Source organism: Sphaerospermopsis kisseleviana CS-549 (genome assembly GCF_028329225.1).
GTDB classification, from domain to species: domain Bacteria; phylum Cyanobacteriota; class Cyanobacteriia; order Cyanobacteriales; family Nostocaceae; genus Sphaerospermopsis; species Sphaerospermopsis kisseleviana.
Map to the genome: position 1 here is coordinate 1 of NZ_JAQMTI010000146.1, position 57,671 is coordinate 57,671.

The following is a 57,671-nucleotide window of genomic DNA, read 5'->3' on the forward strand; positions in this document are numbered from 1 at the left end:
TATCAAATTAAGCATAATTTGCTTTCTAATTATTTAATAGGACAACTAAAACGTCCAGATATTGCTATGTCAATGGTTTAGTCTTTAGGCGCTCGGTGCAGCGTAGCCGCACCATCGCTTGTGCCAGTTGCGTAAGTCCTAGTGAAGATTAAGGAGTTCAAGGATATCAAGGAGTTTTTTGTATTTGGCAACGAGGTAAAAACCAACAAAGTGCAAGGTTTTCCTCCTCAGATTTTCAAAAAACTTGCACTTCTTTGACTTTAAAAAGCCTCAATCCATTTATTTGTGTATTTTTGCAGTTTATTCAGCAAGCCATAATTAATTTCTCCCTGCGAGTCATGAAAACTCGGAAATGCTGATTTGCATTATCTCACCCTAGAAAATTTTTAAAACTAAAATTATTTACATAATAATTGAATTATAGCAAATATCTATTTATAATTCCCAAATCTTTATGACTATCATTAAAACACCACAAAAACACTATCCCAAGCCAGAAATTATCCGCCGGGGGATGGCATTAGGAATAGATTTTACAGGAGCATGGTTAGTTAGTTCTCTTTTAGGAACAAATAATCTAGGTATTCAATTTATCCAAATTTTCGTTTTTATCCTTGCTTGGTTAATTCTACGGGTCATCATAGTTTACAACAATCAGGGGCAAAGTTTAGGACGATGGGCAGTAAATTTAAAAGTGTTAGAAATAGAAAACGGACAACCCGTAAGCAGAATACCCGAATTACAAGCATTATTACAGCGTGAAGCGATTATTGGCGGTAGCTGTTTATTGGTTTCCATTTGCTTAACGAATATAATAGCTAATCCCACTGCTATACTGCTAATACTTCCCCTAGTCATTGACTGTGGTGCAGCCTTGTCAGATCCTCAGATGCAACAGGCTTTCCATGACCGCTATGCTAGAACTATAATTGTTTCCTCACGGCGTGGCTATTCGCTGGATTTAAAAATTAAGCTAAAAATTAAGCGATTAGTTGAAAAAGTGCAGCGAAATGTGAGAAGATAGTCATTTGTGTTAAATCTCTCCCGGCTTTACTGTTTGTAAAATTATGGCTAAGAGTAAAGGTGCCCGCATAATAGTGACACTAGAATGCACCGAGTGTCGAACCAACCCAGACAAGCGTTCTCCAGGCGTTTCTCGCTATACCAGCACCAAAAACCGCCGGAACACCACCAACCGTTTAGAACTGAAAAAGTTCTGCCCCCACTGTAACAAACACACTGTTCACAAGGAAATTAAGTAAGAGATGAGCTATTATCGTCGTCGCCTGTCGCCAATTAAGCCAGGAGAACCAATTGATTATAAAGATGTTGATTTACTACGTAAATTTATTACTGAACGTGGTAAAATTCTACCCAGACGCATTACTGGGTTAACATCACAACAACAACGGCAATTAACATTAGCGATTAAACGCGCTCGAATTGTGGCTTTATTGCCATTTATCAACGCCGAAGGCTAAAAAAATTTTGGATTTTGGATGAAAGGATTTTAGAGCAGAAGTCAGGAGTCGTAAGGGCGCAGCATTCGGAAAAGAAACGGTGAAATTGATGATTGTTCGCCCAAATGCTTCGCCCTTACTTTGGACAAAAATTGATAACTGGTCGTCCGAATGCTTCGCCATTACAAGAGTCAGAAATCAGAAGTAAAACTCTCTTTCTGTCTAGGTTTCAAGTGAGACTGTGTACCAGATTTATCTGTAATCTGCTGTAAAAATCCAACAAAAGTAACGTTGGTAATAACAATGAAACGTTTACTTTCAGTCCAAAATCTAAAATTTCGCTTCCAGCCAAAGGAGTGTATAATATGCTTCGAGATTTCCAATCCTGGGATTTGGGTGATAGGAAATAGGGAACAGGGAACAGGGAACAGGGAACAGGTGACAGCAAAGAGTGTTTACCAATTACCCATTACCAATTACCCATTAACAACCTAAAACAAATCCAAAATCTAAAATCTAAAATCTAAAATTAGTAAAAGAGTGCGAGAGTTGTGGAGAAGGGGACGCTAGTTGAATTTAGGGTTCAAGGCGATCGCCGTCTGGGAGTGGTAGATCGTCCAGACGGAAAGACCCGTTGGTTTGTGGTAGATGAACGAGGTCAATCCCACAGCCTCGCGCCGCGACAACTAACCTATACAGTTAATGGACAAACTTATAAACCTGCTGATATTCCCAGCTTTTTAAGTCAAGTTCAAACCTATCTAGATCCATCTAGTTTAGAAATAGCTTGGGAAATATTGGTGGAAGACGGGGAAACAGTCACTCCCAGTCAAATGGCAAATTTGCTGTTTTCAGAATCAGAACCACAGCACTGTTACGCCGCCCATTTCTTGTTATCCGATGATAAAATGTATTTCAAGCAAAAAGGCGATGTTTACGAACCACGTAGCGCCGCACAAGTAGCAGAACGGAAACACCAAATAGAAGTAGAAGCGCAAAAAGCCAAGGGACAGCAGGAATTTCTAGCGCGTGTAGAACAGGCACTCCAAGGCGAAAGCGTAGAATGGCAAAAACCAGACCGCCAGCGTTTGGAAGCATTAGAAAAATATGCGACTTTCGTGGCGGATATTGTGCGAATGGGGATAAATGCGGAGTCCTTGGTACGGAATTATCCACCCCCAGCCCCAGTATTAGAAACCATGAATATGCTGGGACGTTCTGCAACTCCCCAAGCAGCCCTGCAACTATTGATCGACTTGGGTTGGTGGAGTCCCCATGAAAACCTGTTCCTGCGTCGTTCTTCAATTCCCGTTCAGTTCCCTAGTAAGGTATTAGAAGTGGCGCAACAACATTTGGATTTTCCACCAGCAGACTTAGACACCAATCGTCTGGATTTAACACATCTCAAGGTATACACTATTGATGATGAAAGTACCACAGAAATAGACGACGGTTTAAGTTGTGAAAATCTCGCCGATGGACGACAACGGCTTTGGGTGCATATTGCTGATCCTACTCGCTGGTTAATGCCAGAAGATGAATTAGATTTAGAAGCGAGAAAACGGGGTAGTACAGTTTACTTACCTACGGGAATGATACCTATGTTCCCCGAAGTCTTAGCTACAGGTCCAATGAGTTTGGTACAGGGGAAAATTTGTTGCGCTCTCAGCTTTGGTGTAGTTTTAGATGAAAGCGGCGCAGTTGAAGACTATACTATCCATCCCACTTTAATCAAACCTACCTATCGCCTCACCTACGAAGATGTAGATGAAATGCTGGAGTTGGGAGTACAAGCAGAACCAGAAATAGAGGCGATCGCCAATTTGGCACAAAAGCGGAAAACCTGGCGATATAACCAAGGCGCGATCAGCATCAATATGCCCGAAGCAATGATCAAAGTCAAAGACGATGATATCAGCATTGATATATTAGATGATTCTCCATCTCGGCAGTTAGTAGCAGAAATGATGATCCTTGCTGGGGAAGTAGCAGCACGTTATGGTCAAACCCATAACATCCCCCTACCATTTCGCGGACAACCCCAACCAGAACTCCCCCCAGAAGAAGAACTCTTACAGCTTCCCGCCGGTTTCGTTCGTTTTTGCGCCCTGCGTCGCTGTATGCCTAAAAGTGAAATGAGTATTACCCCAGTACGTCATGCCGGTTTAGGCTTAGATACTTACACTCAAGCAACTTCCCCCATCCGTCGTTACAGCGACTTACTTACCCACTTTCAACTGAAAGCACATTTACGGGGTGAAGATTTGCCATTTTCTGCTGAACAACTCAAAGAAGTGATGATGACAGTCAGCACTACCACCCAAGAACTAACAATGGTAGAACGGCAAACCAACAGGTATTATGCTTTAGAATATTTACGTCGTAATCCTGAAGAAATATGGCAAGTCACAATTTTGATGTGGTTACGGGAAGATAGCAACTTAGCATTAATTCTCTTAGAAGACTTGGGTTTACAGTTACCAATGGTTTTTAGGCGTTCTGTAAGTTTAGGTGAACAAGTATTAGTAAAAGTCAGCATTGCTGATCCTCAAAAAGACATCATTCAGTTTCAAGAGATAATTTATCAAGAAGCTGTTAGTGGGTAGGTGACTGGTGACTGGTGACTGGTGACTGGTGACTGGTGACTGGTGACTGGTGACTGGTGACTGGTGACTGGGAAAAATCTTTTTCTCCCCACATCCCCATCTCCTGAACTCCCCATCTCCTGAACTCCTGACTCCTTAACAAATATTTTCCCCCCCAGATATAATTTTGAGCTTGAAAAAGGGATAAATAAAATATAGTTCCATCTTGGTGCATAATCCCTTGGTTTGTATATGACATACTGCCTCAGAATTGCCGACCTACCTGAAAATGAGCGTCCCCGTGAAAGATTGATGACTCATGGAGCGAAAATATTAGCCACTGCGGAATTAATTGCTATTCTGCTAGGAACTGGACAAGGACCGGGTAAACTGTCTGCTGTCGGTTTAGGGCAACTTATGTTACAAGAGTTAGGAAAAGATCAAAGAGATCCTTTAGCTGCTTTACGGGATGTTACCCCCGCAGAGTTAATGGAAATTCATGGTGTGGGTTCTGCAAAAGCTACATCAATTCTGGCAGCGATAGAATTAGGTAAACGGGTTTTTTTATCCCGTCCTGCGGAGGGTGCAGTTATTGATAGTCCTTTAGCAGCAGCAGCTACCCTGAGTCAAGACTTAATGTGGCAAAGTCAAGAACGGTTTGCAGTCTTATTGTTAGATGTGAAAAACCGGTTTTTGGGGACAAAAATAATTACTATTGGTACTGCAACCGAAACTTTAGCTTCTCCCCGTGATATTTTTCGGGAAGTTATTCGACATGGTGCTACACGGATGATAGTGGCCCATAATCATCCTTCTGGTAATCTAGAACCTAGTGAAGCAGATATAGAATTAACTCGGCAATTATTATCAGGGGCGCAACTTTTAAATATTCCTCTATTGGATCATTTGATTTTGGGTAATGGTACTCATCAGAGTTTGCGAGAAATTACTACTTTGTGGGATGATTGCCCACAAGAGGATTGATACAGCAGTTTCCTGAGTTATGCGGTACAGGATTAACAGGCAGGATGCCTGTTACACAAGGGTTTTATGGTTTCAGTTTGTACCTCATTGACATGAAATATACTGTAAAAAGGAAAAGTCCCATGACTTATGTACCATCAAAACTTCTTACCTTTGAGGATTTTCTGGACAAATATAGCGATAATCCGCGCTATGAGTTGGCTGACGGAGAACTAATTGATATGGAACCTACTGGACTTCATGAAACCGTCAGTGGCAAACTAGCGACTAAAATCGGTATTGCTATTACTAATGCCCAACTACCTTGGTTTATTCCCCGCACTTGCCTAATTCGCCCCTTTGCTGACGCTATTACTGCCCGTAGACCTGATATTGTTGTTTTGGATGAAACCGTACTCTTTAATGAACCAGTTATACTAGGAATGGTGGCCTATTAAAATTACACCCATGACTGAACAACCCAACCCAGACTCATCCAACACACCAACGGATGCACCAAAACCCAAGTCAGAAAATGATTCTTGGCAAAATCGCATTGTTGGTGTTGTCAGTAAAACTACTGCTAAATTAACCCAACTCCTACCAGTAGACCAAGTAAAACAACAAGTAAAACAAAATATAGGACAATGGTTTAGTGTCAATGATGCCCAAGTTGCAGAAATTTTAGCAACTATCCGCACTCAACTACCGACTACAGAAGCTTTATTAATAGGAAAACCCCAAACTGGTAAAAGTTCTATTGTTCGCGGTTTAACCGGGGTTTCTGCGGAAATTATTGGCCAGGGTTTTCGTCCCCATACTCAAAATACCCAACGTTATGCTTATCCTGCTGATGATTTACCTTTAATTGTATTTACTGATACGGTGGGTTTGGGTGATGTTAATAAAGATACGGAAACTATTATTCAAGAGTTAATCACTGATTTAAAAACCGAAATTAATGGTGCTAGGGTTTTCCTTTTGACTGTGAAAATTAATGATTTTGCTACGGATACTCTGCGAAATATTGCCCAAAAATTACGCCAACAATATCCCAATATTCCCTGTTTGTTAGCGGTAACTTGTTTGCATGAAATTTATCCCAACGAAATAGAAAATCATCCCCATTATCCCCCAGAATTTGAGGAATTAAACCGGGCTTTTACAGAAATTAAAAATAATTTTACTGGTTTATATGATCGGGCAGTTTTGATTGATTTTACTTTAGAAGCAGATGGTTATACTCCAGTATTTTATGGTTTAGAAGCACTGCGAGATAATTTAGCTGAACTTTTACCGGAAGCTGAATCAAAAGCTATTTATCAATTGTTAGATAAACAAGCAGGTAAGGAATTAAGTAATATTTATCGTGATGCTGCTAGAAGATATATTTTACCTTTTTCCATTATGGCAGGTACTTTAGCTGCTGTACCTTTACCTTTTGCAACTATGCCAGTTTTAACAGCTTTACAAGTTTCAATGGTGGGATTATTGGGTAAATTATATGGTCAGACATTGACACCATCTCAAGCTGGGGGTATTGTAAGTACCATTGCTGGTGGTTTTTTAGCTCAAGCAGTGGCACGGGAATTAATTAAATTTGTCCCTGGTTTGGGTACTGTTATTGCGGCATCTTGGGCGGGTGCTTATACATGGTCTTTAGGTGAAGCTGCTTGTGTGTATTTTGGGGATTTAATGGGTGGAAAAAAGCCAGATCCTCAAAAAATTCAAAATGTCATGCAAGAGGCTTTTGAAGGGGCAAAAGAACGGTTTAAGAGCATGAAAAGTTAGGAATTAGAAAATTCAAGAGACCAGAGTACAGGAAAAAAATGCCAGTATAATGCTAGTATTTTGGTATGGCAGTTATAATCCACATTCCGCACCCTCAACTGTCATAGAGAGAAAACACGGGGAAAAAGAATATAAGTAAGCATAAAAATAAACATAGAGATTGAAAAAAGGCATTTGAGAAATAGTAAATCACCAAAAACGTCATTAAACCCCATTCTCAATAAGGAGCAATAAGAATGAACACCACCCAGAGGAGTCAACAGATAACTAAAAAAAGATACTCAAGACAAAAATTATAACCTAGACTAATAAATAGAAGTAAAAAATTTGAATAATTTTACTACTACTGATGAAGATATATCCAAGAAAGAAGCAGATAAACAATTAACAGAAATTGGTAATCAATAGACCTCTCCAAAATAGAATGTATTAATTTGTCATAAGTTGTAGGGGCGAAGCTTATGGGCGATAATTTGACGGAAAAATCAGACATCTAGATATCCCATAAGCTTCGACCTGCCCGCATAAATAAGTTCCATAATTTCTTTTCTGGACAAGTCTAATGGTTAGAATTAGTCAGGAAAATTATCAATTGACATCTGGTGAAATGAATTTAGGGACAATTCATGAATTGTCCCCAACAGTTTTAGGCTACGCTTATGGAGATGCTAATGAGTAAATTTAACCCAATGGTCATAAAGGAGCGCAGATTTTTGATTCAACGAGTCCACTTAGACTAGATCCCGGTAAAAATATTTGATACCCCATGAGAGACTTTTCAAACAACCTCTAAGCTTCTTTCCAACAACGATTTAACAGCACCCCAGACGCTAATACTTTCAAAACTTCCAGCATAAAGTAACTACCATGCAGTAAATTCATACTGTAGGGAACACCACCTGCACTAGCAAATAGACTTAAATCACTACCCAAAGCGCACATTTGCGGAGTTAGAAAATAGGTATCCAGCAAAGCTATTGTTAACAGCAAGCAAGATAAAAATATACTTCCCAAACACCAATTAGATTTAGTCTTGCAAATAACCAGCACAGATGTCAAGACAACAGCAGCAGCTAGTAATTCTAAGCGGTTAAAATTCCAAAAAATTGCATATCCAGCAGTGGTAAAATTCGCTTCCTTCATCATGCCAGTAATGTAAAGACTAGGCATAATTACCCAATCTAATACTAGACTAGAACTGAGCCAAAAGCCCAAGGTCAACAGAGTGGCGGTTTGCCAAGTTGAGCGTTTTAATTGCAGGTTAGAAATAGTGTTCATAACAATAATTGCTTGGTTAAATCTATTTCTAGTTTCTAACTAAGAAAACCACTTTGACAACAAATATAAATTAACTGTTACAAACAAGACTATATGCAACATTTTTATAATGTTTTTTGAATTAATTTTTGTTGTTTTTTTAAGTTTTATTACCAAATAATAAGAAGAATTAAAAAACAAAAACTTGTGCTAAATCTGGTGAAGATAAATCGTAAGTATTCAGCTATCAGCTATCAGCTTTAAGATAGTAGACAATATTATTTCCTTCTCATGACTGGGAACTGGGGACTGGGGAGATAGGGAGAAAAACTAATTCTTTCTCCTGAATAGCTGATGGCTGACTTTTATTTTTCATGAAAAGTCCAAACACCAGCATCCCAAGTTGTATCTGTGGGAGGTGTTTGTAGCCAATGTTGACAACGACTCAGATATAACATTGAAGCTTTATCATTATTATCAGCAGTTAAAGCTTTCACAAATTCCATTTGAGCCAGTGAAAACTGACGTTGCAGATAATACTCTCTTCCTTTCTGATAATGTTCAATTAGTTCTTGTTTGGCACTGTTAATAGAATCAGAACGCATTCCGATCAACTCATAGATAGATACAGGCTCATTTCTGCCTTTAACACGAATTAAATCTAGTTCCCTTGCCCAAATATCATCATGACAGAAGTTAAAGGTATTGTCGCTGATGATAATATCGCAACCATATTGTTTGCTAATACTTTCTAATCGAGAACCAAGATTGACACCATCACCAATAGCGGTAAATTCCATCCGCTTACTAGAACCGATATTACCACTAATTACAGTATCAGAATTAATGCCGATGCCGATTTTGATTTTTGATTGATTTAAGGCTTCTCGACGTTGATTTAATTCCTGCAAACGATAGCGCATTTCTAGAGAAGTTTCGACTGCCATACGGGCGTGTTTTTCTAAAGGTAAGGGAGAACCAAATACAGCCATAATGGCATCACCGATATATTTATCGAGAGTGCCTTTATGTCTAAATACAGCTTCTACCATTGATTCAAAATATTCATTAAGCATACTTACCACTTCCTCAGCTTGCATATTTTCTGTGAGGGTGGTATAGCCACGAATATCCGAGAATAAGATAGTAACTTCTTTGCGATCGCCTCCTAATTTAGCATCATCTAATTTGAGTAATTCTTCTGCCAACTCCTGAGTCATGTAACGGTACATGGTGCTTTTCAGACGCTTTTCATCGCTGATATCATCCATTACCACCAGTGCGCCACACACTTTATTTTCGTCATTCGCATCAGCAATAGTGTTGAGTGATAAATTAATGCTGTGCTGTTCTTGGGTAGTAGTTAGAAGTGTACGATCTGGATAATACTGCTGGGTATCTTTGACATCATTTGCAGCTAAAGCATCTGCAAACCATTGGCTAAAATCTCCGTCTTTAATATTGATAACATCACTAACTAATTTCCCCTCTAAACGCGCCTCTGTAGAATAACCTAGTAAACGTTTAGCACTTTCATTAGCAGTGATAATATATCCAGACTTATCCGAGGAAATTACACCATTAGAAAGACTCCGCAAAATATCCCGCTGCATTTTTTCTTGCTGTTTGACTTTGGCAAACAATTGGGCATTTTGCAATGCTACACCTGCTTGAATATTAAAAGCTTCCATGAATACTTCATCATTGCCGTCAAAACTAGCTTGGAAGCATTCAGGAGGTTGAGGCCAAAGGGAGGGATTATAAGGTGCAAAATCTCCTCCTTTCTTTTTATTTACTAATTGAGTAACACCAATTAATTTTTGATCACTGTTAAATACTGGCATACACAACAGACTACAAGTGCGATAGCCATTTTCTTGATCTATTTTTTGGGCAGTTTGTGAATCTGGATGTTTATATAAATCAAAGGGAATATTTAAGGTTTTTCCAGATGCAGCAACGATCCCAGCAAAGCCTTTACCTATGGGTACTCGTAATTCTTTAGTTGTACCGTTATCTTGAGTAATTGTTGTCCATAATTCCTGGCGATCGCCATCTATCAACCACAGGGTACTGCGATCAGCATTCATCAATTCTTTAGCTTCATCCATTACCCGTTTTAGGGTATCTTTTAAATCTAAACTACTGTGACTTAAAGACTTAATCGCTTTCATCAAAGCTGCTGCGGCTCTTTGTTTTTGAGTAGCAATATAAAAAGAGCGAGACGACTCTAAAATCAGGCGAATTGACGGCGCAAAATCTTGAAATAATTTTTCATCTGCACTGGTAAACCCCTTTTTATCAATGCGTTCTTTCAGAGGATCATCGGGATTGTGTAGGTATTTTAATTTATTTAATAACTGCACTACCGCTACTAATTCTGCATTTTCATTTAATAGCGGTAAAGCTAACATTGTGTAAGTGCGGTAGCCATTTCTCTTGTCTTGTTCTTGAGCAAATTTTGACCGCACATCGTTATAAAAATCATAGGGAATATTGATGACTCGCTTAAAAGTTGCCACTTCCCCGGCAATACCTTTATCCGCTGGAATTCTAATTTCTAATGGTCGCTTTCCTTCCCCTTCTGCTAAAATAGACCAGAGTTGTTGTTTTTCTTCATCTAATAAAAATATCGTTGTCCGATCTGCTCCTAGTAATTCCCCTGTTTTCAAGGTAATTGAATGCAGCATTTCTGGAAGAATTGTTTCAAAACCTTTATAATCCAACATGGATAAGGTTTCGTTAACAATTTTCAATTTATGCTCAACTTCCTGAACTACTTGTTTAAAAGTATCCTGGGTTAAGGGAGCAAGAAACTGGGAAATCGTTCCTTTTCTGGTAGCCAGACTAACTACAGGTGAAGAGTGTGTTTGTACCTGATATGTTCCTTGGTGGTTAACACCAAAATTCAAATCCATTGTCTCTTCAGCATTGGGGTTTTGCGCTGACATAACTTTATTTGATATACTATGATTTAGTGTTGACGAAGGTTGAATTGGTCTAGAAAATTTATTATGTTAAGTTTCCGTTATAACTATCATTCCTTGACAGTATACCCTGTTCGTTAATCAATTGTTTAGCCCCATTGATCCTGTTGAGGATAGAGGCTGAAAATTTGATAATTCAAATTAGAGTTAAAAACTACTTGCATGGTGAAACAATCCTAGACGTGAAAGCAGAAAGGTTTACCAGTCATTATATAGGAATCTTAAGCAGCTTTTAAACCTCTTCATTTGTTCTTTTGATTCGACGTTTTAACCCACGTATCAATTCTCGCAACACATCTAGGGAAATTATTTGAGTAAATTATCGGCATAAATGTGTAAAATACAACTATATGGTTCGACTTAGATTAAATGGTTTCAGTAAAAATTCGTATAATCCAATTTCAATTTTCAGCTTTTATCTAGTAGATATACCAAGAAGATAAAAAACTTTGTTTTTAGAACAAATTTGAAAATAATCATTTTGCTCAATTCAAAGTGGAATTGAAATTTGTCAGAAAATCGTAAATTTTCGGTTTTATTTAAGTAAGTCGGCATGAAAAAAACAAGTTATGTAACAAAATGTAAAATGCCTAAAAACCTCATCCCTCCTGCCTTCTGCCTCCTGCCTTGCCACAACGATAAATTTCAACGCCTACCTACTTATACATAAATCTTTAGTTAAAAAAAATAAACACCGTTGGTTATTTCGTAAAAAATAATTATAAAATCTGACCTAGTATTACTTTCCAACAGCAATAAACACTACTAGGTTATTTACCATGAAGAATTGGCAACAACGATTTTTGCTAGGCTTATTATGTTGTGTTTTCTTATTATTCGGATGGTCACAGCGGGCTTTAGCTGCAAATAATAGTACACAAATACTAAATGTACAATTAGCCCAAGCAGAATTACCTGTCAATGCTTATGAGTATCTATTGCAATATCAACCAGAAACTTATAATGTTTTGAGCAAGACATTAGCAGATGCTGTTGAAGATGCAAAACAGCCGTTAGCAGATGAAGTAGTGAGTGATCTGTGGGCATTATCTCCCAGTAACCCTAGAATTAAATGGAGAGAAAATAATGGCAAAATTGAATATTTAATGTCAACTTGGAGATATGTGAGTAACCCCAGTGTAGATTGGCCAATAGGTGCAAAAAAACAACTGGCTTATCAAACATGGTTTACAGCAGTACCACAAGTTAAAGAATTTTGCCAGCAATATCAAGCCATAGATGCCAATATTCCTGATAAAATTGAACTTTCACTAAGGTTACAGCAATATTTGGGATTGATTTTAAACAAATATTCTAGCAAAACCCATTTTGTGGAAATGTGGGTAAAAGCAGAAGATTTAATCAGACCATGTATTGATCCAGAAATTGACGATGCTAGTTGTAATGTTTTACCTTTACCAGTACCAGATAGCAGTCCTGTAATTAAGACAATATACACCAATTCTTTCAGCAATGCGAAAAAAGAATATTATCCTTGGTCTGGTTTAGGTTATACCTATGATTGGGGAAATCCACAAAAACCCCATGTAGGTCCTAGTGAATTTATTATTAACCCCACACCAGAAAAACCTGTTGAGGTGGAAGTGGTTTCTGTAACCCCAACTCAGGAATATTGTCAACAGGATTATATTTCATCTAATCAGTCTTTGAATTAGTTGAATTAAATTTAACCTCAAACTTTTGGGTAACAAATAAGGGTGAAAGGGTAAGGAGTAATAACACCTTTACTCTTTACCCTTTCTGAGATGAGGTCAACATTCCTTATTAAGGGGGGAGATCAATAAAGGTCTCCCTTTCAAACCTGGTAATTTATGAGGTATGGGTCATTAAATCTACATGGTAAAATTCGATATATAAAACTTGAAATGTGACTACAAATGTTGGCATTTGTATGAAAAAATAATCACTGACTGCAAACACTATAAAAAGGCAGAATCTTAATCAAAAAACCCTAAATTTAAACCAGTCTCAGGACAGATGAGGACTAATTGAAATCGCTTTAAATTAGCAGACAAGAAGCAAAGGGCGTGACGATGGGTGCAGCTGCCCCAATCACCAAAATAAAAAACACAGAGTAACAAGCATAGTGTTTACTCTGTGTTTATCTGTTTATCAGTTGAAAATTGACAATTGATAATTTTTTATTAAAGGTTTAAAACCTTACCTTTCCAGGGGAAAAAGCCAAAAATTCCGTTTTTTCAATTCTCCTCTGACTCCTAAATGATTATGAGTTATTTTCATCTCGTCGTTGTTCATAATCTTCAGAAGATTTCGGATCTAGTTCCCAACGTGCATCATCACGATGTTCTAAAATATCGTTGGTGCGAAGAAAAGCATAATCATTCATTTCTAAACCTACTGCTGTTTCTAATTCCTCCGTTAAATTTTTCTCAGGAGTAGCAACAGTACCACCCACAGCTTCATCTCCTACCGTATCTTGCCAATAACTATCAATTTCATCACCCGCAATAGGGTATTCAGCAGGAAATTCAGGACTGTTTTCTGTATACTCTTGTCTATTTTCCCACAGCGATCGCTCACCAATATTATATCCTGGTAAGTTTTTTACGCCTGTACCATAGGATTCAGTAATTCCCTGTGGCAAATCATCAGTTTTATTTTCCTGTTTTTTTCTTTTTTTTGTCATGATAATAGCTACTTGCTGCAATAACAAAGATTTAGAAATTGTAATTTCATGAACCTTATCTGCATCTGTTTATTTTCACTCTTTGTATTTCAATATTTTAGCTACATGGCTGATGGCTGAATGCTTAACGTTTTTATTATAACTTTTTTATTATAACTTTTCACCAAATATATTTATCTAACTAAAGATTTATAACTTTAGTTATAAAAAATATATCCCTTGAGAACGAAGTGAAGCAATCTATGAAGTATTAATCTAGTAGGTGGTAAATCATTAGCAATTATAACTAGCAATTAGTTTAGTAAGGTAATTGGTAAGAAATTATTTTCAGATTTTCAGATTTAATAAATAGAGGAGATTAAAAAATGGAATATACAGAGTTTATTACCCATGTACAAAGTCTAGCTCAATCAAATTCCCGTGAAGAAGCAGAAGTTGCTACTCGTGCGACATTAGAAACAGTGAGAGAACTGATTCCTAAAGATGAAGCACAAGAATTAGCTGCACAAATACCACCAGAATTAGGTAAATATTTACGTGGCAGAGAAACAGAAGCTAGTCAATCTTTTCATCTGCAAGAGTTTATTGAGCGTGCTAGTCAGAAAGAAAATATAGAACCAACTACAGCAGCAATGCACGTGCGGGCAGTTTTTGCGGTTTTACAAAATGCGGTAACTCCAGAGAAATTCAAGAAATTTCATGCTTATTTTACCCATGATTATGAGGAATTATTTGCCACTTCATCAACAAGTGAAATGCCAGCATAACGAAGGCAGGAGGTCTATTTTACAGGGATTTAGACACTGCTCCAAAAACTTTGAACGAAGCCCGGTTTTAGACCAGATTGTTGCTATAACAATCAATTACAGTTCGAGATGGCTGGCTCAAATCACTGAAACTGAATAAGTGTAAAAAATCAATTTATTTGATAATTAGCCAGGGGAAGAAAACCAATGATCAACAATAATCATCATTCTAGTCAGAAAAAAGTTGCTATTCTCGTTGAACAAGAAGTAGAAGATTTAGAATTTATAATTCCTTGTCACGCACTCAAACAAGCGGGAATGGATGTAGTAGTTTTGGGTTCAAGGATGAATGAAAAATATAAGGGTAAAAGGGGAAAACTGAGCGTACAAGCTGATGGAACAACAACAGAAGCTATAGTTGATGAATTTGCAGCAGTGGTTATTCCTGGGGGTATGGCTCCTGATAAAATGCGGCGTAATTGTCACACAGTTTGCTTTGTGCGGGAAGCCATGAAGCAAGGTAAATTAATAGCCGCAATATGTCATGGACCACAGGTTTTAATTGAAGGTGATTTACTCAAAGGTAAACAAGTAACTGGGTTTACTGCTATTCGTAAAGATATCAGTAATGCAGGAGCAAATTATATAGATGAGCCTGTAGTTGTGGATGGTAATTTGATTACATCTCGTGAACCTGGAGACTTGGCAATTTTTACAACGGCACTTTTAAAACGTTTAGGTTATGGTGGTAAAGATGCTAATTTGCCTGATGAAAAAGACACAAGTGCAGAATGGTGGAAGTTAGCTGATGCTTGGGGTGGTTCAACCAAGAATGAAATTGTTAAAGGTTTAAATATTGCTTTAGGTGGAGAACGTTATTCTTTAGAAGCTCTAGAAAAGTATCTAGAAAAAGAATCTGAACAGGAGGTAAAAAACCTGTTTCAAGAAATGATAATTAATAAGCAACGTCACATTCAAAAACTGGAAACTTATCTGCATAGATTACATGAAAAACCATCTTTTGGCGCTAATGTTGCTAATCAATATGCTAAGGTAAAATCTGCATTGACTGGTAGTGATGATATCTATCAAATTCGTTGTGCATTGGGTGATGTACAAACAGGTATTGGTGATGTTAGCCATTTGTCGGCAATGTATACTGACCCAGTAGCAACGGCAATTTTTAAAGAAATTCACAATGATTTAGGTAAATATGAACAGCGATTAGTTGAACTATATCGTTCACGAATTGCTGCTGGTATTAAGCCTCCTAAACCTACTTCTAGTGCTGCTGTGGTGTAAGCATTTATTATTCAGGAAAACCCTATGAGCAAGGATAATTATGAATCGTCTTTTTAAGAGTTTTCAACGTCTAATTTTACGTCTGCTAGTAATTTCTTTTGTAGTATTTGCCTTTTTTGGCTTCCAAGCTTTTAGCTCTAGTAATGCTATGCTATTAGCACAAGCTGATACCGTGACAACTCCAGAAGGTACTTATTATAAAGGTACTCCTGATCAAGAAGCAATCAGAAATGAGCAGCCGCTAGAAAATACTCAAAGACAACTTCAAGAAACTGCTGATAATATTAGAGAAAAACTCAATCTTGATGAACCTATTCCTGAATCTACCAGACAGTTTTTAGAAGATGTACGCACAAATATTGACAAAAGTTTAGAGCCAATTACTGGTGATAAACCAGGTTATTATCAAGAGAATATACCACCAGAAAGAATGTTGAGAGACAAGAGATAAAGCAAGATGTGATGAGTTAGGAGTCCTCACTCCTGTCTTCATTAAAGTTCAAAATACTTCAAATTTCATGCTGTTTGCGGTCTAAAATATTATGAGTGACACAAGTGTTAAAAAAGTAGATTCTGCCTATTCTCCCACAGGTAAACTTGGTCAAAAGTATCTGGTATCGGGAAAAACTGTTTCGATGCGACTATGGGAAAATGAAGAACCAGGTGAGGAAAAAGTACCAACTCAACGGGAATATGAAACTGTTGGTTATGTAATTGATGGACAAGCAGAATTAGATATTTTTGGTCAGACAATTTTACTAGAAAAAGGTAGTTCTTGGGTTGTACCAAAAGGTGCAATTCATTCTTATAGAATTCTGCAACCATTTACAGCAGTTGAAGCGACGAGTCCCCCGGCTCAAATTCATGCTAGGGATGAAAATTAAATATAAAAGATAAAAATATCAAAGGTGTAGGATGTAGATCCCCGACTTCTGTAAAAGGTTGGGGATTTATTTTTGCAGATTATTGATATTTTTGTTGTTTTGTTGTAATATCATTTCTGAAAATTTACCAAGATATCTATAATTTATTGTTTTCATCATGTTGAATTTAACTAAAGTTAAACCTCCTGATATTAATGCTATCGTTAATTTTACTCTTCCACTTACCGCTGAAGAACGCACCCGTAGCCGTCACAAATTTACATTAACAGATGGAAAGGAGGTTTTTCTGCGTTTACCGAGAGGTACAGTTTTACATAATGATGATCTTCTCACTGATGAAAATCAAAACAATTTCATCAGAATTATTGCTAAACCTGAACCTGTTTTGACTGTGGTTGCACACACACCTTTACTCTTATTAAGAGCAGCTTATCATTTGGGTAATCGTCATGTACCTGTGGAAATTACTCCTAATTATTTACGCTTATCTCCCGATTCAGTTTTACGCACGATGTTAGAAAAGTTAGGGTTAGAAATTAAGGAAGAAGTTGTACCTTTTCAACCAGAATTAGGCGCTTATGGAGGAGCTTATGGACACCATCACTCTAACTCATAGTCATTTTTTATCTATTTTACAGTTAGCTAGTCCGGCTTTACCTGTGGGAGCTTATAGCTATTCTGAAGGTTTGGAAATGTTGGTAGAAAATGGTACTATTAATAGCAGTAATAGCTTAAAAAATTGGTTAGAAGCTGAGTTGAATTATGGGTCAATTCGCATAGATGGCGCTGTGATGATTAGAGGTTTAGAAGCTGCAAAAATGGGAAATTTAGCAGATTTAAAACGATGGAATTTGTGGTTATCTGCGGTGAGAGATACAGAAGAATTACGCGCTAGTAGTTGGCAAATGGGGCGATCGCTCATCCAATTATTAAGTAAACTTGCACCAGAAACTTTACCATTAGCTACCGCAGTGGGTTATCCTTGCAATTATGCGATCGCCTTTGGTATTGCTTGCGCTCATTGGCAAATTAACACTGATGCGGCATTATTAGCATATCTGCATAGTTGGGCAAATAATTTAATTACTGCTGGAGTCAAACTCATTCCCCTTGGTCAAACTGCTGGACAAGAATTATTATTAGAGTTGCAAACATTATTAAATATTACAATGTCAGAAATTCTCACCTTAGAAGATGATAATCTAGTTTGTTGTAGTTGGGGTTTATCCCTAGCTAGTATGCAGCATGAAACCCAATATACTAGATTATTTAGAAGCTAGGGAACAGGGAACAGGGAACAGGGAACAGGGAACAGTAAGAGAAGATAGGTAATAATTTTACTAATTACCAATTACCAATTACCAATCACCAATCACCAATTACTTATGAATGCTTTTCGAGTAGGAGTAGCAGGACCCGTAGGTTCTGGAAAAACAGCTTTAGTAGATGCTTTGTGTAAAGCACTGCGAGAAAAATATAAATTAGCGGTTGTTACCAATGATATTTATACTCAAGAAGATGCACAATTTTTAGTACGTTCTCAAGCATTGGAGAGCGATCGCATTTTAGGAGTAGAAACAGGAGGTTGTCCCCATACTGCTATCCGTGAAGATGCTTCCATGAATTTAGCTGCAATTGAACAACTAGAAGAAAAATTTATAGATTTAGATTTAGTTTTTTTAGAAAGTGGTGGTGATAATTTAGCCGCTACCTTTAGTCCCGAATTAGTTGATTTAACAATATATGTCATAGACGTTGCTGCTGGGGATAAAATTCCCCGCAAAGGTGGTCCAGGTATCACTAAATCAGATTTATTAGTCATTAATAAAATTGATCTTGCACCATTCGTTGGAGCAGATTTAAACGTCATGGAAAGAGATGCAAAAAAAATGCGTGGAGATAAACCCTTTATTTTCACTAACTTAAAAACCAAAATCGGTTTAGCGGATGTGATTCAATTCATTACCACACAAATCTGCTAAATTTGGAAATTTTATATTTTTTTTACTTTTAGATCCCCAACTTCTTAAAAAAGTCGGGGATCTGAGTATGATAGGTATTTTTGTAATATAAATTTATATTTTTTTATATTTTGCTGCACTCTAGTCGTTTGTAAATAAACAATGCTATGATATCCGTCAAATCACCAATAATACATAGATGTTTCCTAGAACGTCGATTCAGTAATGCTAGGTAATCTGTTTTTACCTTGTAGGGGCGAAGCATTCGGGTGATAACCTATCGCTGAAACCAGTTCATATTCTGTCCGAATGCTATGCCTCCGGCACGCTACGCGAACGCCCTTACGATTAATGAATTGGTGTTCTAGAACATCTGAATATTGGTCAACATATTGCTCAAAATTGTGGATGAGGACTTAGTGATGACAGTGAATTATTCCAAAGCAGTGAAAATGGCAGTGTGCTGTCAAGAAATTTATCAAGACTTCTCTAAAATAGCCTTTAGCGGCTGGACTGAAAAACCAATTCTGATTAGCGACAAAACCACTGATACTCAATTGGCAATTTTAGCAGATTCCTCAGCAGTAACTATAGTTTTTCGTGGTACTGAATCAAGAATGGACTGGCGATATAACTTCGATACTGGCAAGATAGGTATTGATGAAGAAAAGGAAAATAGAGAATTTGATGAGAAAATAATTCAACAACAAATTGTTGCTAAAACCGAGCAAACTTACCCATATAAAAAAGGTAAGAACTCTGGATCACTCATGCATTCTGGTTTTAGCAATGCTTACCTTTCCGTTAGAGATCACATTCATCAATATATCAAAGATAATCAGACTGCTAATATCATTGTCACAGGCCATAGTTTAGGAGGAGCATTAGCAACCTTATGTGGTGTAGATATTGAATATAATTTTCACCCTCAATTATCTTCCTTAGAAGTCTATACATTTGGCTCGCCCAAAGTAGGCAATAAGGAATTTTCTCAATCTTATAATCAGAGAGTTCCTAACACTTATCGCTTTATTTATGGCATGGATATAGTACCAGCATTACCCAGGTGGTGGCAAGGAAGATATAGTCATGTAGGTCAACAATTACGACTAGGACCTTGGTTTAGTTTCAACTTCATTTCTGCACGAGTGAAAGATCATGATATCCGCAATTATATTAGGTTGCTGGAAAAAACACTCTGAAAACTCAAAATAACCTGTTATCAATTGACAATTGACAATTGACAATTGACAATTGATAATTGTTTATTCAGCCATCAGCATCTGCAAAAATGACTCACCACATTTTAAAAGCTACGAAAGAAACTGTACATTTAGGTGGCTTTTCTCACCTCTTAAAACCAGCATTATTTGTTGATTCCCATGACACAATAGACATAGAAACATATACAGGTTATTACGTTTACGACAAAGCTCCTTCAGAATTTCTTACACCAGAATTTATTGATATCTGTGAAAATTTACCACCAGAACAAAAAATAGCACTAGGACCCCATTTACTCACCGGACCAATTTACATCAATAATGCACAACCAGGGGATATTTTAGAAGTACAATTAAAGTCAATTTCACCGCGTTTACCTGTTGGTTTTAACGCTATTCGTGCAGGTTGGGGAGCATTACCACAGCAGTTTACAGAAGCTGCATTAAGATTTATTCCCCTCGATTTAAAAAATAATTTTGCCGAATTTCCACCCGGTTCAAATATTAAAATTCCTCTCACACCTTTTTTTGGCATTTTAGGAGTTGCTACCCCAGAAAATAACCGTAATTCTATACCTCCAGGTGCTTATGGAGGAAATATTGATAACCGTCAATTACAAGCAGGTGCAAAATTATTTTTACCTATATATGTTCCTGGTGCATTATTTTCCATTGGTGATGGACATTCTGCACAAGGAGATGGTGAGGTAAATGTAACTGCTATTGAAACATCTATGAATGGCAGAATTAAACTCATATTACGTAAAGATTTACAACTGACAACACCCATAGCAGAAACTCCTACAGATTTCATCACAATGGGTTTTGCAGAAACATTAGATGATGCTTTGGAATTGGCGTTAAAAAATATGATTGATTTTCTAGAACGTTTTGCCAATTTATCACCAGAAGATGCTTATGTTTTATGCAGTTTAGCAGTAAATTTTCATATTACTCAAGTGGTGAATAGTCCACAAAAAGGGGTTCATGGAATGTTATCTAAATCTATTTTACCCAAGCTCAGGTTATAGGTGAATATTCAATAATTGATAATTGACAATGAACAATTGACAATTACCCCTCCATTGAAGGGAGAGGATTGAAAAAGCTTATTTTTTATTTTTCCCGTTGAAAGGAGAGGTTTTAAACCGTATGGCTAACGCCACGCTACGCTATCGGCTGACGCTCACGGCGGAAGCCTTTAATGAAACAATTGTCAATTTTCAATTGATAATTTTACTCTATTTGTTCCAAAAAGTTAATTTTTTTATACAGTTGTTTTAAAGATAATTTAAGGTTAATTGATGCAAGTTTTAAAATAGCATCTTCTGTTTCATACTCTGTCAAAATCCATTGATTTTCATTATTTTTGACATATTGCATTACATAATGTTTATGTTGATCAATCAAAATATATTCTTTAAATTCGGGAATTGAACGATAATAAAGAAATTTATCACCCCGATCATAGTCTTTTGTAGATTGAGATAGGACTTCGGCAATTAATAAAGGATTGGTGACAATTGTGGTGTTTGTACTATAATAAATAGGTTCACCTTCTATGACCATGACATCAGGATAAGTAAATTCTCGATAACGTTGTATCCACAGTTTTACATCTCCAATATAAATTTCATAGTCTAAATCATTTAATGCTAAATTCAGGCTAGTAGCTAAATTTAATGCTAGTTTATTATGATTTGTTGTTCTGCCTGTCATGGGTATAATTTCTCCATCTCTATATTCATTTTTGTACTCTGATTTTTCTTCCAGTTCTAAATATTCTTCTGGGGTATAGTAGGCTTTAACTGTTTTGATTTCTTGGATAGTTGTTTGTAGTTTCATAGAATTAGTATACTCCCTATTCTTTGATTAAAATAATTCGGCTATGGAAAATTGTCTTTGTTTATCTAATTCTTGTATTCGTCTTTTTTCAGCAATAGCATTATCATAATATGATTTATTTTTTTCTGGTTCTATTTGTGGATCAACTTTTTCCCACAGTTCCATAAAATGACGATAGCGTTTTTCCCTCAAAACTATTTCCATACAAGCTAAGGTTGCTTGTACAACTTGGGGAGTACGCAGTATTTCTTGCTTGTTTTTTTCATTCAAATGAAATACATGAGATACTATTTTTAAATCTTCTTCTAATTCTAAATACCGATTTTGTAAGTTAGAAATTAAGTCTACTTCTTCTAATGGAAATTCTAAACTTTTTTGCCACAAAAACCGATGATGAGAAAGGCTAAATTCTAAATTTCTTTCTTCTAATTCCTCAAATATAATTTGACGTTGTTCAGGACAATGGAGAAAAATTCGTAATAATAACGCCTCTGCTTGTTCTAATAAACTGCGTTCAGTGGTTACTAGAGATAGCTTTGGCGTTTTTGACTCTGGTTTGCGTAAACGCAAAGGTGGAGTTTGTACACTAGCAGGTGCAATTTGAGTTAGTAGGTTCTCAACTCGTAGGGGTATAAGTCTAGCGTCCCCTAAGCTGAGTATTTCTGCACAGTAGGAAATATAGTAATTAAGTGTATCACTATTAACGATTTTCTGCAAGATTTTAACCATTTCTTTTGTAACGATTTGAAAATTGGTAGCTTGTTTTAAATCTCTATCTTTAATAATTTCCTCAATTTGCCAATTTAACCACAGTGGTGCATTTGTTAATAGTTGCTGATATTCTGCTGCTGTATGAGTTTGCAAATATTCATCCGCATCTTTACCGTCGGGAATGTTGAGAATTTTTAACTGTACTTCCCCTTTATATGCTAAGGTGGCAATTTCACCAATTGCTCTTTCTGCGGCATTAATTCCAGCGTTATCTGCATCAAAATTAAGTATTAATTGTTTGGAATCTGAGTAACGCAATAATAGCCGCACTTGTTCTATACTTAATGCTGTACCCAGGGATGCAACGACGTTATTAATTCCTGCTGCATGAAGGGCGATCGCATCAAAATATCCCTCTACTACTACCCCTTGATCTGATTTAGAAATACCATCTTTAGCTTGATCTAAAGCAAATAAAGTTTTACCTTTACTAAATAATTCTGTTTCTGGGGAATTTAAATATTTTGGTTGTTCATCTGTTAAAGTTCTGCCACCAAAAGCAATTACTCTTCCTTGAACATCGTGGATAGGAATCATTAATCTATCCCGAAATACATCATAATAACCTCCCCCTTCTTTTCTAGGTTTAATTAAACCAGCTTTTTCTACCAACTGCACAGGATAATTTTTATTTTCCACCAAATAACGATGTAAAGTTTCCCAACCAGGGGGAGCATAACCTAAACCAAATTGTTGAATTGTTTCTATTTTTAATTGCCGATTTTCCTGTAAATATTGCATCGCTTTTTGACCCAAATTTTGTCTTAAAGCGTGTTGATAAAATTGGGCTGTAGATGCTAAAATCTCATATAATTGCTCACGTAAAGATATTTGACGTTGTAATTCTTGTCTTTGTTCAGGTGCTAAGGTTTTGACAGGAACTTGATAACGTTTTGCTAAATCTAGAACTACTTCTGCAAAATGTCGTTTATTCAAATCCATGACAAACTTAATGGCATTACCCGCAGCTTGACAACCAAAACAATAATACATTTGCTTGCTTGGACTCACTGTAAAACTAGGGGTTTTCTCGTCATGGAAAGGACATAACCCGACAAAATCTTTGCCTCGTCTACGTAAAACTACATAATCTGAGACAACATCAACAATATCAGCCCGGTGTTTAACTTCTTCTATTGTATCTGGATGTAAACGGGGGATTTGCATTTTTGGGTGATTGGTGATTGATGATTAGGGAAAAATCAAAACTCCTGACTCCTGCCTTATTATAATTCTTGATCCCAAACCCAAAATAATCGTTAAAATTGCTTCATGCTGGAGCTTAACAATGGGAATCATTAAAGATGGGACGTATTTTTATTTCGGCCGCGCATGGAGGTAGGGAAGCTGGCGGTATTGATCCTGGTGCGATCGCAGGTGGTACAACTGAAGCTAAGGAAATGATTCTGTTACGGGATCTAATTGTAACAGAACTGCGGGCGCGTACTGTGGAAGTTTTAGCTGTGCCTGATGATTTAAGTGCTGCCCAAACTATCACCTGGATTAACTCTCGCGCTCGTTCCACTGATGTGGCTGTAGAAATTCAAGCTGATGCTGCTAGTAGTCCTACTGTTAGGGGTGCTAGTGTTTACCACATTGCCAGCAACAATCAACGCAAGCAAAATGCAGAAACGTTACTCATGGGATTGTTGCGCCGTGTACCTCAATTACCTAATCGCGGAGTCAGACCAGATACAGACAGTGGCTTAGGTAGTTTGCAGTTTTGTCGCCGCACTACTTTACCGGCTTTAGTCATGCAAGTAGGGTTTCTCAGCAGTCCAGACGATCGCAATTTATTACAAACTCGTCGTCGTGATTTTGCATTAGGAATTGTAGATGGATTAACAGCTTGGAGTCGAGGAGTTGATTCAAATCCGGGAACTCCTGTAGAACCAAATTATCCACCAATCAATATTAACATCAATGGGCAAAATTATCCAGAACAAGGAGTATTAATTAATGGTAATTCCTATATTCCCATTGACTTAGTAGATCGGTTGCGAATTGATTTATCAAAATCACCTAATATTAACCGTGTAACCTATCGCCGTGTAGTTTATATCAAAGCTATCGAACTGCGAGATTTTAATATTTCTATTAGTTGGGATAGTGCAACTAAAACTCTTAAACTCCGTTCCATTTTAACAATTTGTCCGGCACACATTGAGCAAATTATTTCTAATGGAAATACCACAGAAGTACAGCTACAAATATTTTTGCGGAATAACAATGAAAACGCTCTAGTGCAGTTTCCTGACATTCCTAAACTTTATCGGGAAGAAGCGATCATTGAAGGCGTAAATCATGATCTTGCCTTTTGTCAAATGTGTTTAGAAACTGGCTTTTTACGTTTTGGAGGAGACATTAAACCTCAACAAAATAACTTTGCTGGTTTAGGAGCAATAGGTGGTGGTTCAGAAGCAGCATCTTTTCCTAGTGCCAGAATAGGAGTAAGAGCGCATATTCAACATTTAAAAGCCTATGCTAGTTTAGAACCTTTGGTACAACAAGAAGTAGATCCTCGCTTTAGATTTGTGACTAGGGGTGTCGCTTCTTCTGTAGATCAACTATCAGGAAGATGGTCCGCAGATTTAGATTATGGAACTAAAATTAAAGCTTTGTTTAAAAGACTTTATGAATCAGCAGGATTGATTTAATTAGCAGGAGGCAGGAGGTTTTTCGGTTTCTTTCTACTAATACCCAGATCCCTAGCTTCTTGAAGAAGTTGGGGATCTATCGAAAAAAAGATTTTTATCAATAAAGGGGGGTATATTATCAACATTATTGAGAATGAAGTCAATAATTTAAGGATTTTTGGGGATTTTTGGGGATTTCAGGGATGGGGGTTGACGACGAATTACCACATCTAAATTAACCCTAATTTTATTCAGGGATAAAAGTAAGTCGGCACGAAAAAACCAAGCAAGTACAAAAATGTAAAATTGCTAAAAACCTCTTCCCTCCTGCCTCCTGCCTTGCCATAACGACAATTTTTAACGCATACCTACTAAGTAGCAATATTTACTATTGTGATGCTATGGAAATTAAACCAAAGGTAGCCACCAAATGCAAGTATAGCAAGTATAATTTATGTCGCAAATATCTAGTTATTATTTAAGTGATTTTGTCACTGATATACAATTTAAAATACAATGAGTGAAAAATTAGCTAAAGTTACTAAAATTTTAGCTAAAGTTACTAAAATTAACGATATTCAATATTGACATTGCGTCAAATGTGCTTATTATTATATTCATGACCTATGCAACTGGCACATTCGTAGGGTGCATCAGATATCAAAAATCTGTTTATTTACATGATTTATGCCGTCTAGCACATCTTGCAAAAGTTTCTATGGTGTAATACTTGCATAAGTCATAATAGATAAAAATAGCGTGCTTGTTACATCGAGCTAAGGTTCTAATAGTACGGGATAACACGGGCTATTTTTAGCTAATTCTTGCGTATTAATGAATGCACGAACTTGTCTTAATATTCACCAATCATTGAATAAGAACAATGATTTTATCGCGTCTGAACTAAGGCGCGAAATTCTACTGAGGGATAGCCGCTCCCATACTCTCATTTCTCATTGAAGTAGAAACTCAAGTCTAGTTTTGTCTAGGTTTTACACAACGGTTCACTATCCAACAAACACCAAAAGGAATTTTATGGCTTTCACTCGCAGAAATGTATGGGCAAAGAATGGAGATTTCGATGATCCCGTGTTGTACTGGTACGCTAGGGGTGTTAGAGTCCTCAGAGCCAAGCCAATTTCAGATCCCACAAGCTGGGATTTTCTAGCTGCTATTCATGGTTTTGATCCCGTATTATGGCACCTTGAAGGCTTCCTGACCTTGGGTGAAAAGTTACCACCTTATTGGGTACAAAGCCTTTACTGGAAACAATGCCAGCACGGAAGCTGGTACTTCTTACCTTGGCATCGTGGCTATTTGCTGTCATTTGAAGCAATAGTGCGTGAAGCTATTAAACAGGAAATGATAGAAGACGAAAAGAAAGGTATCAAAGTTAATTATCATTGGACAGATTGGGCTTTACCTTACTGGAACCCCGCAGATCCAAAAGATGATTATCGTGCAACACAAATACCACCAGCATTTACCAATGAGTATATGCCGGATGAGTCTGAAAATCCTCTATATATCAAACAACGGTACGGACCTCTGGCAACACTGCCACAAAAAATTGCTCAAGGATCACAAGACGCAAAGAACCAGTATGCGTCGACCAAACTATCGCTAAGTCTAAAACAGACATTGACTCAACCCAGTTTTATGGGAACATCTGCATCTTCAACTGGTTTTGGGGGAGTAAAAACCACTTTTAGCCACGAGGCTACAACCTTTGGTCAAGCAGAAAGCAGTCCACATAACAACGTTCATGGTCTTGTTGGTGGGCGGGAAAAAGTTAAAATGGGCAAAGATAACAAACCGCTGAAAGATGAAAATGGGGAAGATATAGTTGAACGACGTGGTGGACTGATGGGTAACCCAGTCACTGCCGGTCTTGACCCTCTATTTTGGTTGCACCATGCCAATATTGACCGCCTGTGGGAAGTTTGGACCAACCGTAATCCGAAGCATAAGAACCCATATTTGCAGGAGCCACTACCAAATACACCAGAAAACGAAGCGGACAACCAAATAATAGAACTTTTCAACAGAACACAAAAAGAGTGGCTCGACGGTCCGAATGAACGTGGCTTTATGGTACCTTTGACATCTGGACAGGTCTGGGAGTTCAGACCAAAGGATGTTGTCAATACCTTGGCACTGAAAATAGATTACCAGTATGATCTCAGTTATCAATATGATGACATTTCAGATCCCCTAAAAGGTATGGCTACTAACCCTGTCGGAAAGCTTCCAGAAAACCTTGGTAGTACTAAGACCGCCACAAGCTTACAAGGAGCAAATAGAACTTCGATAGAGATTCAAATGGATAAACCAGTAAAATACTCCCCAGAGTATAGGTTTTTCCTGTCTCTAAATAATATCACCAGCAACAAGGATGGTAGGATCATTAACGTGTTTGTTAGTCTTCCTAAAGGTGCTCCAGGTTATGATTATCCTGATCTGTATGCGGGTAGTATCGCCTTTTTTGGTGTGAGCCAAGCATCCGCAGGTGGGGGACTAGGAGTTACCGAAGTTTTTGAAATTACCGATATCTTTGCTAAAACTGGATTTGGCGGACGGGATGGAACTAAGAACCTTAAAGTTACTTTCATCCCACTAACTGAGGACTATCCAGCCGATGATATAAGAGTGGAGCAAGTATGTCTGTCTCGTGAGTCGTTTAAACTCGAGCAATGAGAATCACATTAAGTAGATACATATCATTTATTAGTGAGCCTCCTCTACCGACGCTGGTGAAAGTTTCCCTGATTGCTTGGGGGGTGATGTTGCTACCAGGAGAACTTCATCAGGTAATGTCAGGACGGATGATTGCTGTCTCAGTTCATGGGCATGGACAGATGATTCACTCACTAGATGATATGCTCTCTTTCCACTCCCTGGCAGTGATCGTATTGTATTGGTTGGTGATGTTGGTTGCTATGATGTCTCCTGCGTTAGCCCAACCAATCCGTCACCTTTGGTTACGTAGCTTAACCCGACGGCGTTGGATTGCCATTGTTTTGTTTCTTTTTGGCTATATCAGTATCTGGACTCTGGCAGGTCTGATATTAATGCCTGTTGCAGCTTTGCTGAGGTTTTTTGTGGGCGAGGGATGGTTTGGCGCTTCTGGTGTTGCCTTGCTATTAGCCATTTTTTGGCAGTCTAGCCCGTGGAAGCAGTCCTGCTTGAACCACTGCCACTGGACTCCTGGCCTTTCACCTTTTGGACTGGCTGCTAATTTAGATTGTTGGCGCTATGGGATGGTTAACGGCCTTTGGTGTGTAGGAAATTGTTGGGCTTTAATGCTCTTACCTCTAACTGTCCTACAAACACACCTGATTATTATGGCTGTGGTAACTTTAATACTAATGTTTGACCGATACCGTCCCGTTCGTCCTATAAAATGGCGGATTCCCTTTGAGGAAGAAATCCTGTACAAGCTGTCACAACTTATTTGTGACTATCAACTATGGCGTAGAAAGAAATTGACGATTGATTAACTCATTGTGTAGTTAATGCAAAAATGTAGAGATGTTATATAGAACGTCTCTAGAATAGACCACTGGTAACATAAGATGTAGGGACAATTCATGAATTGTCCCTACATCTTTTTCGGAGATGTCTTATAGACATCTCCAGAAATTACATAAGTGGTTTCCAGAATTTATCAAGGTTTTATCTTTATTCAGCAAGCCCTAATTACGAATTATATACTTCTTCCATTTTCTTAGCTGTTCTGTAGTCTGGTATCGGGTGTCCAAGCTTGCATATTGTCAGAATCAGGATATCCAGGATTTAAGGATTTTCAGGATGTGATTGATAAATTGGTAGTGGGGATTTTTTGAATGTGAGTGGAAATAACGATGTTGAATATTTAAAAGTTTACTATATCTGGCTCCACAGATTTCTACTCATAACATAACTGTACAACAATTTTTGCGACTTGTCAAGTCTTGAAACTAAAAAAAACGAAAAATCCTGATTCTGGCAAGAGCTTACAGTGCAAATTTAATACACTCCTAACCCACCCTCCTCTAAGATACAAGGTTGGGTTGAGGAACAAAACCCAACATTTACAGGGGTTTGTTGGGTTTCACTTCGTTCAACCCAACCTACGTTATTTCGTTGTTTTGGGCTTAACCGAAAAGTATTGAGATCAAACCTCAATAGATGTCTCTGTTTCCTCTGGTTCAAGAGTGTTTTCCTTTACCCTACGGATGGGTAAATTAGCAATCAAAGCAGTTGTGCGTTGGTTGCTTTCTAAAGAAAACTCCAAACCATCTGTTTCAATTTCTACATAGCGACAGACAATTGCTAGGATTTCCTGACGCATTTTTTCCAAGGTTTGGGCATCTAAGTCTGCTCGGTCGTGGGCTATAACTACTTGCAGACGACGTTTAACTTCGGTGCGACTGGTGTTTGGTGTGCGAACAAAAAGTTTTTCTAAAAGTTCAAGAATCATTGCTGGCTAGGTTATAAGGCGGTAACTGAAAAAAATTAAACAATCTTTGTCCGTAACAACTTGCGTAACCGGGAAAATAAGTTGTCGTTCGGGGAGTCAAGATCAAGAAATTCGACAGTTTCCCCTTCTAATCTACGAGCAATGTTTTCAAAGGCTGAGGCTGCCAAAGAAGGAGCTTCTGATAATACTAAAGGTTCGCCTCGGTTAGTAGAGACGATCACACGCTCGTCATCAGGGACAACCCCGATTAAGGGGATGGCGAGAAGTTCCTGAACATCCTGTACAGACATCATATCATTTGCCCGTACCATTGCAGGTCTAATCCGGTTGATGATTAAATGAATCTTTTTGACACCTTGTGCTTCTAATAATCCTACTACCCGGTCAGCATCGCGGACTGCGGAGATTTCCGGGGTGGTGACAATGAGGGCTTCTTTAGCTGGGGCGATCGCATTTTTAAACCCCATTTCAATCCCTGCGGGACTATCTATGACTACATATTGGTATTTTTGCGCTAGTGCATTTACTAGCAGTTTCATTTGGTCTGGTGTTACCGCGTCTTTGGTGCGATTTTGGGCTGCTGGTAGTAGTACCAGATTCGGTTGTCGTTTATCTTTGACTAAAGCTTGATCTAAACGACACTCTCTAGCTAACACTTCTACCGCTGTGTAGACAATGCGGTTTTCTAGTCCTAGCAACAAATCTAAATTTCTCAGACCAAAATCCGCATCAACTAAGGCCACTTGTCGCCCGATTTTGGCTAAAGCCATACCCAGATTTGCGGAAACCGTGGTTTTACCCACTCCTCCTTTACCGGAGGTAATTACAATAATACGACTCATAACAGCAATGCGCTCGATTAGGGTTGGTGGAAATAATACTAAATATTGAGAGAATATTTAGAACTAGTTATAGCAGTAGACGGGGCGCTGATAACATCAATATATGATGAAACTTCCAGCATTATCAGGTTTTACTCCTGACTCCTGTACGGGCGTTCGCGAAGCGTGCTGGAAGCATCAGCATTCGGGCGATAAATTATCAATTTTTGTCCAAGGTTGTTTTCCGAATGCTTCGCCCCTACGACTACTGACTCCTGCCATAGAGACTCTGATTAATTTTGCTTAACTGACTGCGAGAAAAATCAGTAGCTTTGGCAATACGGATGCCTTCGGGTGTGATATGTGCCACTTCTGGGAAAAAATGTGTTAGTGATTTTTCAGGCGCTCTAGCTACTGCATCGGCGATTCGCAGTTGGGTTGGTTCCATTTGCAAAGCCATAATTAGACAATCACGATTTCCCCCAGCGCCGGCATGAGCTACCCCCCGCAAACGCCCCCAAATGAGAATATCACCATCTGCAACCACAATACCACCAGGGTTGATATCTCCCAAAATAATCACAGTGCCAGGATGGCGAATTTCTCCACCTGATCTTACTGTCATTTCTAGATAGAGCGCATCTGCTAGAGGTTTAGGAGCTAGTTGAGCGTCAGCGGTGAAGGATGGTTGTAGTTGGATTTGTTCGACAGAATAACCTAATGTACAAGCGGCGATCGCTGTTTGTCTGCGACTTGTGGCAACTGATTTTAACTCTAGTTGCAGTTCATTTAAAGTTTGTGCCAGTTCTTGCAGTTGTCTTGAGTCCAATAAGCGGTCTTTCGCTACCAAATGTACTATAGTGTTAGGTATACGTAGGCGATCGCTACCATTTAGTCTCTGTCTCATTTGTTGCCAAATCTCGGAGCAACTGAACTCAGAAGCAGGTACTTGAGATTCTGTTGGCAAAATTAATAATAGTCTTCCCTCCTCGGTTTTTAACTGAACTTGAATATTATTGTTGTTATTTTTTCCTGTTGACACTAACTCATCGCTGTTCAGATCAATCAATTCAAAATTGCTTGTTTCTGTTTTCTTATCTTCAGATTTCTCTTCAGATTTCTCTTCAGAATTAGAATCTATCTTCCTATCTGCATGAGCTTGTAAATAGACAAGAACAGAATTTAGCTCTCCATTGGGAATGATAGAATCACTATCTTTAACATCTACATTAGTATCTCCCTCTTTATCAACAGGGTTGACACTTTTTTCCTCTCTATCATCATTAATAGAGATTGATTCTGCATCGTTAAGTGCAGAATTTGACTCCATTTTCAAATCTTTTGGTGATTTCTTAGAATCAGAATTCATTCTTAATGGGTAATGGGTAATTGGTAATTGGTGATTGGTGATTGGTGATTGGTGAGAAATATTTACCTTCTGCCTCCTGCCTCCTGACTCCTGCCTCCTGACTCCTGCCTCCTGACTCCTGATAAATGTTTACTGATTAGTCAATCTTTGATAAATTGTAGCCAAGGCATCAGCATTACCGACATTACCGGGAAATAAAACCACAGGTAAATTAGAAAACTGAGGATGATCAGATGGTGTAATTACCATTGAACAACCGGCTAAAATTTGACCTAATAACCGAGCAGAAGTTAAATTTAAACCTGTACTCAAGACATCATTAGAAGTTATACCCCCCTTGCTGATTAAAAATCCTATATCAGCTGGTAAACCCTTTACAATATCCATTAGTAAAGCCGAAACTCTTGCCCCAAAGTCTAATCTAGTTTTGACATCTTTAAAAGTCAATTCCTGACGGCTAGTATAAACTACTGGTGTTTTTCCAGCGTTATGTACTTCCCGGATGTGTTCTAGAATCTCGGTTAGCAGTTTAGCAGATTCATTGACTCCATCATCAAGTAATCTTCCGACATTAACTTCTATCCCTACCGTTCCCGCAACTGTTAACAGTGATTCTAACTGTTGAGTTGTCTTTTTCACATGAGAACCAACAATAACTGCTCCCGGTTTACCACCACGCACATATTCTGCCATATTTTCCGCAGCTATGGGTTGGGGGGGTAAAGCAGCTAAAGCTGTTAATATACTAGCAGCGGAACGGAATAAAAAGCGTTTACCTTGACTGGCGGCTGTTAATATGTCTACAGCAAAGGTGTTAAGATCGGCTTGGGTTTCCCCATCAACTACCCCACAGTGATTATCATACAGTTGCAATAATCTTTCTAAGCTTCCTTTACGGATATCATCAAGTAAAAATCTGGTGACGGTATCTTCTTTGATGCGTCCTTTGGTTTTTTCTTCTACATACTTGGGTAAGTAGCTGTAATTGTAACTAAATACAGAATCACGAGCAAATTCTGTTTCGTGTACGGGGGTGGGTACACCATCAATAATTAGATAATGGATGCTATCGCGGGTAATGCGTCCACCTTCAAAAAATGCGGGTACGAGAAAATGAGCGTCAAAAGGTCCGAGTTCTTCGGCAATGACATCGGTTTCTATGGGATAATGACCGCGTAAGGTGGAGTCAGAACGACTAACTACGAGAAAATCCTCGATGTTTTCTGCTGCTAGTGCGATTTTGAGGTTATGACAAACTTCTCTGGTGACATTTGCTGCATCTTCTGGGGTGAGCGATCGCGTATTGGTTAAGATAAAGAAAATGGGAGCATCATCTTTTAAACCTAAACGCAAGGTTTCTACATCCCAACGCATCAGGAGTAAACAACTGTGAACAGTTTGAGAACCGGTGGGATCATCATCTAAAACGATTATTTTGGGTTGGTTATTCATGGAGTATGTTAATGGTGGTAAATATTCTACATTTAAAATATGATGACATTTTTTTGAGATTTTTCAATTATTTTTGCATATCTAAATTTAACTGCAATCATTGATTTAGATGTCTCACTTCTCAGGTTTGCAGATTGGCTAAATTATTTACAAGTAACTCTTGGTTGTTGGCAAGTAGTTGTTTATTATCGCGCAAAATTTGCTCACTTTTTCAGGTGTGAACTAAATCTTTGAGAAAAAATTAGGGTATTTGCAGTTAAATAGGATTGCTATATTCGGGAAACCAGTTTTCATCCAAAATTTGTTCTAAAGAACCGATGGGTATAATGGGGAATGTGTCAAGAGGAAGTTGAGAACTATCACTGACTAATTTTCTTGCTTCTTGATAACATTTTTCAAATATCTCCAAAATGTAAGGCTTTAAACTCGGACTATCTGTAAGTTCATCTTTTATTTGTATTCTAAATGTTCTAACTTCTCTTTTGCAATGTCCTTGATTTCGTTCTCTTTCATTATCCCAGCATTTGAGTTTGAGTAGGTGTTCAAGCAACTTAATTAATAAACTTTTAATTGCTCGCTTCTGACTTCTACCCATAGTTTCTAATTCTTCTAATAAATTCTCTAAATCAACAGCAGAAAATTGAGCTGTGCGAAGTTGGTTAATGGTTGTTTTTATCCACAGGTAATAATCTTGATCGTATAGGGTTTGAGTTTCGGGTTTTGTTGGTGTTTGCATAGAATAGGGGTGGGTTAGCTATGTGTTGTTATTTTAGCTTAGGTTAGTTGCAAATCAAACAAACTTGATTTACACTGAAAAAAGAGTATTGAAATCACCTTATATGTCAAGTTTACTAGAAAGAATTACGATTAATCCCAAACAATGTGGTGGTCGTCCTTGTATTCGGGGAATGAGAATTAGGGTATCAGATGTATTAGATTTATTTGCTTCTGGTTTAAGTGCAGAAGAAATTCTAGAAGAAATGCCGGATTTGGAAGCTGATGATCTTAAAGCAGCACTTTTACACGCTTCACGAAAACTCAATCATCCGGTATTAGTTGCATGATAATCTGGGTTGATGCACATTTATGACCAGCTATTGCCACTTGGATTAGTCAGACATTTAGTATAACTGCTTTAGCCTTGCGTGATGTTGGATTAAGAGATGCTGAAGATGAGGAAATTTTTGCAGCAGCAAAGGATAAAGGTGTTATTTTTATGACTAAGGATAGTGACTTTATGTATAGTTTATGAGTCTACTCGCTCACTAAGGCGATCGCACCTCATATATTCCCTTAAACTAACTCAATGTGTAAAGCGATCGCTTATCCTGGAAAATATATGAATTGCCTTCTTTGCCTATCGAGGTCAATAAACATGGACATCAGTGCAACCTTAAATCAGATCAAAGCCCTGAGTATTGCAGATAGAATTAGTATTGTCCAAGAGATTTTAGAAAGTATAGCAGCAGAACAAGCTTATCCCGATTTAACAGAAGCGCAAAAACAAGAACTTGATCGTCGCATTACTGATTATGAAGCAAATCCAGATAATGTCATGACTTGGGAGGAAATTAAAGCTTCAATTAGAGGATAATAATGAATTACGTCCTAGTCTTTCGTCCAGAAGTTCGTGAAGAACTGGATGAGGCGTATATCTGGTATCAAAATCAGCAAGCAGGACTTGGTGATGAGTTTTTAGACTGCGTGGATGAAATGCTAAATCGCATTTGTCAAATGCCAGAATCTTATGCCGTGGTATATTTTGACGTGCGACGGGCGGTAGTGCGGCGTTTTCCATACACCATATATTATCGAATTGTATCTAGTCGTATAATCGTAACAGCAATTTTTCACAGTCGAAGAGATCCAAAATCATGGCAAAAGCGAACCTAAAAAAATAGTCGGTGCGATCGCACCTCATAAATTACCTTAAACTAACTCGATATTACTTGTAGGTGAGTTTGTATTGTTTAATTCCAAAGGAGCAGGTTTAAATGTTGAAAGCACAATTAAACGGGGTTGATAATAGCATTCCCAGTCAGAGACTGGGAACGAGTTATAACCCTGTAACTAAGGATACAAACCCCTATCAGTCAAAGCTTGCGCCACTCTACCCACACCAAGAGTATAAGCGGCTAACCGTAAATTTACTCTGCGAGTCTGTGCTTGTTGAATCACGTGACGGTAAGCATTTACCATTAAATGTTCCATTTCCCGGTTTACTCTTTCCTCATCCCAGAACAGATAAGAAAGACCTTGCACCCATTCCAAATAACTAACTACTACCCCCCCAGCATTAGCTAAAATATCAGGTAAAACCGTAACTCCACTGGCTTCTAAAACTCGGTTAGCTTCCAAAGTCACAGGTCCATTAGCTGCTTCAGCAATCATTTGCGCTTGAATCTGATGCACATTTTCTTCCGTAATTTGATTTTCCAAAGCAGCAGGAATTAATACATCACAAGGTAAAATGAGTAAATCTGCATTACTAATGGGAATAGCTTGGGGAAAACCCAGCACACTGCGACGATTTTGAGCAGCGTAAGCTTTTAAAGCCGGAATATCAAGCCCAGTTTCCGCATATACACCCCCAGCACCACTGGAAACCGCAATAATTTTTGCCCCTGCTTGGTATAACAATTCAGCCGCAGCACCCCCCACATTACCGAAACCTTGAATAGCAATTTTTACATCTGCCAGGGATTTACCTTGATCTGCCAAGGCTTCCCGGACAATAATCATTACACCGCGCCCCGTAGCCATTTCTCGACCCAGAGAACCACCTACAGAAAGGGGTTTACCAGTAACAACACCGGGTACAGCATGACCAACATTCACAGAATAAGTATCCATCATCCAGGCCATTTCCCGCGCAGATGTACCCATGTCTGGGGCTGGTATATCTACTGATGGTCCAATATCTTTAATTAACTCACTGATATAACGGCGACTTATTCTTTCTAATTCTGCTACACTATATTGTTTCGGATCTATGGGAATACCACCTTTAGCACCACCATAGGGAATACCTAACAATGCACATTTCCAAGTCATTAACATAGCTAAAGCGGAAACTTCCCGTAAAGTCACTGCCGGATGGTAACGAATACCACCTTTATATGGTCCTAAAATATCAGAATGTTGTACCCGATGTCCGGCTAAAACTCGCACTTCCCCATTATCCATTTTGACGGGTATGGAAACGGTGACGACTTTCCGGGGATGACTAAGTATTTCTAATAAACCAGGATCTAATTTTAATTCTTTACCTGCCCATTCCAAATAACTACAAGCTTGGTCAAACGGGCAAATATGGGCTGGAGAATGATTTTCCCACAATGGGCGCGATGTTGTCACCATAACATTTACTCCTCATCACGGTACTTTGGTGAACCGGATATGTATGGTTAGCTTACCCTGTTTTTTTGAAAAAATAAGAATTTTGTAGTTTTCGTTACAATTTTATTTTTCTGGATATGTGGCAGAATTGCTACCAAAGTTAATTTTGTGGAGTTAATTTTGTGGGTTGCTTGATTTTTGCTAAAATTATAGTCAAAATGTCTAAATTAGTCATGCTATGCAAACCTACACTCTCACAGATGCGCGTAATAAACACGGTGAGGTTTTTGATAAAGCTGCGGTTGAACCTGTTTTGCTCACTAAACAGTCACGGCCTAGTCATGTGATTATTTCCGCAGATAGTTATCAAAAATTACTTGATAGAATTCAAGAATTGGAAAATCTTTTATTAGAAAAAAATCCGAATATCCAAAAATAAATATCAGTTTAAGCACTAGGTTTAAGTGATATAATTTTAAAATAAACAATCAAAAATTACAAAGGAAAATAAATATGGTCAGTATTAGCAAGGATAATAATCAATTACCTTTACCACCGGGAAACTTTGGTTTACCTATCATTGGTGAAACAATTAGTTTTTTAACGGATAGAAATTTTGCCAATAAACGACAAAAGAAATACGGCAACGTTTTTAAAACTAATATCTTTGGTTCTCCTACAATTATGATGATAGGAGCAGATGCAAACCGCTTTGTATTTAGTGGTGAAAATCAGAATTTTATAATTCAATGGCCTAAGACTGTTTCAGAATTGCTTGGTCCTGCATCTTTAGCAACGCAAACTGGAAGCATTCATCAAACCCGACGTAAATTATTAGCTCAAGCATTTCTACCCAGAGCTTTAGCAAGTTATACACCTACAATGGTGGAAATTACTAATAGCTATTTACAAAAATGGTTAAATTTAGGTCAATTAACCTGGTATCCTGAAATCAGACAATATACTTTTGATGTGGCTTGTAAATTATTAGTAGGAACAGATACTACTAATGCTCCTCATTTTGCTGAATTATTTGAAGAATGGTGTCAAGGTTTATTTACTCTTCCCATTCGTTTACCTTGGACTAAGTTTGGTAAAGCTCTAAAAAGTCGAGAACTGTTATTAGCGAAAATTGAAAATATAATTTTACAACGTCAAAAGCAGCCAATCTCAGAAAATTCAGAAAAAGATGCTTTGGGTTTGTTGTTAAATGCTAAAGATGAAGATGGTAATAGTTTGAGTGTAAATGAACTCAAAGATCAAATTTTAACATTATTATTTGCTGGACATGAAACCTTAACTTCGGCAATGTCTTCTTTTTGTTTGTTGTTAGCACAAAACCCAGACATTCTAGCAGCAGCAAGAACAGAACAACAACAAATAAATTCTACAGGTGAATTAACCTCTGAACATCTGAAACAAATGACTTATTTAGACCAAATACTCAAGGAAGTTTTGCGAGTTATTCCCCCTGTTGGTGGTGGTTTTCGTTCTGTAACTAAAACTTGTGAATTTAATAGATATAGTATTCCTCAAGGTTGGAGTGTACTGTATCAAATAGGGAAAACCCACCAAGATGAAACTATTTATAAAAATTCTCAAACTTTCGACCCAGCAAGGTTTAGTGTAGAGAGAAATGAGGAAAAATCTAAACCTTTTAGTTATGTTACCTTTGGTGGTGGGATGAGAGAATGTTTAGGTAAAGAATTTGCTAAGTTGGAAATGAAAATATTTGCTGCTTTACTGTTGCGTGGTTATGAATGGGAACTTGTACCAGGACAAAATTTAGATTTAAAAATGACACCTACACCTCAACCGAGTGATGGTTTAAAGGTATTTTTACGTTCTCTTTAATATGATTTTGTTGGGTTGCACTTACGCTTAACCCAACCTACATTAATTAAATGAATGTTTCTGGTGTAAAACTCCCATGTAAACCATAAGGAATATGATGTTTAAGGTGTAATTTAGCGATCGCACCTTTTGAAAAATCCTGAGCATCTAAAATCACTACATCTGAGCGATGATTTTCTGAGTCATAAACCAAAGCTATTACCCAACCTTCATCTTCTTGTTGAGAGTTGGGACGAGGAATAAAAATTGGTTCACCCATAAAACCCCGTGGTGCTGCACTCCAAATTTCTTGTTTTTCTGTTGCTAAGTCTACTTTCCAAATAGCTTGTAAGGGTGCATTTCCTATAGGGTTATGTGCGGCAGCAATATATAAATAACGATAGGGTTTTCCTACATTATTTGGATGAATAGTAGGAAATTCACAAGCACGTTTATCTATTAACTGACTTTGTACTTTTTTCTCCGGCAAATTAATATCAAATCGCCAAATTTGTCCTGGTGCATTGGTGTCAAAGTTGGTTTGTAGATAATCAGTATTTGGTTCTACTTCTGGTAATGATTCATAGCAAATTGAATCAATGATAATTTCAGTTTCCACTTCAAAAGCGTTGACATGATGGAAAATAAAACCTGCTTGGGTTTCTAAAGTTCTGACTTCTTCTTTCTCAGCTTTACTATCTTTGCGGGGAATAATGATGATTTTTGTGGGTTGATTTTTTTGGACTTGAATACATTGTCCAGCACTGGCCATTCCTAAAGCGAAAGGTATGGGATTAAAATTAACAGGGTTTTGGAAGAAGATACAGTAATTTTCGGTGATGACAAAATCATGAATAAAGCAAAAACCAGGAACACTATGATTTTGTTTACTGATAATTTCGCCGTTGGTGTTGAGTTCAAAAATTGTAATTGTGGTTGATAGTCCTGGTTTAATAGCAAAATTAACTAATTTACCATTGGGATCTATGCGGGGATGGGCGCTAAATGCCTCACCTGGGGATAAAACACCATTAAAATATTCGTTGCCTAATGTTTCTAAGGTGTGGGGATGCAATAAATAAGGTTCTGCTGCTTCCCATAAGGCTAATAGTTTTTTACCCCAATAGATAACATTAGTGTTAGCAATATGTTTGATTTTAAAATCAAAGGCGTTAGCTAACCAACCTCCTGGTTTTTGTGTACCAAATACGCCACGATAAAGGATTTTACCAGCTTTTTTTTCTGCTAAATAACCTTCTGTTTCTACAAATTTATTACGAAAATGGGCGCGTCCGTTAGTAAATGTAATGCGGCTAATCATGCCGTCACCATCAAAGGGATGATGTAATCTTTGTCCGTTGATATCTAATAAACCGGGTCCATTTCTCAATAGTGTTCCTTGTAGTTCTGCGGGTATTACCCCTTCTATTTCATCAATCCAATAATCATATTCTTGTTTGAGTGATTCATATCCTTTTTGCCAATCTTCTTGATTGTAAGATTTTGCTAACGTTTGCTGGTTTTGAGGTTCTAAAATCTGCATATTTTGGTATTTTTTATTTTTTCAAGACAAGATGATATTTTTTCAACAGTACATCATGAATGTACTTTTCAAAAAACAAAAATGAAAATTAAATGGTTTTGATTAATTCACTGAATTACTGCATTTTGAGTAGATGTGATAGTTTCTGTTTCTTCACCTGGTAAAAATTTGATAAATAGCAATGGTACAAGGGCAATTACATTGGTGATAATTACTAGTAACCAGAGGGTATCAAAGTTATTTTCGGTAATTCCTAACCAGTGCATGATTAAAGCCCCAAACTCTCTGGAAATAGCTCCTCCTAAATTGAAGATTGACATTAAGAGGGCAAATAATGTGGCTTCTATTCCCAAGGGACATATTCTTGCGGCTAATACCATCACGGGCATGAAGGCAATTTGTCCCATGACTGCGAGTATTAAGCTATCACCTAAACTGAACCATTGATCATCTATTCCTAATGCTCGATTAGTGTGGGTTACTAATATTAACATTGTCATTCTTAATGCAGCAGAAATGATGATGCTCCAGCCACAAATTACTCGAAATGGTACGGATTTTAAGAACCGTTGGAAAATCCAAATTCCAATTAATGAGGCTAAACTGGTAACTAAATGGACTCTGCCTAAAAATTCAGGTTGAAAGTGTAATTCGTTGGTGAAAAAGTAGAAAAAAGCTGCTTCTCCACTGGGGGTAGATTGCCACAGAAAGATAAATGCTGTGGGTATCCAAATTACTTTTTGTGTAATCGCTTTACCCAGTTGTTTAATTTGATTGGAGGTGGAGAGAAGATTATTTACTTGAGGTTGTGTAGTGTCTTTATTAATTGGTGTTTCTGCAATTAACCAAGCTACTACGGAAATAATTAGCGGAAAAAATGCCGTGACTAAAAATACTGTGCGTGTGCTGAAATATTCTAGGAGTAAGCCGCTAAAATAAGCTGTCATTAACCCTCCCATTGCAGTAGCACCCCAGCACAAAGATTGCAGAGAACCAGCTTTGGCTTGGGTTTCTACTCTGGCACGTTCGACAACTAGGGAGTCTACAATGACATCACTGAAGGCAACGGAAAGGGAAGATAGGGCGATCGCAATTGTTGCCGCCCAGCTACTATTAACTATTGTTCCCAAACTTACCCAAGCACCAGCCCCCAGTATCCCAGATAACACTAGATAGGGACGGCGACGGTAGCCAAATATGGGCAAACCATCGGAAATAAAGCCAAATAATGGCTTAATCATCCAAGGTAGAGCAACTATTCCCAACAGTGCTGATACCTCAACTGGACTCAGTTGCAATTCATCTTTGAGGAAAAAGCTAACGGCTAGACGCGATAACCCTAATATGCCTTGAACAAAGTAGACTGCTAGAATCGCAATTAGTTCTGGTTTAGGTTCATTACCTAAGAGAATTTTTTTGCCTACTGAGTCTTTGACTTTGGGCAAGTCAGATGAGTGAATCAGCATTTGATGAATATTCTTTAAGTTTTATCTACTTTTATATCATATCGACATTAACTGGAAGTTATCCGCTGTTCTGGCAACAAAGTCAAACCAAAGCGCAAGCGCCATCTCTAGCTTGACGCTTGCTCTCAAGAAATATGGTATTCACTTGTCTATTTCCACTCTGTAGATATTCAGAACCAGCCGCAGTAGATTACTCTACTGAGTTAACAGCAGACGGAGTAACTACTCCTGTGTTACGGGTTTCTAAATGATTTGATAAGCGACTGATAGTTAACAGTGGTACTTCTTGTCGGCACGAAAGGCAAAACCAATATAGTTCACCATGACGGACATGACGTAGGATTGATCCACCGCAGCATGGGCAAGTGTTGGCTCTATTACTCATACCAATGTCCTCCTAAAAAAGTTTGTTGTTGTAATCGAGCAAAAAAATTTTGATTACACCTAAATGGATGTATCTGTGAAAGTTCCAACCTCTCCGCTTGGTGACAGAATTTGCATATTTTGGGATATTTTCTGGTGAAAATTGAGCTAATATGCTATATCTTGCGATTCTTGGTTTGGTCTACAAAGAGTGTCAACATCATATATATTGATTTATATTGATTTATTGAGTTGACATCACCTGCTACCAATCCTGAAATTATTTTATGAGGTAAAAGCATTTATGCTTACTTTTCTTCCATTTAAGTTAACTTTTCTGACTGACTATTAGAAAAGCGTATTCTCGGTTAACTGTATTATCAACTCACTCACAAATGTAATATCACAGTCGTAGCAAGTGCTAACAATTAACGTCTTTATTAGTTTACAAGCAAGTACTTTATATTTTCATCTATCTGGGGGATCATAATCATTTATAATTTTCTGTAGCCTAACTTACAATTTTGCCTATTTTGTATTTGCGAATACGCATTTACAGCAGGGATCAATTACTTATAGCTTATTTTTAAGTGAATGGGAGGTTGAACAAAAAAATCCACAATCAAAAATGATTACAAAAAATTTACATATTCTATATTTCTTTATTTACTATCCTACTGATAAGTAACTCATGAAAATCGCTACTTGGAATGTCAATTCAATTCGGACTCGTTTAGAACAGGTGATCAACTGGTTAAGTGAAAATCCTGTTGATGTTTTGTGTTTGCAGGAAACGAAGGTTGTAGATCAGGATTTTCCCTTAAATTCTTTTGAAAACTTAGGTTATCATCTTTATATTTACGGACAGAAAGCTTATAACGGAGTGGCACTGATTAGCCGTCAACCTTTGGAAGATGTGAGTATGGGTTTCTGTTCAGTGTTAACAGATTTAGATCCAGTTTGGGATGAGCAAAAGCGGGTAATTAGTGGTGTAATTGATGGTGTAAGAATTGTTAATCTTTACGTTCCTAATGGTTCATCGGTGGGAAGTGAAAAATATGAATATAAACTGCGTTGGTTAACAGTATTACGGAAATATTTGCAGCAATTACTATTATCAAATCCGGCTATTTCTATGTGTGGTGATTTTAATATTGCCTTGGAAGATATAGATATTAATGACAAAGTAAAAATAGAAAATCACATTATGGCATCTATCCCAGAACGCCAAGCTTTAAAAGATGTGCTTGATTTGGGTTTTGCGGATGCTTTGAGAAAGTTTAATCAAGAGGGGGGAAATTATAGTTGGTGGGATTATCGGACGGCGGCTTTTAAAAGAAATTTAGGTTGGAGAATAGACCATCATTATTTAACACCTGTGCTTTATGAACGCGCTCAAAGTTGTATTATTGATATTGCACCCAGGAAGTTAGAAAAACCTAGTGATCATACGCCGGTGGTGGTGGAATTTTAGTTGGGTATAATTATATTCCCTATAAATGGGAATATTGACTATAATTTTTTAGGAAACATAGAGTACATGAAGGAAATAAATAGATGAGAACAAAATTTCATTACCTGATAAATTGTATTGTGATGATATTGTTTACCATTCAATCTTTACTGTTTGTTGGTAACGCTCAGGCAACTCCTTTATTTTCTAGTAATTTTCCTGTACTGGCTGCAACCCCTAATATAAATGAAACCAGAATAATGGAGTTTTCTGATAATGTTGGATTTTACCGAGAACTAGCAGAAAATTTGAAGTCGAAAGAAAGAATAAAAATTACTACAAAATACAAAAGTTATAATGATTTTCCAGACCATCTGAAGAAAATAATTGAAATTCATGAAACTAAACTAGAAAATTATCCTGTTGTTGCAGGTGCAGTTTCTGCAGTTAGTTCAGGCTATCCAATTCCAATGGCTGGAATTGCATCACTAGGAGAATTACCAGCTAAGATAAAATATGAACAACTAATTATCATAGCATCTACATTATTTGGAGCTTCTTCAGGAGCAGTAATTGGTACTTTTTTTGGGGGAATTGGGGTTATTCCCGGTACAATAGGTGGTGCTGTTTTTGGTTTGGTGACGGGAGTGGTCACTCAAGCTTTTATGAGTTTAGATCATAGGGTTGTGATTCACGTAAGTATAGATGGCACTATAATCATTACCATCGAACCTACTTAATTATATATCTCTAAAAATTTAAAAATTAAATGTGTGGACTTTGAAACCCTTGTGGAGAATTTCCAATGCAATGAAGAATCCGCAGTATATCACTAATAGACATCTGGTAGTAATTAAATCTGCATAATCTGAAACCATTGTAGGGAAAATTCATGAATTGTCCCTACGATAATTTTCACGAGATGTCTAATTTGCCAGTTATCTAGTTAAGAATGGTAATGGGTAATTGGTGACAACCTGCTATTTTTATCCTGTTAATCCTCACATCCTGGACATCCTGATTCTGACATTTTCCCTAACTAGCAACTTACTTTTTACATTCTCACTCATTGACTAACTCACTAGCTTCACCAGGATAAAAACCATCATCTAAAATTTCCGTCAAACTATAAGGACAAGTAGCAGAAAAATTGCTACGAGGTAAATCAGTTTCTTTAACAGCTAATTCCACACCTTTCAAATAAGCTTTACCAAGTGCCTCCTCAAGATAGGATTTTAAACTCGGATTTTCCTCAAGTAATTCAATAGTATCTAAGCGTTGAATGCGAAGGGTTGCTAACCAACTACGACTGCGGCGTTGTTGTTGAAACTGCCATTTTAATAAATGTCCTATTAAAATACTTAAACGATTTCGCAGTTCTTGACGTTGCTGTTTTCCCAAGGATTCAACTTCCTCAATTAAATTTTGCCAATCAATTTTATGCCATTGATGGTTGCGGAGTAAATCAGCTTGTTCCTGTGTCCAAGCATAAAAGTCACTAACATAGAGACTGGATACAGGTATTTTCAGCTTTGGGTTTGTTTCTGGTATTTGCATCAGTTTTACTAAATCCCAACTAATCCCAACATTATTATTTTAAACAAAAATTGTAAAATTTCGGATTTTAGCAATTTGCTGATTTAAAAATAGTGATTAAACTTAACTACATAAAGCCCCATACTCAAATCCAAAAGTTATGATTCTAGTAACTGGAGCAACGGGAGATATTGGCCGCCGTGTCGTGCGGTTGTTACGTCAACAACAGAAGTCTGTACGGTCTTTTGTTCGTCTCACATCCCATTATAGTGAGTTAGAACACCGGGTTTCTGATATATTTATTGGTGATTTGCGGAGAGAACAGGATATCAAAAAAGCCTGTCAAGGTGTGAAATATATCTACCCATTCCGGGTAATACTGGTCAAAGTAGCTTGAGGATATTTGTCCATAAAATTACTAACTGTTGAGCATTTTGTCTTGATATCCGTTTTAGGTGCTGAAAGAGGATATGAAGATGCTCCCATTTTCAAAGCTAAACGCGCAGTAGAAAAATATCTGCAAAGTAGTGGCCTAAATTACACTATTTTACGCCCATCTGGTTTAGCATCAAACCTGCTACCTTTAGCGGAATGGTTTAGAGAAACTGATTTATATTTGCTCATCGGTGATCCCAAAAATCGCACATCTATTATTAGTACCGATGACTTAACCAAAATAGTCGTAGATTCTTTAACCGTTGCTGAGGCTCGTAATCAAATTTTACCATTAGGAGGACCTAAAATTTTATTGCGTGAGGACATTCCCAAAATTTTTAGTCGCATCTTTAACAAACAACCAATCATCATTAATGTTCCTTTATTTGCGGTTGATGGTTTACGGGGAGTATTAGGTTTATTTGACGCTTCAACACAAACAGGTTTAGGAACTTTTCGCACTTTATTAGCTAATGAATTTTACTGTACATCGGAAGAAATTGCCAATTTAGAAAGGATTTATAACTTGCAATTGGAAACTTTAGAAAACTTTTTGGGGCGTTATTTAGCAATTTAATTTTGGTGATTGGTGACTGGGGAAGAAAATTTTAGATTTTAGATTTTAGATTGGAATTGACAAAAACAATCCAAAATCCAAAATCCAAAATTGTATTACCAATTACCAATTACCAATTACCAATTAACCATTACCAATTACCAATTACCAATTACCAAATATATGAAATATTCCCTATCTGCAAATCCTGTTCAAGCACGTCAAACAAAAGAAAATTTTGCTAAACCAGAGGAACAATTATCCTATGAATTGGGTAAAGCTGTACAGGAATTACCACCACTTTATACAAGATTATTAGCGGGAACTATTAGTGTTATTGTCTTTGGTACTATTTCCTGGGCGCATTTTTCAGAAATTGATGAAGTAGCGACAGCACCGGGAGAATTAATTGCTTCTACTCAAGTGAGACCGGTGACATCTTTAGGTAATGGATCTATTGTAGCGGTGAAAGTTAATGAGGGCGATCGCGTAACTAAAGATCAAATATTAATTGAACGTGACCCCAATTTACAACAAACCGATGTTAACAGATTAGCGAAATCAAGTAAATTAATTGAAGAAGATTTACAAAGATTACAAGCTGAAAGAACCGGAGGAAATACTGCGGGAACAAAATTACAAGATGAGTTATTAAATTCCCGGTTATTAGATTATAAAGCTAGACAAGCAGCAGCAGAAGCAGAAGCAGAACGCCAACTTTCAATTATCAAACAAGCGAAAATTAGATTAACTCGGTTAGAAGAAAATTTAGCTAATGCTAAAACCAGTGTGATTAATGCTCAAACTAATTTAGTGAATGCAGAAAATATCCGTGCTAAACTAGAAGAAAGTTTAAAAATTGCCCAACAACGAGAAGAAAATTTGAGAACCTTATTAAATCCTGGTGCTGTTCCCAGAGTTGATTATTTAGAAGCCCAGGAAAGATTAAATCGAGCAAATACTGATATTATTAGAGCCACGAATGAAGTAACTAATGCCAAAAATAGAGTTACAGAAACACAGGATAAAGTAGCATCTTTAGGAAAAGATATTGCTGCTCAAAAACAAGAAATTAACCAAGCTGAACAAGCTTATCAAGCAGCCAAAAATCAAGGTTTAAGATTAGCATCAGAAAGAAAAAGTGAAATTTTAACGCAAATAAATAGACGTAAAGAAGAATTAGCCAATGTTGCAGGACAATTAGAACAAGCGAAACAAGAAAAAGATGGAGAAACAATTAAAGCACCAGTAGCGGGAACAATTTATAAAGTCAAAGCTACCAAAGGACCTGTACAGTCTGGGGAAGAATTGCTGTCAATTTTACCCGAAGGGGAAGAAATGCTGTTAGAGGTAAAAGTTTTAAACCGGGATATTGGTTTTATTCGTCAGGGAATGAAAGCAAAGGTGAAATTAGCAACTTTTCCCTTTCAAGAATTTGGTGTAGTTGATGGGGAAGTTTTACAAATTAGTCCGAATGCGGTGGTTGATGAAAAATTAGGTTTGGTTTTTCCGACGAGAATTAAGTTAAGTAAGCATTCCGTGACTGTGCGGGGTAAAGAGGTGGAATTTACGCCGGGGATGGTGGCAAATGCGGAGATTGTGACGCGGAAGAAGTCGATTTTAACCTTTATTGTTGAGCCAATTACCCGCAGATTTAGTGAGGCTTTTTCTGTGAGGTAATTATTATTAAATATTTGCAAAATCTTGTGGGGTGGGCATACTTCGACATAGTTCGACTCCGCACTTCGACTTACTTCGACTGCGCTCAGTACAGGTCGCTCAGTACAAGTCTTGCCCGCCCTTTTTATAGTTAATGAATACTCATCAAATTCAACATCCTCAATTATCCTGTTTATTTTCCAAAGATTCTAACCGCACCTTAATTAAATCTATTTGTAGATAAACATAATCTCTAAGAACTGCAATTTTTCCTATTTGAGTTTCTAAGTTGTTGCGTTCTTCCTGCATTTTTTCTAACATTGATTTAAAATTATCCAATTGTTCATAAATAGCATCTTTTGATATATTTTGAATTTGTGATTTTGAAATTTTATCAAATTCGCTTTTTAATTCCAATTTCAATTCATTTAATTGTTTATTGATTTTCAGGATTTCTAGGTTAGTATTTGCCTGATTATCTTTAATTTCTGGTATGTTTATTTCTGCGTTTAATTGTGATGGTAAATTTTTATTTACCTCTTGTAACTGCTGCAAGTGTAATTTTAATTCATCTAGTTCATTGTTGATTTTTTCAAGTTCTAAATTATTTTTTTCTAAATTATTTTTAACTTTATTTTCTTGCTCATCTATATCTAAATATGATCTAAATGAAACACCAGAAATATCATTAGTAAATTCTAAAATTCCCTTTTCTAATAACTTCCATTCCTTACCACTAGGTAAACTGGATACTCTAGCAGGTTTAATTAATAGAAAATGAGTATCTACTGTGGGAGTAATACCACGAAAATCAAATAATTTTTCTACAGTTTTTAGTTTATGAATATGCAATTTAATGTTAATGCTAGGTAAGAGAAAGATATTATTTTGATTAGATACTATTATCCAATATTTACCATTTTCATCTTTTTCTAATAAAACAGGTTGATTTTGGTTATCTTCTCGATAACTTTTAGCTGTTAATTCGGCAATAATTGAGTTTTTTAATAAAACTTTGGGAACGTTATTATAAACTTCTATTAATTCTAATTCAGATATATTTAGGGGTGTGATTTTTTCCGTTGTAAAAGCACCTGTGACGATAACTGAACCAGTTTGGACTTTTTCAGTAAGTGTAGATAGGTAATTTTCTATACTAGTGATTCGCGGTGTCAGGTTTTGTTCAATAATTTGCTCTAGTTGTTTAATTCTACGAATTAAATCATCTTGAAAATTGGATGTCATAGATTATCTATCTCCTTATATAATACTCTAACTAATGCTTTTAATTCTACAATAAAATGTGGTTCTGGTTGGATATTTTCAATATCACCTTTTTGAGAATTTAAAAGGTTTCTTAGTTCTCTTTCTGTAGCTCTCCATAATTTTTGATTATATTCATACTCTGGTTTATTAAAGTTATAACCTTCTATTGCTTTAATATCTTCAATTCTTAAATCATCTAAACTATCATGGAAAGTATCAAAAAATAGCTGTAACTGAGTTAAATTAGTAATCTCATATTTATCAATAGTGTTTAAATTTATATCTAATTCTTGTAATTTTTGATCTTGCAAAACTAAACCACAAGCAACTTCATCTTGAGGGTTTTGACTCATGCGTGTAATTTCTTCTGTGTCAGGAAAACCAGAACTTATACTCATCATGCGACTGAGTAAAGAATTAATTTCTGAATTTCTATCAAATTCTCCACCTTCTGACAACCAATTTAAAAGACGTGAACCAATTCCACCAATATAAACAGGAGTAATTTCTTTAAGAGTGTATTTACCCTCGTGGTGTAAAACAGCAAGAATTTGACCAATATAAAAATACACCCCAGATAAACCAATAGACATTAATGTTATCAGTTTTTGAAATTCAGGATGATTTATAAATAACTCTCTTTTTCGTTCTAACCAGTTTGCAGACTCTAATCTTAACCAAATATCTAACTGGTCATAAAAAGCATATTCTGGAAATTTTATCCAGTTGTCAGGTTCAATATCAAATATTTTCAAAATCTGAGGGTTAGTTTTTATTATCTGAGAGAATAAGTCTATTTTACCAAAATTTAGAGAACATTGATAAATAAGTTGATTATCTTGCCAGATAGATATATTAGAATTTACATTACCAATATCAATACAAGTGGTATTTACTAAATCATAATCTTCATATTCAGTAAAATATTGAGCAAATGCTAAACTTTGTGATCGAAAATATTGACTATCATTAATATTGGGGCAAAGATGTTTAACACCTGTTTTAGATTGTAAATTATTGGTTATATCTTGCCACATTTGAGCATATTTATATTTACCTTTACGGGAAAATTGAGGAGGATAGGAAATACACCATTCAATTGTTTTAACTTTGTTGTTAACAGCATTTGCAGTCAGGTGTAATATGAGGTGTTTAAGAAATAACCGAATATATCTAAGATTTTTAGTTGAGCATTGTAAATCTTTTTTAACCCAGCTTTCTTGTTGTGAATATCTATTCCGAACAGGAATATAAACTCTACCATCAAAAATTGGACGTTCTTGATTTATGTCTGCACTTCCCCTAGTAGTTAGTACGGTAGACATGGGAAATGGTTTATCTACTGGAATAAAACTTTCAGGAATGAAGTATTCAAATAAAACTGGAAACCTAGTCTCTATAGAAACATCTGTAACTTTATGATGTAGATTATCTGATTTGAAAGATTCAACAATTTTATCATCTTTATTAACATAAACGCTAGTATAATCACTTCTAAAATCTATACCTATTTTCCAGGAATATGCAAGCTCTATTTTCTTTTGTGTTGGTAGTAAAATAATACCAATTGTATGTTCTTGAATATTTTTACATTCAATAAATTTAGGAAATTGAGTACATCTAACTATTTTATAACTACCTCGACCTTCTTGAAATTGCTTAATTTCCTCTACATTAGGAAAACAAACCTGAAAAGTTTCTTCTCCATATTCAGCATCATAACAAAAACCGTAATATTCTTTCCATCCCTCTGCTTGAAAATTAGGCCATACTTCTAAAACTGGAACTTCAGGAATAAGATTTTCTGCTTGAATTGTATAATCTTTAAACAAAGGAGTTTCACTATTTGGTAAATCTAAAATTAGTCTTACCTGTGATAAATCATCTTCATCAATCAATTCAAATTTAAGCTGTTTAGTTAATTCTTCTGGAGTAAAATAATCTAGTAGAATTGGATTAAGCGGTAAAAGAGGAGTAATCTGATGATTTGCAAATACTAAATATTGCGTACCTTGAGGAAGTAAAGCACCTGGTAAAATACTCTCTTGTTCGATAAATACGAGCTTTTTTAAAAATAAATCCTTGGTTGTCAGTTGAAGTTCTTTGAGCTTAGTTAATAAGCTGTCAGTTTTCATTTTTAAATCATGTAAATTATTATTCATATTCATCTACATCTACTCAAATTCAATAATTCCTTTCTCCGTCAATTGCCAGGTTTGTAAATTACCTATTATTACCACTTTAGCAGGTTTGAGTAATTAAAACCTAATTGTAACCTTACTTCCTTTAATTTGAAACAACACTCTAAACATTCCTGTTCTGAAAAATCTACTTTTTCAAGATTATTAGCTGGCATATAATTTAATTGATTCTTTTAGTTATTAAAATTGTAATTTTCCAGGTTCTACTAATTGCCAATGTTGTCCAATAGATGATACTGTTGCTGGTTTTAACAATGTAAAGCTACTGGAAGAACTGGGATGATATCCTATACATTCAAAACAGCTTGATATTGTTTCATAATTATACTCATTAATTTTAATATTGCCTTTGGGTACAAGATATTCATAATTTCCTTCTCGAACTATCCAGTAATTACCTAACTGATTTTTTTCTAGAATAGGTGCAACTTTTTTTCCAATACGACGCTGTTCTACTGTGTGATCACTTTCTGCAACAGTGATTGCATTTGCAGATAAAGAACGAGGTTTACTATTATATACTGTAAGTATTTTGGTTTCGTGATTAGATAGAGATGTCTGAGATTGATAAATATTTTCCGTTTGGGGTTTAAGTGGATGTACTACTCTATTAACTGGTGTATTAATTGGTTGATTATTCGTAAATGTGTAATTTGATAAACTGGGACTTTGGGGATTTTGATAACCTCTTTCTATGGTTTTTAACCTTTCATCTAAATTATCAAAATGCCGTTTAATCTGTGTAAATTCTCCTTCAATGTAATTTACAATTCTTTTTGGTTGAGTTATATTATTTGATGAATGATTTTGTTTTGTTTCCAATATGTTCAACTTATAAAATAACCAAGCAATTAATCCCCCAAAGATAATAAAACTCATAATATTTACACTGACAGTCAAATTTAGAAGTTTATAAATCCTGTCAAGTTCAGATTTAGGTATCAGAATTTTATCTTGATTAGCAGGATTGTGATTTTCTGACACTATCTGTTGATAGTTACTTACAATCCCATTATTATCCGATAATTGTTGATTTTTTGTTAGTTGTTTAATTACATCAAATTGTTTGTTTAATATTTCATTTTTTTTATTCAAAAAATTTTGTAACTGTATCTGTGTTTTTTTCCTAAAATTACCATTAGGTGCAATATTTTGAGTTTCTTGGAGTTTAATAATTTGTTGGACTTGAGTAACATCAGCATCACTAAAACCCTTTTCTAATGGTTTGATGGCGTTCTCTATATCACTAATTGTCTTGTTTATATCTGCGAGGTTTTTTATTTTGTCTGGATTATTAATTTTTGTGAGAGCATTTTTCAATTGAACTATTTTTTTATTTGAATCGGTAAAATCTAATTCTTTTCTTTCTAAGTTACCATCTATAACTTTCTGGAGATTAGCATTTAACTGAATTATTGATTTATTTAATTCGGTATGTGCGGATAAAATCGAATTAAAGTCATCCACGTTCTGTAAAATTACAGGAGATGGGTTAGCTTGAACTTTAACATTATTATTTTCTGATTTTAATGGAGGACGTTGACACCCCACCATCAGAGAGATGAGTAAAGAAACTGAGATATATTTGATATGATTTGTTTTTAGCATAATATTCACATATTGTTTATTAAAATTGTAAGATACCTGGGTCAATTAATTGCCATTCATATTGATTTTTAACAGTTACTTTACCTGGTTTTACCAATACAAAATTTTCAGATTTACCTGATTGATAACCGCGACAGTCAAAAGTTGAGAGTAATGTCTCTTGGCTATATTCATTAATCTTAAATTTTCTTTGAGGAACTATATATGAACAATCATCTATATTGATTATCCAATAATTACCTTGACGATTACGTTGAAAAATTGTTGCTTCTTTACTGCCTCCCCAACGCTTAGTTTGACTTTCTTCCGGCTCAGATACTTTAATTATCCATTCCGGGAAATCCTGGAAATCGAAATCCGGATTCTTATAAGAATTTACTAATTGCTGTTCGTGCAATGTCAGAATTGTAGAATAATCTGTATAATTATCTGCGATGCTCTTAGTTTCTTCATCATCAGTTTTTGTTTCATCTAAATTTTCACCATTGTCATGATTAATATATTCCTCTTCTTTATTTATTAAATTCTCTTGATTTTCCATCTGAAATTTATTATTTTGTGCCTGAGAATAATCATTAATTATCTTAATAATGGCTTCAACAACTAAGGGGTGTTGAAAATGATTTAGTAGTTCTTGTATTTTATTATCGGCTAGATTATTATATGTATTTTCTGAAATATTAGTATTTTCATATTTTTCTAATCTTTCTTGTAGAGATTGATTCTCTTTTTTCAGATTTAAATTTTCTTTTTTCAATTCAGAAACTATGAATATAAGGAAATAACTTATAGCTTCTTCTCTATTATGATCACCGTATTCAGTTTTACAAACAGGACATATATTAGAATTAGCTTCCATTTTTCACCTCTGTATACTTGATAATTGAAAGAAAACAATCAGGGCGAAAATATCGCCCATATTTAAACCGCTTTATTTACCAGACCATTCCCTAGCTAAAACTTTCAGTAAAGCCTTTAAGCCCAGGATAAAAGGAGGTTCTTCACCTATACTTTCAACATCACCTTTAATGGAATTTAAAGAATTTCTCAACTCCTTAACTGTAGCTTTCCACAACTTTTGATTGTATTCCGGATCGGGATCATCTGGATATTCTTTTTCAAATTCATAACCTTCTAGTGGTTTAATTCCATCAATTCCTAAATCATCTAGACTAGCATGAAAAGCATCCAGAAACAATCTTAACTGATTTAGTTCAGGAATTTGATATTTAGAAATGGTTTTAGCCTTAAATTCTAAACGATCTTGCCAACTATAGGTTTCATTATCTATTTCACAACCTTCACCAGCAATTACATGATCTTTTTCCTTTTTATTTAAACCTTTGAGCTTTTTATCTTTTAACACTAAACCACAAGCAGCTTCATCTTTGGGGTTTTGACTTAGGCGTGTGGGTTCTTCTGTATCTGTAAAACCAGAAGCTACACTCATCATGCGACTAAGTAAAGCATTTATTTCTGAATTTTTGTCAAATTCTCCACGTTCAGCTAACCAATGTAATAAACGTGAACCATTACCACCAATATAGACTGGAGTGATTTCATCAACAGTGTATTTACCCTCTTGATATAAAACAGATAGAATCTGACCAACATAAAAGTACAAGCCAGATATACCTATTGCCATTAACCGTAATAAACCTTGAAATTCTTTATTTTCTTCCAAAGTATCCCGTTTTTTATCTAACCAGTTATCAGCTTCTAGACGCATCCAAACATCCAGTTTGGCATTGAAAGCAACTCCTTTCAATCTCGTCCATTCATCGGGGTTAATATCTAATTTTTTGAGAAAATTAGGATTTATTTCGATGAACTGAGAAAATAAATCACGTCCTGCTAATTCCACAGAACATTGATGAACTAGCTTATCATCTTGCCAAATAGAAATATCTGATGTAGCACCACCCATATCAATACAGGTAGAGTTAACTAAATTACAATCTTCATACTCAGCAAAATATTGGGCTACAGCTAAACTTTCAGTACGGAAATAAGTTGCATCATCCTTACCAGGGCTGTTGTGTTTAATACCTGTTTTGGCTTCTATTTCTTTAGTTATTTTCTGCCAGGTTTTGGCATAGTTCTGTTCTTGTTTAGGTGAAAAAGCTGATGGAAAAGATAAAGACCATTGAATTTTTTGTACACCATTTTTAGCGGCTATAGCACTAATATGTAATGCTAAATGTTTAAGGAATAGTTGGTTATTGCCTAAATTCTCAGTTTCCCATTTGAGATTAGTTTTGATCCAGGTTTCTTGGGGTGAAAAGCGATTTCGTGCGGGAATATATAAACGACCATCAAAAATTGGACTTAATTGGTCTGTTTTTGTGTTTCTTTCTCCTTTTGTTGTTAAGACTGTAGACATCGGAAAGGGTTTCTCTACAGGAATAAAACTCTCAGGAATGAAGTATTCAAACAAAACTGGAAATCTGGTTTCTACTAACACATAAGTAATTTTACGATGCAGTATTTCTAAGTTCAATCTTTCTGTTACTTTATCGTTTTTATTAACATAGACGTTAGTAAAGGAAGTACCAAAATCAACACCAACTACCCATTCACCAGTTAGTGGAACTTCTTCTGGACTTGCTAACAGAATTAAACCAATTGTATTGGTATAAATGTCTTTACATTCAATAAAGGATGGAAATTCATCTAATTGTACTGTTTGATAAGATCCTTTACGTTCTTTGAAAGAATGAACTTCTTTCGCACCGGGAAAACTAACCTGAAAAGTCTCCTCCCCATACTCAGCATCATAGTAAAATCCATAATATTCCTGCCAACCCTTAGCCCGAAAATCAGGCCACACCTCTAACACCGGAACTTCATAAATAATATTCTCCTCTAACAAAGGATAGTCCTTAGTTAAAAGAAAAATTTGCTGAACTTTTCCACCTTTCACACCAGAAAGAGGTAACGTTAAACTTACCCGTACTTGTGAACCACCTGCACCATTATTAATCAATTGTAATTTAATTTTCTTAGTTAAATCCTCCGGGGTGAAATAATTTAATAAAATCGGATTCACAGGAATTAAAGGTGTAATATTCCGATTCTTAAAAACTAAAGATTGTGTACCTTCAGGTAGTAAAGCACCTGGTAAAATTCCCTCTTGATCAATAAATTTTAACTCTGGTAAAAATAAATCTTTCGATTCTAAACAAACTACTTTTCTACTTTTATTCCATGTTCCAATATCTTCAGGACGAAAAGCAGCTAAGGTTTTACCTTCGTGAATAGATATATTTTGTGGTGGTTCATTCCAAGCAGTAGCAATATCAGGATCAATAATTAACAATTGCGGAACATTCGGTTTCATCAAACTGGGAATCACCCTAACATTAGATTCTTTCACCTCTACCTTAACAGGTAAATTCAGCGCGGTTAACGCCCCTCGGTTAATTTCAACTTCAAAATATGTGGGGTTATTACTAAATTGAAAGTTCGGTGTAGTTGTCACACCCAAACTATTAATAAACCCATTAACTAAACCAAAAATTCTATCAATGGCTTTACTATCACCGTTATATCTTCTGATTTCTTTGCGGAGGTTATCTAACCAAAACGCTAACTGTTCTTTTTCTGTTTGGTTAAGATAATTATGAGGTGATTTTAACTGTAATGTATTTGCATCCCACCAAGGTATACTATCCCATTTTCCCTGTTCTGAAGGTACAACTAAGGTACTAGGTGAAGTCATCCCCACAGGTTGATCATTACAGGTAAAAACATATAAATCTTCCCAAGGATGTTTGTTATTATTAAATGTATAAAGAGTATTAACAGGATCAGGTAAAAGCTCATATAAAGAACGAGCAAAAACATGATTACTTTTCTTTGTTTCCAGTTCTAAAAGTTGGGATTTAATGGGAAAATTGCGGACTTCTGCTAATGCTAAAACCGCTAACATTCCTTGCCATTGAGTAATCATTTGTTCTCGAATTGGGTAAGCATCATTATGTAATGCCATTTCCATTGATAAAGCTCGCGCCCAAACTGTGGGAACAGAACTCACGCTGGTTACTGCTCCCGGTGCTTTGTAATCTAAACTAGAAGCGACATCATTAAAAGCTTTTGGTGCTTGAGTATCCCAAATTCCAGGATTACCCGATGTGACATCACAATCATTTTTCAGTTTTGGCAACAACAAAGCAGATTGATTATTAGTATATGCACTAGTCATGATCTAATTTTCCTCATCAACAAATTTATTTCTACAAAAAGTTTTTTCTACAGAAATTTCTGCCTACAAACGACAGACAATATATAAAGCCTTAGCCAGTCCAAATATTCCTATTTTGGGTAAGTTGCTTATAGCTTCAGGATTTAATCGTCTTTTCAAGTCTTGTACTGTATCCCTAGATTTTTGGTTTTTATCTCGACTGTCCCCAATGATTAAATCTGATAAATAATCAGGTTTCATGGGACTATTAGCGAAATGTTTGGCATTGAATAATTGAATATTCTCGTCAGCACATTGATGAATTTGTGATAACCAGCGTAAATAATCTTGACACCAAATACTAATTATTTCTAATGCATTTTGTTGTTCAGGATCATTAAAATCAACTGATTTTTGTTGATTATTGCCAAAAACAGCTTTATCTGGAAAGAATCTAGTAAACCAAAATCCTTGAGGACTTTTTTGAAATTGTTTAATTCCAATGCTCTTACATTCTGCTAACAGTGGGGCAATATCAGCTAACCACGCAAAGACAAACCGAGTGGCATTTACTAATTCAGCAGTGACTAATTTTTGTTCAGGAATATCTCGCCAAGTGATATTTTTTAAATTCTCCCGGTTCATTAACACTACACTTTTTTGCTGGGGAGTTGTGTTTAATAAAAATTGTCTGGCGGCTAATGCTGCATACATTTCCAGAAAATGCGGATCATTACGTTGGGTGTTTTTGCCCACACTGAAAACTTTAACTGGAGATAAGTTCTGATTACCCAATAAATAGACAGTATCAAAAGTTTCTTGTGCCTGACCACCATAATAACGCAGGGCGGCTTCTGTATTTAATAAAAACTGATCAGACCGAGCATAAACTGTTTCTGAATTGTCTGCCGAACTCGGATTAAATCCAAAATAAGGTAAAACAAATAAACAACCAATATCTACTTTACTTCTGATTCTCAGGTTTTCTAACTTATTATGAATTAATCGCCCAATTGTCGGCAAGCCTGAAGCACCAGTACCGCCAAA

Annotated in this window: 50 protein-coding genes and 2 pseudogenes (1 of these 52 running past the window's edge); 30 read left to right on the top strand and 22 right to left on the bottom strand. The window is 36.4% G+C overall.

What is annotated here, in order from left to right:
• Positions 1 to 454 precede the first annotated feature (454 nt).
• The 4 genes from PN497_RS11955 (at position 455) to PN497_RS11970 (ending at position 4,066) form a co-directional block, all read left to right on the top strand.
• Positions 455 to 1,024, top strand: a complete 570-nt coding sequence (locus PN497_RS11955) for an RDD family protein (protein WP_096572410.1) — start codon at positions 455 to 457, stop codon at positions 1,022 to 1,024.
• 43 nt (positions 1,025 to 1,067) lie between these two features.
• Positions 1,068 to 1,262 (top strand): 50S ribosomal protein L33, encoded by a 195-nt coding sequence (gene rpmG, locus PN497_RS11960; RefSeq protein ID WP_096572409.1) that lies wholly within the window; start codon positions 1,068 to 1,070, stop codon positions 1,260 to 1,262.
• A gap of 3 nt (positions 1,263 to 1,265) precedes the next feature.
• Positions 1,266 to 1,481, top strand: a complete 216-nt coding sequence (gene rpsR / locus PN497_RS11965) for a 30S ribosomal protein S18 (protein ID WP_096572408.1) — start codon at positions 1,266 to 1,268, stop codon at positions 1,479 to 1,481.
• A 530-nt stretch (positions 1,482 to 2,011) separates the two neighbouring features.
• Entirely contained in the window at positions 2,012 to 4,066 is a 2,055-nt protein-coding gene (locus PN497_RS11970; protein WP_096572407.1) for a ribonuclease catalytic domain-containing protein, read from the top strand.
• Here the strand turns inward: PN497_RS11970 and PN497_RS11975 are convergent.
• The gene (locus tag PN497_RS11975; protein ID WP_096572406.1) at positions 4,056 to 4,304 is read right to left on the bottom strand and encodes a hypothetical protein; all 249 of its coding nucleotides are present in this window, start codon (positions 4,302 to 4,304) and stop codon (positions 4,056 to 4,058) included. The two genes, PN497_RS11970 and PN497_RS11975, sit on opposite strands and share 11 nt — an antisense overlap.
• Between PN497_RS11975 and radC the strand changes: the two genes are divergently transcribed.
• The 3 genes and pseudogenes from radC (at position 4,298) to PN497_RS11990 (ending at position 6,799) form a co-directional block, all read left to right on the top strand.
• On the top strand, positions 4,298 to 5,029 hold the full coding sequence (gene radC / locus PN497_RS11980) for a RadC family protein (RefSeq protein ID WP_096572405.1): 732 nt from the start codon (positions 4,298 to 4,300) through the stop codon (positions 5,027 to 5,029). The genes PN497_RS11975 and radC overlap by 7 nt on opposite strands.
• Positions 5,030 to 5,151: 122 nt before the next feature.
• Positions 5,152 to 5,442: pseudogene (locus tag PN497_RS11985) on the top strand (Uma2 family endonuclease); the annotation flags it as partial.
• A gap of 34 nt (positions 5,443 to 5,476) precedes the next feature.
• Positions 5,477 to 6,799 (top strand): YcjF family protein, encoded by a 1,323-nt coding sequence (locus PN497_RS11990; RefSeq protein WP_096572404.1) that lies wholly within the window; start codon positions 5,477 to 5,479, stop codon positions 6,797 to 6,799.
• Between the two features lie 789 nt (positions 6,800 to 7,588).
• Here the strand turns inward: PN497_RS11990 and PN497_RS11995 are convergent.
• Positions 7,589 to 8,077: a hypothetical protein gene (locus tag PN497_RS11995; protein WP_096572402.1), complete on the bottom strand. Its 489-nt coding sequence runs from the start codon at positions 8,075 to 8,077 to the stop codon at positions 7,589 to 7,591.
• Between the two features lie 344 nt (positions 8,078 to 8,421).
• Positions 8,422 to 11,007, bottom strand: coding sequence for a GAF domain-containing protein (locus tag PN497_RS12000; RefSeq protein ID WP_096572401.1), 2,586 nt, complete (start codon positions 11,005 to 11,007; stop codon positions 8,422 to 8,424).
• 815 nt (positions 11,008 to 11,822) lie between these two features.
• Here PN497_RS12000 and PN497_RS12005 point away from each other — a divergent pair.
• Positions 11,823 to 12,719, top strand: a complete 897-nt coding sequence (locus PN497_RS12005; RefSeq protein ID WP_096572400.1) for a hypothetical protein — start codon at positions 11,823 to 11,825, stop codon at positions 12,717 to 12,719.
• 569 nt (positions 12,720 to 13,288) lie between these two features.
• Here the strand turns inward: PN497_RS12005 and PN497_RS12010 are convergent.
• Entirely contained in the window at positions 13,289 to 13,711 is a 423-nt protein-coding gene (locus tag PN497_RS12010; protein ID WP_096572399.1) for a DUF6335 family protein, read from the bottom strand.
• 365 nt (positions 13,712 to 14,076) lie between these two features.
• On the opposite strand from PN497_RS12010, the gene PN497_RS12015 reads away from it, so the two are divergent.
• The 9 genes from PN497_RS12015 to PN497_RS12055 all read left to right on the top strand — a co-directional run bounded on the left by PN497_RS12015 (position 14,077) and on the right by PN497_RS12055 (position 20,858).
• Positions 14,077 to 14,478 carry a DUF2267 domain-containing protein gene (locus PN497_RS12015; protein ID WP_096572398.1) on the top strand — a complete coding sequence of 134 codons (402 nt, stop codon included), beginning with the start codon at positions 14,077 to 14,079 and terminating at the stop codon, positions 14,476 to 14,478.
• A gap of 186 nt (positions 14,479 to 14,664) precedes the next feature.
• On the top strand, positions 14,665 to 15,759 hold the full coding sequence (locus PN497_RS12020; protein ID WP_096572397.1) for a DJ-1/PfpI/YhbO family deglycase/protease: 1,095 nt from the start codon (positions 14,665 to 14,667) through the stop codon (positions 15,757 to 15,759).
• Positions 15,760 to 15,799: 40 nt separating this feature from the next.
• On the top strand, positions 15,800 to 16,210 hold the full coding sequence (locus PN497_RS12025) for a hypothetical protein (RefSeq protein WP_096572396.1): 411 nt from the start codon (positions 15,800 to 15,802) through the stop codon (positions 16,208 to 16,210).
• Between the two features lie 91 nt (positions 16,211 to 16,301).
• Positions 16,302 to 16,643 carry a cupin domain-containing protein gene (locus PN497_RS12030; RefSeq protein WP_096572395.1) on the top strand — a complete coding sequence of 114 codons (342 nt, stop codon included), beginning with the start codon at positions 16,302 to 16,304 and terminating at the stop codon, positions 16,641 to 16,643.
• 157 nt (positions 16,644 to 16,800) lie between these two features.
• On the top strand, positions 16,801 to 17,259 hold the full coding sequence (ureE, locus tag PN497_RS12035) for an urease accessory protein UreE (protein WP_096572394.1): 459 nt from the start codon (positions 16,801 to 16,803) through the stop codon (positions 17,257 to 17,259).
• Complete coding sequence (locus tag PN497_RS12040) at positions 17,234 to 17,923, top strand: urease accessory protein UreF (RefSeq protein ID WP_096572393.1); 690 nt, start codon at positions 17,234 to 17,236, stop codon at positions 17,921 to 17,923. The genes ureE and PN497_RS12040 overlap by 26 nt, the downstream gene beginning before the upstream one ends.
• 105 nt (positions 17,924 to 18,028) lie before the next feature.
• Positions 18,029 to 18,625 carry an urease accessory protein UreG gene (ureG, locus tag PN497_RS12045; RefSeq protein ID WP_096572392.1) on the top strand — a complete coding sequence of 199 codons (597 nt, stop codon included), beginning with the start codon at positions 18,029 to 18,031 and terminating at the stop codon, positions 18,623 to 18,625.
• A gap of 401 nt (positions 18,626 to 19,026) precedes the next feature.
• A complete protein-coding gene (locus PN497_RS12050) occupies positions 19,027 to 19,806 on the top strand; it encodes a lipase family protein (protein ID WP_096572391.1) in 780 nt (259 codons plus the stop codon).
• A gap of 89 nt (positions 19,807 to 19,895) precedes the next feature.
• Positions 19,896 to 20,858: an acetamidase/formamidase family protein gene (locus tag PN497_RS12055; RefSeq protein WP_096572390.1), complete on the top strand. Its 963-nt coding sequence runs from the start codon at positions 19,896 to 19,898 to the stop codon at positions 20,856 to 20,858.
• Between the two features lie 205 nt (positions 20,859 to 21,063).
• Here the strand turns inward: PN497_RS12055 and PN497_RS12060 are convergent, their stop codons facing one another.
• Both PN497_RS12060 and dnaG read right to left on the bottom strand, forming a co-directional pair.
• Positions 21,064 to 21,672, bottom strand: a complete 609-nt coding sequence (locus PN497_RS12060) for a Uma2 family endonuclease (RefSeq protein ID WP_096572389.1) — start codon at positions 21,670 to 21,672, stop codon at positions 21,064 to 21,066.
• 27 nt (positions 21,673 to 21,699) lie between these two features.
• Positions 21,700 to 23,610 carry a DNA primase gene (gene dnaG / locus PN497_RS12065; RefSeq protein ID WP_096572388.1) on the bottom strand — a complete coding sequence of 637 codons (1,911 nt, stop codon included), beginning with the start codon at positions 23,608 to 23,610 and terminating at the stop codon, positions 21,700 to 21,702.
• Between the two features lie 137 nt (positions 23,611 to 23,747).
• On the opposite strand from dnaG, the gene tftA reads away from it, so the two are divergent.
• The 3 genes from tftA (at position 23,748) to PN497_RS12080 (ending at position 28,579) form a co-directional block, all read left to right on the top strand.
• Positions 23,748 to 25,100, top strand: a complete 1,353-nt coding sequence (tftA, locus tag PN497_RS12070; RefSeq protein WP_096572387.1) for a hormogonium tapered terminus morphoprotein TftA — start codon at positions 23,748 to 23,750, stop codon at positions 25,098 to 25,100.
• 1,014 nt (positions 25,101 to 26,114) lie between these two features.
• Complete coding sequence (locus tag PN497_RS12075) at positions 26,115 to 27,776, top strand: tyrosinase family protein (protein WP_096572386.1); 1,662 nt, start codon at positions 26,115 to 26,117, stop codon at positions 27,774 to 27,776.
• Positions 27,777 to 27,832: 56 nt separating this feature from the next.
• Positions 27,833 to 28,579 carry a DUF2182 domain-containing protein gene (locus PN497_RS12080; RefSeq protein ID WP_162501826.1) on the top strand — a complete coding sequence of 249 codons (747 nt, stop codon included), beginning with the start codon at positions 27,833 to 27,835 and terminating at the stop codon, positions 28,577 to 28,579.
• 656 nt (positions 28,580 to 29,235) lie between these two features.
• On the opposite strand, the gene minE is transcribed toward PN497_RS12080, so the two are convergent.
• The 5 genes from minE to PN497_RS12105 form a co-directional block, all read right to left on the bottom strand.
• A complete protein-coding gene (gene minE / locus PN497_RS12085) occupies positions 29,236 to 29,541 on the bottom strand; it encodes a cell division topological specificity factor MinE (RefSeq protein ID WP_096572384.1) in 306 nt (101 codons plus the stop codon).
• Between the two features lie 35 nt (positions 29,542 to 29,576).
• Positions 29,577 to 30,383, bottom strand: coding sequence for a septum site-determining protein MinD (minD, locus tag PN497_RS12090; RefSeq protein WP_096572383.1), 807 nt, complete (start codon positions 30,381 to 30,383; stop codon positions 29,577 to 29,579).
• 244 nt (positions 30,384 to 30,627) lie between these two features.
• A complete protein-coding gene (gene minC / locus PN497_RS12095) occupies positions 30,628 to 31,731 on the bottom strand; it encodes a septum site-determining protein MinC (RefSeq protein ID WP_096572382.1) in 1,104 nt (367 codons plus the stop codon).
• 129 nt (positions 31,732 to 31,860) lie between these two features.
• Positions 31,861 to 33,183: a four-carbon acid sugar kinase family protein gene (locus tag PN497_RS12100; RefSeq protein WP_096572381.1), complete on the bottom strand. Its 1,323-nt coding sequence runs from the start codon at positions 33,181 to 33,183 to the stop codon at positions 31,861 to 31,863.
• Positions 33,184 to 33,439: 256 nt separating this feature from the next.
• Positions 33,440 to 33,919, bottom strand: a complete 480-nt coding sequence (locus PN497_RS12105; RefSeq protein WP_096572380.1) for a DUF29 domain-containing protein — start codon at positions 33,917 to 33,919, stop codon at positions 33,440 to 33,442.
• 103 nt (positions 33,920 to 34,022) lie between these two features.
• Here PN497_RS12105 and PN497_RS12110 point away from each other — a divergent pair, with 103 nt between their 5' ends.
• The 4 genes from PN497_RS12110 to PN497_RS12125 all read left to right on the top strand — a co-directional run bounded on the left by PN497_RS12110 (position 34,023) and on the right by PN497_RS12125 (position 35,076).
• The gene (locus tag PN497_RS12110; protein WP_096572379.1) at positions 34,023 to 34,247 is read left to right on the top strand and encodes a DUF433 domain-containing protein; all 225 of its coding nucleotides are present in this window, start codon (positions 34,023 to 34,025) and stop codon (positions 34,245 to 34,247) included.
• 44 nt (positions 34,248 to 34,291) lie between these two features.
• A complete protein-coding gene (locus PN497_RS12115) occupies positions 34,292 to 34,435 on the top strand; it encodes a DUF5615 family PIN-like protein (RefSeq protein WP_272110273.1) in 144 nt (47 codons plus the stop codon).
• A 123-nt stretch (positions 34,436 to 34,558) separates the two neighbouring features.
• A complete protein-coding gene (locus tag PN497_RS12120; RefSeq protein WP_096572378.1) occupies positions 34,559 to 34,777 on the top strand; it encodes an addiction module protein in 219 nt (72 codons plus the stop codon).
• Positions 34,778 to 34,779: 2 nt separating this feature from the next.
• On the top strand, positions 34,780 to 35,076 hold the full coding sequence (locus tag PN497_RS12125; protein ID WP_096572377.1) for a type II toxin-antitoxin system RelE/ParE family toxin: 297 nt from the start codon (positions 34,780 to 34,782) through the stop codon (positions 35,074 to 35,076).
• Between the two features lie 177 nt (positions 35,077 to 35,253).
• Here PN497_RS12125 and PN497_RS12130 read toward each other — a convergent pair whose 3' ends face one another.
• The gene (locus PN497_RS12130) at positions 35,254 to 36,543 is read right to left on the bottom strand and encodes a Glu/Leu/Phe/Val family dehydrogenase (RefSeq protein ID WP_096572376.1); all 1,290 of its coding nucleotides are present in this window, start codon (positions 36,541 to 36,543) and stop codon (positions 35,254 to 35,256) included.
• 217 nt (positions 36,544 to 36,760) lie between these two features.
• Between PN497_RS12130 and PN497_RS12135 the strand changes: the two genes are divergently transcribed.
• Complete coding sequence (locus tag PN497_RS12135) at positions 36,761 to 36,961, top strand: type II toxin-antitoxin system Phd/YefM family antitoxin (protein ID WP_096572375.1); 201 nt, start codon at positions 36,761 to 36,763, stop codon at positions 36,959 to 36,961.
• A gap of 74 nt (positions 36,962 to 37,035) precedes the next feature.
• Entirely contained in the window at positions 37,036 to 38,376 is a 1,341-nt protein-coding gene (locus PN497_RS12140) for a cytochrome P450 (RefSeq protein ID WP_096572374.1), read from the top strand.
• 46 nt (positions 38,377 to 38,422) lie between these two features.
• On the opposite strand, the gene PN497_RS12145 is transcribed toward PN497_RS12140, so the two are convergent.
• The 3 genes from PN497_RS12145 to PN497_RS12155 form a co-directional block, all read right to left on the bottom strand.
• A complete protein-coding gene (locus PN497_RS12145; RefSeq protein ID WP_096572373.1) occupies positions 38,423 to 39,898 on the bottom strand; it encodes a carotenoid oxygenase family protein in 1,476 nt (491 codons plus the stop codon).
• Between the two features lie 107 nt (positions 39,899 to 40,005).
• Positions 40,006 to 41,364 carry a folate/biopterin family MFS transporter gene (locus PN497_RS12150; RefSeq protein WP_096572372.1) on the bottom strand — a complete coding sequence of 453 codons (1,359 nt, stop codon included), beginning with the start codon at positions 41,362 to 41,364 and terminating at the stop codon, positions 40,006 to 40,008.
• Between the two features lie 190 nt (positions 41,365 to 41,554).
• Entirely contained in the window at positions 41,555 to 41,749 is a 195-nt protein-coding gene (locus tag PN497_RS12155) for a hypothetical protein (RefSeq protein ID WP_096572371.1), read from the bottom strand.
• 669 nt (positions 41,750 to 42,418) lie between these two features.
• Here PN497_RS12155 and xth point away from each other — a divergent pair.
• Both xth and PN497_RS12165 read left to right on the top strand, forming a co-directional pair.
• Positions 42,419 to 43,201, top strand: coding sequence for an exodeoxyribonuclease III (gene xth, locus PN497_RS12160; protein ID WP_096572370.1), 783 nt, complete (start codon positions 42,419 to 42,421; stop codon positions 43,199 to 43,201).
• 83 nt (positions 43,202 to 43,284) lie between these two features.
• On the top strand, positions 43,285 to 43,920 hold the full coding sequence (locus PN497_RS12165; protein WP_272110257.1) for a DUF6861 domain-containing protein: 636 nt from the start codon (positions 43,285 to 43,287) through the stop codon (positions 43,918 to 43,920).
• Positions 43,921 to 44,242: 322 nt separating this feature from the next.
• Here PN497_RS12165 and PN497_RS12170 read toward each other — a convergent pair whose 3' ends face one another.
• Positions 44,243 to 44,737 carry a DUF29 domain-containing protein gene (locus PN497_RS12170; RefSeq protein WP_096572368.1) on the bottom strand — a complete coding sequence of 165 codons (495 nt, stop codon included), beginning with the start codon at positions 44,735 to 44,737 and terminating at the stop codon, positions 44,243 to 44,245.
• 139 nt (positions 44,738 to 44,876) lie between these two features.
• On the opposite strand from PN497_RS12170, the pseudogene PN497_RS12175 reads away from it, so the two are divergent.
• A pseudogene (locus tag PN497_RS12175) lies at positions 44,877 to 45,728 on the top strand (SDR family oxidoreductase).
• Between the two features lie 162 nt (positions 45,729 to 45,890).
• Positions 45,891 to 47,387, top strand: a complete 1,497-nt coding sequence (locus PN497_RS12180) for an HlyD family efflux transporter periplasmic adaptor subunit (protein WP_096572894.1) — start codon at positions 45,891 to 45,893, stop codon at positions 47,385 to 47,387.
• Between the two features lie 159 nt (positions 47,388 to 47,546).
• Here the strand turns inward: PN497_RS12180 and PN497_RS12185 are convergent, their stop codons facing one another.
• The 6 genes from PN497_RS12185 to PN497_RS12210 all read right to left on the bottom strand — a co-directional run.
• The gene (locus tag PN497_RS12185; protein WP_272110260.1) at positions 47,547 to 48,611 is read right to left on the bottom strand and encodes a hypothetical protein; all 1,065 of its coding nucleotides are present in this window, start codon (positions 48,609 to 48,611) and stop codon (positions 47,547 to 47,549) included.
• The gene (locus PN497_RS12190) at positions 48,608 to 50,794 is read right to left on the bottom strand and encodes a hypothetical protein (protein ID WP_096572367.1); all 2,187 of its coding nucleotides are present in this window, start codon (positions 50,792 to 50,794) and stop codon (positions 48,608 to 48,610) included. Before PN497_RS12190 ends, PN497_RS12185 begins: the two co-directional genes overlap by 4 nt.
• A 219-nt stretch (positions 50,795 to 51,013) precedes the next feature.
• On the bottom strand, positions 51,014 to 52,441 hold the full coding sequence (locus PN497_RS12195; protein WP_096572366.1) for a DUF1241 domain-containing protein: 1,428 nt from the start codon (positions 52,439 to 52,441) through the stop codon (positions 51,014 to 51,016).
• A 19-nt stretch (positions 52,442 to 52,460) separates the two neighbouring features.
• Positions 52,461 to 53,300 (bottom strand): hypothetical protein, encoded by an 840-nt coding sequence (locus PN497_RS12200; protein ID WP_096572365.1) that lies wholly within the window; start codon positions 53,298 to 53,300, stop codon positions 52,461 to 52,463.
• Positions 53,301 to 53,372: 72 nt separating this feature from the next.
• Positions 53,373 to 56,645, bottom strand: coding sequence for a cell division protein FtsA (locus PN497_RS12205; protein WP_096572364.1), 3,273 nt, complete (start codon positions 56,643 to 56,645; stop codon positions 53,373 to 53,375).
• 63 nt (positions 56,646 to 56,708) lie between these two features.
• Positions 56,709 to 57,671: the 3' portion of a tubulin-like doman-containing protein gene (locus PN497_RS12210; protein WP_096572363.1), read on the bottom strand. The gene runs 540 nt beyond the window's last position; the window shows 963 of its 1,503 coding nt (coding positions 541–1,503); its start codon lies off the right edge, out of view; its stop codon occupies positions 56,709 to 56,711.

Excerpts from the sequence above, each read along its gene's own strand:
- PN497_RS11955 (WP_096572410.1), top strand. The coding sequence starts at position 455 with ATGACTATCATTAAAACACCACAAAAACACTATCCCAAGCCAGAAATT.
- rpmG (WP_096572409.1), top strand. The coding sequence starts at position 1,068 with ATGGCTAAGAGTAAAGGTGCCCGCATAATAGTGACACTAGAATGCACC.
- rpsR (WP_096572408.1), top strand. The coding sequence starts at position 1,266 with ATGAGCTATTATCGTCGTCGCCTGTCGCCAATTAAGCCAGGAGAACCA.
- radC (WP_096572405.1), top strand. The coding sequence starts at position 4,298 with ATGACATACTGCCTCAGAATTGCCGACCTACCTGAAAATGAGCGTCCC.
- PN497_RS11975 (WP_096572406.1), bottom strand. The coding sequence starts at position 4,304 with ATGTCATATACAAACCAAGGGATTATGCACCAAGATGGAACTATATTT.
- PN497_RS11990 (WP_096572404.1), top strand. The coding sequence starts at position 5,477 with ATGACTGAACAACCCAACCCAGACTCATCCAACACACCAACGGATGCA.
- PN497_RS11995 (WP_096572402.1), bottom strand. The coding sequence starts at position 8,077 with ATGAACACTATTTCTAACCTGCAATTAAAACGCTCAACTTGGCAAACC.
- PN497_RS12000 (WP_096572401.1), bottom strand. The coding sequence starts at position 11,007 with ATGTCAGCGCAAAACCCCAATGCTGAAGAGACAATGGATTTGAATTTT.
- PN497_RS12005 (WP_096572400.1), top strand. The coding sequence starts at position 11,823 with ATGAAGAATTGGCAACAACGATTTTTGCTAGGCTTATTATGTTGTGTT.
- PN497_RS12010 (WP_096572399.1), bottom strand. The coding sequence starts at position 13,711 with ATGACAAAAAAAAGAAAAAAACAGGAAAATAAAACTGATGATTTGCCA.
- PN497_RS12015 (WP_096572398.1), top strand. The coding sequence starts at position 14,077 with ATGGAATATACAGAGTTTATTACCCATGTACAAAGTCTAGCTCAATCA.
- PN497_RS12020 (WP_096572397.1), top strand. The coding sequence starts at position 14,665 with ATGATCAACAATAATCATCATTCTAGTCAGAAAAAAGTTGCTATTCTC.
- PN497_RS12025 (WP_096572396.1), top strand. The coding sequence starts at position 15,800 with ATGAATCGTCTTTTTAAGAGTTTTCAACGTCTAATTTTACGTCTGCTA.
- PN497_RS12030 (WP_096572395.1), top strand. The coding sequence starts at position 16,302 with ATGAGTGACACAAGTGTTAAAAAAGTAGATTCTGCCTATTCTCCCACA.
- ureE (WP_096572394.1), top strand. The coding sequence starts at position 16,801 with ATGTTGAATTTAACTAAAGTTAAACCTCCTGATATTAATGCTATCGTT.
- PN497_RS12040 (WP_096572393.1), top strand. The coding sequence starts at position 17,234 with ATGGACACCATCACTCTAACTCATAGTCATTTTTTATCTATTTTACAG.
- ureG (WP_096572392.1), top strand. The coding sequence starts at position 18,029 with ATGAATGCTTTTCGAGTAGGAGTAGCAGGACCCGTAGGTTCTGGAAAA.
- PN497_RS12050 (WP_096572391.1), top strand. The coding sequence starts at position 19,027 with ATGACAGTGAATTATTCCAAAGCAGTGAAAATGGCAGTGTGCTGTCAA.
- PN497_RS12055 (WP_096572390.1), top strand. The coding sequence starts at position 19,896 with ATGACTCACCACATTTTAAAAGCTACGAAAGAAACTGTACATTTAGGT.
- PN497_RS12060 (WP_096572389.1), bottom strand. The coding sequence starts at position 21,672 with ATGAAACTACAAACAACTATCCAAGAAATCAAAACAGTTAAAGCCTAC.
- dnaG (WP_096572388.1), bottom strand. The coding sequence starts at position 23,610 with ATGCAAATCCCCCGTTTACATCCAGATACAATAGAAGAAGTTAAACAC.
- tftA (WP_096572387.1), top strand. The coding sequence starts at position 23,748 with ATGGGACGTATTTTTATTTCGGCCGCGCATGGAGGTAGGGAAGCTGGC.
- PN497_RS12075 (WP_096572386.1), top strand. The coding sequence starts at position 26,115 with ATGGCTTTCACTCGCAGAAATGTATGGGCAAAGAATGGAGATTTCGAT.
- minE (WP_096572384.1), bottom strand. The coding sequence starts at position 29,541 with ATGATTCTTGAACTTTTAGAAAAACTTTTTGTTCGCACACCAAACACC.
- minD (WP_096572383.1), bottom strand. The coding sequence starts at position 30,383 with ATGAGTCGTATTATTGTAATTACCTCCGGTAAAGGAGGAGTGGGTAAA.
- minC (WP_096572382.1), bottom strand. The coding sequence starts at position 31,731 with ATGAATTCTGATTCTAAGAAATCACCAAAAGATTTGAAAATGGAGTCA.
- PN497_RS12100 (WP_096572381.1), bottom strand. The coding sequence starts at position 33,183 with ATGAATAACCAACCCAAAATAATCGTTTTAGATGATGATCCCACCGGT.
- PN497_RS12105 (WP_096572380.1), bottom strand. The coding sequence starts at position 33,919 with ATGCAAACACCAACAAAACCCGAAACTCAAACCCTATACGATCAAGAT.
- PN497_RS12110 (WP_096572379.1), top strand. The coding sequence starts at position 34,023 with ATGTCAAGTTTACTAGAAAGAATTACGATTAATCCCAAACAATGTGGT.
- PN497_RS12120 (WP_096572378.1), top strand. The coding sequence starts at position 34,559 with ATGGACATCAGTGCAACCTTAAATCAGATCAAAGCCCTGAGTATTGCA.
- PN497_RS12125 (WP_096572377.1), top strand. The coding sequence starts at position 34,780 with ATGAATTACGTCCTAGTCTTTCGTCCAGAAGTTCGTGAAGAACTGGAT.
- PN497_RS12130 (WP_096572376.1), bottom strand. The coding sequence starts at position 36,543 with ATGGTGACAACATCGCGCCCATTGTGGGAAAATCATTCTCCAGCCCAT.
- PN497_RS12135 (WP_096572375.1), top strand. The coding sequence starts at position 36,761 with ATGCAAACCTACACTCTCACAGATGCGCGTAATAAACACGGTGAGGTT.
- PN497_RS12140 (WP_096572374.1), top strand. The coding sequence starts at position 37,036 with ATGGTCAGTATTAGCAAGGATAATAATCAATTACCTTTACCACCGGGA.
- PN497_RS12145 (WP_096572373.1), bottom strand. The coding sequence starts at position 39,898 with ATGCAGATTTTAGAACCTCAAAACCAGCAAACGTTAGCAAAATCTTAC.
- PN497_RS12150 (WP_096572372.1), bottom strand. The coding sequence starts at position 41,364 with ATGCTGATTCACTCATCTGACTTGCCCAAAGTCAAAGACTCAGTAGGC.
- PN497_RS12155 (WP_096572371.1), bottom strand. The coding sequence starts at position 41,749 with ATGAGTAATAGAGCCAACACTTGCCCATGCTGCGGTGGATCAATCCTA.
- xth (WP_096572370.1), top strand. The coding sequence starts at position 42,419 with ATGAAAATCGCTACTTGGAATGTCAATTCAATTCGGACTCGTTTAGAA.
- PN497_RS12165 (WP_272110257.1), top strand. The coding sequence starts at position 43,285 with ATGAGAACAAAATTTCATTACCTGATAAATTGTATTGTGATGATATTG.
- PN497_RS12170 (WP_096572368.1), bottom strand. The coding sequence starts at position 44,737 with ATGCAAATACCAGAAACAAACCCAAAGCTGAAAATACCTGTATCCAGT.
- PN497_RS12180 (WP_096572894.1), top strand. The coding sequence starts at position 45,891 with ATGAAATATTCCCTATCTGCAAATCCTGTTCAAGCACGTCAAACAAAA.
- PN497_RS12185 (WP_272110260.1), bottom strand. The coding sequence starts at position 48,611 with ATGACATCCAATTTTCAAGATGATTTAATTCGTAGAATTAAACAACTA.
- PN497_RS12190 (WP_096572367.1), bottom strand. The coding sequence starts at position 50,794 with ATGAATAATAATTTACATGATTTAAAAATGAAAACTGACAGCTTATTA.
- PN497_RS12195 (WP_096572366.1), bottom strand. The coding sequence starts at position 52,441 with ATGCTAAAAACAAATCATATCAAATATATCTCAGTTTCTTTACTCATC.
- PN497_RS12200 (WP_096572365.1), bottom strand. The coding sequence starts at position 53,300 with ATGGAAGCTAATTCTAATATATGTCCTGTTTGTAAAACTGAATACGGT.
- PN497_RS12205 (WP_096572364.1), bottom strand. The coding sequence starts at position 56,645 with ATGACTAGTGCATATACTAATAATCAATCTGCTTTGTTGTTGCCAAAA.